Origin of the sequence: endosymbiont of unidentified scaly snail isolate Monju (assembly GCF_000801295.1) — a bacterium.
GTDB lineage: Bacteria > Pseudomonadota > Gammaproteobacteria > Chromatiales > Chromatiaceae > MONJU.
Map to the genome: position 1 here is coordinate 55,646 of NZ_AP012978.1, position 55,769 is coordinate 111,414.

The 55,769-nt window shown below is 65.4% G+C and carries 52 protein-coding genes and 4 pseudogenes (2 of these 56 running past the window's edge); 21 read left to right on the forward strand and 35 right to left on the reverse strand.

Annotated elements, in window-relative coordinates; all coding sequences use genetic code 11:
• Both EBS_RS00275 and gpmI read right to left on the reverse strand, forming a co-directional pair.
• A protein-coding gene (locus EBS_RS00275) for a murein hydrolase activator EnvC family protein (protein ID WP_148307587.1) crosses the window boundary here: on the reverse strand, positions 1-938 show its 5' portion. It extends 280 nt beyond the left edge of the window; only the first 938 of its 1,218 coding nucleotides appear in the window; its start codon is at positions 936-938; its stop codon lies beyond the left edge, outside the window.
• On the reverse strand, positions 931-2,466 hold the full coding sequence (gene gpmI, locus EBS_RS00280; protein ID WP_043108992.1) for a 2,3-bisphosphoglycerate-independent phosphoglycerate mutase: 1,536 nt from the start codon (positions 2,464-2,466) through the stop codon (positions 931-933). Before gpmI ends, EBS_RS00275 begins: the two co-directional genes overlap by 8 nt.
• 298 nt (positions 2,467-2,764) lie before the next feature.
• Here gpmI and EBS_RS00285 point away from each other — a divergent pair, with 298 nt between their 5' ends.
• From EBS_RS00285 to EBS_RS00310, 6 genes are all read left to right on the forward strand, one after another.
• Complete coding sequence (locus EBS_RS00285) at positions 2,765-3,124, forward strand: ArsR/SmtB family transcription factor (protein WP_043106770.1); 360 nt, start codon at positions 2,765-2,767, stop codon at positions 3,122-3,124.
• 106 nt (positions 3,125-3,230) lie between these two features.
• Positions 3,231-3,653 carry a rhodanese-like domain-containing protein gene (locus EBS_RS00290; RefSeq protein WP_043106771.1) on the forward strand — a complete coding sequence of 141 codons (423 nt, stop codon included), beginning with the start codon at positions 3,231-3,233 and terminating at the stop codon, positions 3,651-3,653.
• A gap of 18 nt (positions 3,654-3,671) precedes the next feature.
• A complete protein-coding gene (gene secB, locus EBS_RS00295) occupies positions 3,672-4,136 on the forward strand; it encodes a protein-export chaperone SecB (RefSeq protein WP_043106772.1) in 465 nt (154 codons plus the stop codon).
• A gap of 9 nt (positions 4,137-4,145) precedes the next feature.
• Positions 4,146-5,150: an NAD(P)H-dependent glycerol-3-phosphate dehydrogenase gene (locus EBS_RS00300; protein ID WP_043106773.1), complete on the forward strand. Its 1,005-nt coding sequence runs from the start codon at positions 4,146-4,148 to the stop codon at positions 5,148-5,150.
• Positions 5,147-5,692: a UPF0149 family protein gene (locus EBS_RS00305; RefSeq protein ID WP_043106774.1), complete on the forward strand. Its 546-nt coding sequence runs from the start codon at positions 5,147-5,149 to the stop codon at positions 5,690-5,692. The genes EBS_RS00300 and EBS_RS00305 overlap by 4 nt, the downstream gene beginning before the upstream one ends.
• On the forward strand, positions 5,653-6,300 hold the full coding sequence (locus EBS_RS00310) for a TIGR04211 family SH3 domain-containing protein (RefSeq protein ID WP_081999737.1): 648 nt from the start codon (positions 5,653-5,655) through the stop codon (positions 6,298-6,300). Before EBS_RS00305 ends, EBS_RS00310 begins: the two co-directional genes overlap by 40 nt.
• A gap of 100 nt (positions 6,301-6,400) precedes the next feature.
• Here EBS_RS00310 and EBS_RS00315 read toward each other — a convergent pair whose 3' ends face one another.
• A complete protein-coding gene (locus EBS_RS00315; protein WP_052199154.1) occupies positions 6,401-7,279 on the reverse strand; it encodes a 2Fe-2S iron-sulfur cluster-binding protein in 879 nt (292 codons plus the stop codon).
• 334 nt (positions 7,280-7,613) lie between these two features.
• Between EBS_RS00315 and EBS_RS00320 the strand changes: the two genes are divergently transcribed.
• Complete coding sequence (locus tag EBS_RS00320; protein ID WP_043106777.1) at positions 7,614-8,489, forward strand: SDR family oxidoreductase; 876 nt, start codon at positions 7,614-7,616, stop codon at positions 8,487-8,489.
• Between the two features lie 26 nt (positions 8,490-8,515).
• Here the strand turns inward: EBS_RS00320 and EBS_RS12595 are convergent, their stop codons facing one another.
• From EBS_RS12595 to EBS_RS00350, 7 genes are all read right to left on the reverse strand, one after another.
• Complete coding sequence (locus tag EBS_RS12595) at positions 8,516-10,840, reverse strand: putative bifunctional diguanylate cyclase/phosphodiesterase (RefSeq protein WP_052199155.1); 2,325 nt, start codon at positions 10,838-10,840, stop codon at positions 8,516-8,518.
• Between the two features lie 60 nt (positions 10,841-10,900).
• Entirely contained in the window at positions 10,901-11,269 is a 369-nt protein-coding gene (locus EBS_RS00330) for a hypothetical protein (RefSeq protein ID WP_043106779.1), read from the reverse strand.
• Positions 11,251-11,877: a nucleotide-binding protein gene (locus EBS_RS00335; protein ID WP_043106781.1), complete on the reverse strand. Its 627-nt coding sequence runs from the start codon at positions 11,875-11,877 to the stop codon at positions 11,251-11,253. Before EBS_RS00335 ends, EBS_RS00330 begins: the two co-directional genes overlap by 19 nt.
• A gap of 175 nt (positions 11,878-12,052) precedes the next feature.
• Positions 12,053-14,104 (reverse strand): oligopeptidase A, encoded by a 2,052-nt coding sequence (prlC, locus tag EBS_RS00340; protein ID WP_043106782.1) that lies wholly within the window; start codon positions 14,102-14,104, stop codon positions 12,053-12,055.
• 99 nt (positions 14,105-14,203) lie between these two features.
• Positions 14,204-14,353 (reverse strand): hypothetical protein, encoded by a 150-nt coding sequence (locus EBS_RS14125; protein WP_171816155.1) that lies wholly within the window; start codon positions 14,351-14,353, stop codon positions 14,204-14,206.
• Positions 14,320-15,210 carry a GIDE domain-containing protein gene (locus tag EBS_RS00345; protein WP_052199157.1) on the reverse strand — a complete coding sequence of 297 codons (891 nt, stop codon included), beginning with the start codon at positions 15,208-15,210 and terminating at the stop codon, positions 14,320-14,322. Before EBS_RS00345 ends, EBS_RS14125 begins: the two co-directional genes overlap by 34 nt.
• Before the next feature lie 4 nt (positions 15,211-15,214).
• Complete coding sequence (locus EBS_RS00350; protein ID WP_043106784.1) at positions 15,215-15,790, reverse strand: LemA family protein; 576 nt, start codon at positions 15,788-15,790, stop codon at positions 15,215-15,217.
• 95 nt (positions 15,791-15,885) lie between these two features.
• Here EBS_RS00350 and EBS_RS00355 point away from each other — a divergent pair, with 95 nt between their 5' ends.
• A complete protein-coding gene (locus EBS_RS00355; RefSeq protein ID WP_043106786.1) occupies positions 15,886-16,416 on the forward strand; it encodes a gamma carbonic anhydrase family protein in 531 nt (176 codons plus the stop codon).
• Between the two features lie 74 nt (positions 16,417-16,490).
• Here EBS_RS00355 and EBS_RS14715 read toward each other — a convergent pair whose 3' ends face one another.
• The 13 genes and pseudogenes from EBS_RS14715 to EBS_RS00420 all read right to left on the reverse strand — a co-directional run bounded on the left by EBS_RS14715 (position 16,491) and on the right by EBS_RS00420 (position 33,148).
• The gene (locus tag EBS_RS14715; RefSeq protein WP_408065687.1) at positions 16,491-17,348 is read right to left on the reverse strand and encodes a tetratricopeptide repeat protein; all 858 of its coding nucleotides are present in this window, start codon (positions 17,346-17,348) and stop codon (positions 16,491-16,493) included.
• A gap of 10 nt (positions 17,349-17,358) precedes the next feature.
• Positions 17,359-17,853 (reverse strand): hypothetical protein, encoded by a 495-nt coding sequence (locus EBS_RS14915; protein WP_043106789.1) that lies wholly within the window; start codon positions 17,851-17,853, stop codon positions 17,359-17,361.
• A complete protein-coding gene (locus EBS_RS00370) occupies positions 17,774-18,610 on the reverse strand; it encodes a hypothetical protein (protein ID WP_148307589.1) in 837 nt (278 codons plus the stop codon). The genes EBS_RS14915 and EBS_RS00370 overlap by 80 nt, the downstream gene beginning before the upstream one ends.
• A 294-nt stretch (positions 18,611-18,904) precedes the next feature.
• Positions 18,905-19,717, reverse strand: coding sequence for a shikimate dehydrogenase (gene aroE, locus EBS_RS00375; RefSeq protein WP_043106791.1), 813 nt, complete (start codon positions 19,715-19,717; stop codon positions 18,905-18,907).
• 3 nt (positions 19,718-19,720) lie between these two features.
• A complete protein-coding gene (locus EBS_RS00380; protein ID WP_081999738.1) occupies positions 19,721-20,311 on the reverse strand; it encodes an HPP family protein in 591 nt (196 codons plus the stop codon).
• The gene (gene hemB / locus EBS_RS00385; protein WP_043106792.1) at positions 20,304-21,317 is read right to left on the reverse strand and encodes a porphobilinogen synthase; all 1,014 of its coding nucleotides are present in this window, start codon (positions 21,315-21,317) and stop codon (positions 20,304-20,306) included. The genes EBS_RS00380 and hemB overlap by 8 nt, the downstream gene beginning before the upstream one ends.
• Before the next feature lie 93 nt (positions 21,318-21,410).
• Complete coding sequence (locus EBS_RS00390; protein WP_043106793.1) at positions 21,411-22,118, reverse strand: M48 family metallopeptidase; 708 nt, start codon at positions 22,116-22,118, stop codon at positions 21,411-21,413.
• On the reverse strand, positions 22,115-25,414 hold the full coding sequence (locus tag EBS_RS00395) for a type I restriction endonuclease subunit R (protein WP_269446335.1): 3,300 nt from the start codon (positions 25,412-25,414) through the stop codon (positions 22,115-22,117). Before EBS_RS00395 ends, EBS_RS00390 begins: the two co-directional genes overlap by 4 nt.
• 6 nt (positions 25,415-25,420) lie before the next feature.
• A complete protein-coding gene (gene rhuM, locus EBS_RS00400) occupies positions 25,421-26,383 on the reverse strand; it encodes a virulence protein RhuM/Fic/DOC family protein (RefSeq protein ID WP_043106794.1) in 963 nt (320 codons plus the stop codon).
• 12 nt (positions 26,384-26,395) lie between these two features.
• Positions 26,396-27,526: a restriction endonuclease gene (locus tag EBS_RS00405; protein ID WP_408065674.1), complete on the reverse strand. Its 1,131-nt coding sequence runs from the start codon at positions 27,524-27,526 to the stop codon at positions 26,396-26,398.
• A 90-nt stretch (positions 27,527-27,616) separates the two neighbouring features.
• A complete protein-coding gene (locus tag EBS_RS00410) occupies positions 27,617-29,428 on the reverse strand; it encodes an ATP-binding protein (RefSeq protein WP_043106796.1) in 1,812 nt (603 codons plus the stop codon).
• Positions 29,385-30,734 (reverse strand): restriction endonuclease subunit S, encoded by a 1,350-nt coding sequence (locus EBS_RS13350; protein ID WP_081999739.1) that lies wholly within the window; start codon positions 30,732-30,734, stop codon positions 29,385-29,387. Before EBS_RS13350 ends, EBS_RS00410 begins: the two co-directional genes overlap by 44 nt.
• Positions 30,727-33,148, reverse strand: a pseudogene (locus EBS_RS00420) (N-6 DNA methylase). Before EBS_RS00420 ends, EBS_RS13350 begins: the two are co-directional and overlap by 8 nt.
• A 272-nt stretch (positions 33,149-33,420) precedes the next feature.
• Here EBS_RS00420 and EBS_RS00425 point away from each other — a divergent pair.
• The 4 genes and pseudogenes from EBS_RS00425 to EBS_RS00440 all read left to right on the forward strand — a co-directional run bounded on the left by EBS_RS00425 (position 33,421) and on the right by EBS_RS00440 (position 35,684).
• Positions 33,421-34,145, forward strand: a pseudogene (locus EBS_RS00425) (DUF1538 family protein).
• Positions 34,145-34,906 (forward strand): DUF1538 domain-containing protein, encoded by a 762-nt coding sequence (locus tag EBS_RS00430; protein ID WP_043106797.1) that lies wholly within the window; start codon positions 34,145-34,147, stop codon positions 34,904-34,906. The pseudogene EBS_RS00425 and the gene EBS_RS00430 overlap by 1 nt, the downstream one beginning before the upstream one ends.
• A 17-nt stretch (positions 34,907-34,923) precedes the next feature.
• Complete coding sequence (locus EBS_RS00435) at positions 34,924-35,274, forward strand: P-II family nitrogen regulator (protein ID WP_043106798.1); 351 nt, start codon at positions 34,924-34,926, stop codon at positions 35,272-35,274.
• Entirely contained in the window at positions 35,271-35,684 is a 414-nt protein-coding gene (locus EBS_RS00440) for a CBS domain-containing protein (protein WP_043106800.1), read from the forward strand. Before EBS_RS00435 ends, EBS_RS00440 begins: the two co-directional genes overlap by 4 nt.
• 10 nt (positions 35,685-35,694) lie before the next feature.
• Here the strand turns inward: EBS_RS00440 and EBS_RS00445 are convergent, their stop codons facing one another.
• Together EBS_RS00445 and EBS_RS00450 are read right to left on the reverse strand one after the other, a co-directional pair.
• Positions 35,695-36,417, reverse strand: a complete 723-nt coding sequence (locus EBS_RS00445; RefSeq protein ID WP_043106801.1) for a LytR/AlgR family response regulator transcription factor — start codon at positions 36,415-36,417, stop codon at positions 35,695-35,697.
• Positions 36,414-37,439, reverse strand: coding sequence for a sensor histidine kinase (locus EBS_RS00450; RefSeq protein ID WP_043106802.1), 1,026 nt, complete (start codon positions 37,437-37,439; stop codon positions 36,414-36,416). Before EBS_RS00450 ends, EBS_RS00445 begins: the two co-directional genes overlap by 4 nt.
• Positions 37,440-37,552: 113 nt before the next feature.
• On the opposite strand from EBS_RS00450, the gene argH reads away from it, so the two are divergent.
• Positions 37,553-38,944 carry an argininosuccinate lyase gene (gene argH / locus EBS_RS00455; RefSeq protein ID WP_043106803.1) on the forward strand — a complete coding sequence of 464 codons (1,392 nt, stop codon included), beginning with the start codon at positions 37,553-37,555 and terminating at the stop codon, positions 38,942-38,944.
• Here the strand turns inward: argH and EBS_RS00460 are convergent, their stop codons facing one another.
• Positions 38,945-39,301 carry a nucleotide pyrophosphohydrolase gene (locus EBS_RS00460; protein WP_043106804.1) on the reverse strand — a complete coding sequence of 119 codons (357 nt, stop codon included), beginning with the start codon at positions 39,299-39,301 and terminating at the stop codon, positions 38,945-38,947.
• A gap of 195 nt (positions 39,302-39,496) precedes the next feature.
• Between EBS_RS00460 and EBS_RS00465 the strand changes: the two genes are divergently transcribed.
• The 5 genes and pseudogenes from EBS_RS00465 to EBS_RS00485 all read left to right on the forward strand — a co-directional run bounded on the left by EBS_RS00465 (position 39,497) and on the right by EBS_RS00485 (position 44,446).
• Entirely contained in the window at positions 39,497-40,036 is a 540-nt protein-coding gene (locus EBS_RS00465; RefSeq protein ID WP_231892817.1) for a hypothetical protein, read from the forward strand.
• 124 nt (positions 40,037-40,160) lie between these two features.
• Entirely contained in the window at positions 40,161-40,973 is an 813-nt protein-coding gene (locus EBS_RS00470; RefSeq protein ID WP_043106806.1) for a GGDEF domain-containing protein, read from the forward strand.
• A gap of 10 nt (positions 40,974-40,983) precedes the next feature.
• Positions 40,984-41,400, forward strand: a pseudogene (locus EBS_RS14430) (class I adenylate cyclase); the annotation flags it as partial.
• Between the two features lie 64 nt (positions 41,401-41,464).
• A complete protein-coding gene (locus tag EBS_RS00480; RefSeq protein WP_043106808.1) occupies positions 41,465-43,726 on the forward strand; it encodes a class I adenylate cyclase in 2,262 nt (753 codons plus the stop codon).
• A 264-nt stretch (positions 43,727-43,990) separates the two neighbouring features.
• Positions 43,991-44,446 (forward strand): RT0821/Lpp0805 family surface protein, encoded by a 456-nt coding sequence (locus EBS_RS00485; RefSeq protein WP_043106810.1) that lies wholly within the window; start codon positions 43,991-43,993, stop codon positions 44,444-44,446.
• 13 nt (positions 44,447-44,459) lie between these two features.
• Here the strand turns inward: EBS_RS00485 and EBS_RS00490 are convergent, their stop codons facing one another.
• From EBS_RS00490 to hemC, 6 genes are all read right to left on the reverse strand, one after another.
• Entirely contained in the window at positions 44,460-45,110 is a 651-nt protein-coding gene (locus tag EBS_RS00490; RefSeq protein ID WP_043106812.1) for an alpha/beta hydrolase, read from the reverse strand.
• Positions 45,111-45,214: 104 nt separating this feature from the next.
• Positions 45,215-46,690, reverse strand: a complete 1,476-nt coding sequence (gene ubiD, locus EBS_RS00495) for a 4-hydroxy-3-polyprenylbenzoate decarboxylase (protein ID WP_043106813.1) — start codon at positions 46,688-46,690, stop codon at positions 45,215-45,217.
• A 4-nt stretch (positions 46,691-46,694) separates the two neighbouring features.
• Complete coding sequence (locus EBS_RS00500; RefSeq protein WP_052199158.1) at positions 46,695-47,996, reverse strand: heme biosynthesis HemY N-terminal domain-containing protein; 1,302 nt, start codon at positions 47,994-47,996, stop codon at positions 46,695-46,697.
• Positions 47,993-49,258, reverse strand: a complete 1,266-nt coding sequence (locus EBS_RS00505) for a uroporphyrinogen-III C-methyltransferase (RefSeq protein WP_043106814.1) — start codon at positions 49,256-49,258, stop codon at positions 47,993-47,995. The genes EBS_RS00500 and EBS_RS00505 overlap by 4 nt, the downstream gene beginning before the upstream one ends.
• Before the next feature lie 79 nt (positions 49,259-49,337).
• Positions 49,338-50,105 (reverse strand): uroporphyrinogen-III synthase, encoded by a 768-nt coding sequence (locus tag EBS_RS00510; protein WP_052199159.1) that lies wholly within the window; start codon positions 50,103-50,105, stop codon positions 49,338-49,340.
• Positions 50,102-51,031, reverse strand: a complete 930-nt coding sequence (gene hemC, locus EBS_RS00515; RefSeq protein WP_043106816.1) for a hydroxymethylbilane synthase — start codon at positions 51,029-51,031, stop codon at positions 50,102-50,104. The genes EBS_RS00510 and hemC overlap by 4 nt, the downstream gene beginning before the upstream one ends.
• A 280-nt stretch (positions 51,032-51,311) precedes the next feature.
• Here hemC and EBS_RS00520 point away from each other — a divergent pair, with 280 nt between their 5' ends.
• From EBS_RS00520 to EBS_RS00530, 3 genes are all read left to right on the forward strand, one after another.
• Positions 51,312-51,794, forward strand: coding sequence for a DUF302 domain-containing protein (locus EBS_RS00520; RefSeq protein ID WP_081999742.1), 483 nt, complete (start codon positions 51,312-51,314; stop codon positions 51,792-51,794).
• 27 nt (positions 51,795-51,821) lie between these two features.
• A complete protein-coding gene (locus EBS_RS00525) occupies positions 51,822-52,172 on the forward strand; it encodes a thioredoxin family protein (RefSeq protein WP_043106818.1) in 351 nt (116 codons plus the stop codon).
• Between the two features lie 244 nt (positions 52,173-52,416).
• Positions 52,417-52,659 carry a DUF2789 domain-containing protein gene (locus tag EBS_RS00530; protein WP_043109001.1) on the forward strand — a complete coding sequence of 81 codons (243 nt, stop codon included), beginning with the start codon at positions 52,417-52,419 and terminating at the stop codon, positions 52,657-52,659.
• Between the two features lie 41 nt (positions 52,660-52,700).
• On the opposite strand, the pseudogene hemF reads toward EBS_RS00530, so the two are convergent.
• The 3 genes and pseudogenes from hemF to topA all read right to left on the reverse strand — a co-directional run.
• Positions 52,701-53,622: pseudogene (gene hemF, locus EBS_RS00535) on the reverse strand (oxygen-dependent coproporphyrinogen oxidase).
• Between the two features lie 15 nt (positions 53,623-53,637).
• Positions 53,638-54,192 (reverse strand): L-threonylcarbamoyladenylate synthase, encoded by a 555-nt coding sequence (locus tag EBS_RS00540; RefSeq protein ID WP_231892818.1) that lies wholly within the window; start codon positions 54,190-54,192, stop codon positions 53,638-53,640.
• A gap of 3 nt (positions 54,193-54,195) precedes the next feature.
• On the reverse strand, positions 54,196-55,769 hold the 3' portion of the coding sequence (gene topA / locus EBS_RS00545) for a type I DNA topoisomerase (RefSeq protein ID WP_043106819.1). Its footprint extends 736 nt past the window's final position; the window shows 1,574 of its 2,310 coding nt (coding positions 737-2,310); the start codon falls outside the window, past its right edge; it ends in the stop codon at positions 54,196-54,198.

The following is a 55,769-nucleotide window of genomic DNA, read 5'->3' on the forward strand; positions in this document are numbered from 1 at the left end:
TGCACCTCGTGCCCCTCGGGAGCGCCGATCATAACACCATCCCAGCGCAGCTTGCCGATCTTGGGATCGCCAAAGGCCTTGCGGATCACGCCCTTGAGCGGCCAGGGCAGGCGGCCCTTCGCCCGCGGGAAAGGGATCTGCTCGGCCGGGGTGGCGGGGATGTCGGCCAGCGCTTCCTGCAGGCCACGCAGCAGGGCCTGAAGTTGTTTTTCATCCTTGTGCAGGCGCGCCAGTTCCGAGCCCTGGCCCTGGATCTCGCGCGCCAGTTGCGCGATGACCGCCCGCCGCTTCTGTTGCTGCGCCTCGAGCGCCAGCTTGCGTTCCTCCTGCTCGGCCTGCAGGCGGCGCAGGCGTTCCTGCTCGTGGGCGATCTCGGCGCGGGTTTCGGCCAGTGCCTGCAGGCGTTCGCGGATCTGCGACATGCGCCGCGCACGCTCGCGATTGAGGTAATCGTAGTAGGCCAGCACCCGGGTGACTGCCGCCGGATCCTGTTGACTGAGCAGGATGCGCAGCTGTTCCTGGCGACCCATGGCATAGGCGGCGCGGACCTGGCGCATCAGCAGTTCACGCTGTTCTGCCAGTGCGCGCTGTTGGGTCGCTTCCTGCTGGTGCAGCGCATCGAGGCGCTGGTTGGTGCGTTCCAGGCGCCCGCGCAGCACGCGCAGGCGGCGCGCCAGCCGGCCGATGGTCTGTTCGCTTTCCTCGAGTTGGCGGTTGAGCGTGGTGTGCTGGCCGCGGGCCTGGCGGATGCGCTCCCGCAGGGCGGCGATGCGTTCACGCAACTGCGCCAGTTGATGCTCCTGGTCTCGCACATCGGCAGCCGCTGCCGGCGGGCCGGCGAGTGATACCAGCGCCCACACAAGAAGGGGCAGGCCGAATCGCTTCAGCCTGCCCCCGGGGTCATGACGTCGAGCGATCACGAAGGTCGGGTCAGTCATCGTCTCCCAGCAGCGACTTGCCGGTCATCTCGATGGGCTGCTCCAGGCCCATGATGCGCAGCAGGGTGGGGGCCACGTCACACAGGGCGCCATTGTCCTTGAGTGTGTCGAACTGACGGCCCACGTAGACCAGGGGTACCGGGTTGGTGGTGTGCGCGGTATGGGCCTGGCCGATCTCCGGGTCGCGCATCTGCTCGGCATTGCCGTGGTCGGCGGTGATCAGTATCTCGCCGCCGACCACGCGCGCCGCGGCCACCACCCGGCCGATGCATTCGTCGAGCACCTCGATGGCCTGCACGGCGGCGTCGAAATTGCCGGAATGGCCCACCATGTCACCGTTGGCGTAGTTGCAGATGATGGCGTCGTAGGTGCCGCCGCGGATTGCTTCGACCAGCTTTTCGGTGACCTCGCGCGCACTCATCTCCGGCTGCAGGTCGTAGGTGGCGATCTGCGGCGAAGGCACCAGAACGCGGTCCTCGCCCTCGAAGGGTTGTTCCAGCCCGCCGTTGAAGAAAAAGGTCACGTGCGCATACTTTTCGGTCTCGGCGATGCGCAGCTGGCGCAGGCCGAGACGGGCGATGTACTCGCCGAAGGTGTTGGTCAGGCGCTCCGGCGGATAGGCCACCGGGATGTCGAATTCCTTGTTGTACTGGGTGAGCGAGACGTAGCGCGCGATCTTCGGTGTGGCTCGGCGCTCGAAGCAGTCGAAGTCCGGCTCGATGAAGGGGCGAGTGATCTGGCGCGCGCGGTCGGAGCGGTAGTTCATGTTGATGATGACATCCCCGTCTTCGACCGGGATCGGTGTGCCGATGCGCGTGGGCGAGACGAACTCGTCGGTCTCGCCACGTTCGTAGGCGGCGTGCAGCGCGGTGATGCTGTCGTCATGGGCGTACTCGTCCTCGCCCAGGGTGATCAGGTCGTAGGCCTTGCGGATGCGCTCCCAGCGGTGGTCGCGGTCCATGGCGAAATAGCGCCCGATCATGGTGGCCAGGCGCCCCCCGCCGACCTCGCTGAACACCTCGCCCAGTTTGCGCAGCGAGGCCTCAGCCGACTTGGGCGGCATGTCGCGGCCGTCGAGGAAGGCATGCACCACGGTCTCGGCGCCGCGTTCGACTGCCAGGCGCACCATGGCGTGGATGTGTTCCTCGTGGCTGTGCACCCCACCGGGCGAGAGCAGTCCCAGGATGTGCACCCGACGGCCATGGGCGACAGCGGCGTCCACCGCGTCGGTGAGCGTCAGGTTGGAGTAGAAGGACCCGGTGCGGATCGAGCGACTGACCCGGGTGAATTCCTGGTACACCACGCGGCCGGCGCCCAGGTTGAGGTGGCCCACCTCGGAATTGCCCATCTGACCGCCCGGCAGGCCCACTGCCGAGCCCGAGGTGCGCAGGGCGGTGTGAGGACACTCTGCCCAGAGGCGATCCCAGTTTGGCTTGCGAGCCGCCGCGATGGCGTTGTATTCCTGTTTGTCGCTCAAGCCCCAGCCATCGAGGATCAACAGGATGGCGGGTCTGACCTTGCTGCTCATGTCGTCTGTCACCACGCATCGCCACGCCGGGGCATGGCGACCATCAGAAGTTCAAAGGGATGGGGTCGGAAAGGCGCGCCGGCGCCCGCAGCCACGCGAAGAATGTGTTCAATTAAACCATAGGTGGCAACCCCAAGGCCAACCATGCATCCGTCACGGATAAAGCGGGTTTTACCCGTAATCAAAGAAAAAAAGGTCGCCAACCGGCGTCCTTTTCGGTTTAATTTAATTCGGACGAGTATTACAATATCAGCAAGCAGGAATGCAGGCCCCGGCAACCGGAAGGAGTGACAGGTTGATGAATTTCACCATCGAGGACTCGGATCCCCTCGTGAACGACGATACCGAAAACGAACTCGGTCTGCTGCATGGCGACGAAGATATCGACCGCGCCTCGCGGGCACTCAAGGCGATGTCGCATCCCCTGCGCCTCAAGATTCTCTGCACCCTGGGTGACCAGGAGGTCAGCGTGCAGGAGATCGTAGAGCGCGTCGGCACCTCGCAGAGCAACATCTCGCAGCATCTTGTGATCCTGCACGATAAGGGTATCCTCACCTCCCGCAAGGACGCCAACCGCGTCTTCTACCGTGTGAGCGACAACCGTACGCTGCAGCTCATCGGCATGATGCGCGAGGTGTTCTGCTCCAGCGGTCACTGAGCGACTCGCCGGGCCGACCGGCGCGACCTTGCAACGACGATCCTGACAGCATCGACAGGAACGGGGCCATCGCGTCCCGTTTCTTCGTGGTGGAGACCCGGACCCCATGCAACAGTACCTCGAATTCGCGGCCAATCACCCTGTGCTGATCGGCGCCTTCGTGCTCATCCTGGGCGCCCTGATCTGGAACCTGCTGCGCGAAGGCACCAGCGGCCTGAACATCGGCCCGGCCGAGGCCACACTCAAGATCAACCACGAGGATGCCGTGGTGGTGGACGTGCGCTCGATCAAGGAATTTTCCGAAGGCCACATCCTGCATGCCGAGAACATCCCGCTCAACGGGTTGAAGAACCAGTTGCCGGCGCTGGAGAAGTACCGCCAGCGCCCGATCATCATGGTGTGCCGCAGTGGCTCCCGATCGGGCGTGGCCGCCACCACCCTGCGCAAGGCAGGTTTCGAGCAGGTGTACAACCTGCGTGGCGGCATGCTGGCCTGGGAAAGCGCCGGCCTGCCGGTGACACACCGCTAACCACAGGAACCACAAGCCATGACCGATGACGCACAGGCCGAGAACGCCCCTCAGTTTGCCATTCAGCGGATCTATGTGAAGGATCTGTCCTTCGAGTCGCCCAATGCCCCACAGATCTTCCTGGAGGACGGCGCGCCCGAGATCCAGGTCGGATTGCAGACCGAGGTGACCGCCCTTGGTGACGAGACCTACGAGGTGGTGCTCACCGTAAATGTGGAGGCCAGGCTCGCCGAGCGCACCATCTACCTGGTGGAGGTGCAACAGGCCGGTATCTTCCTGGCCCGCAACTTCCCCGAGGACCAGCTGGGCCCCCTGCTCGGCATCGGTGCCCCCAACGCCTTGCTGCCCTATGCGCGCGAATTGATCTCGGACCTGACCACCCGCGGCACCTTCGCGCCGTTCATCCTGCAGCCGGTCAACTTCGAGGCCATGTACGCCCAGCAGCAGGCCGACGCGCCGACCGACGAGCCTGCCACCCACTGAGCCTCGGCCATGGCGGACGAGCGCATCGGGGTACTCGGCGCTGGTTCCTGGGGTACCGCCCTGGCAATCGACTTCGCGCGCCACCGGCCGCTCAGCCTCTGGTCGCACAGCAGCGAAGAGGTCGCCGCCTTGCAGCGTGATCGCGAGAACCGGCACTACCTGCCCGGCATCCCCTTCCCCGAGGCCCTGGCGCTGGAAGACGACCTCGGCCGCCTGCTGGAAGACTGCGGCGAGGTGTTGATCGTGGTGCCCAGCCATGCCTTTGCCGGGCTCTGCGCGCGGATCGCGGAGCTGGCTCCCGGGCTGTCTTCGCTGTCCTGGGCCACCAAGGGCTTCGAGCCCGAAAGCGGCAGGTTGCTCAGCGAAGTGGCCGCTCACTATTTCCCACAGGCGACGCTCGGCGTGCTGTCCGGCCCCACCTTTGCCCGCGAAGTCGCCCAGGGATTGCCGACGGCCATCACCATTGCCTCCACCGATCCCGCGCACGCGCGGCGCCTGGCCGACTGGATGCGCAGTGACCACTTTCGGGTGTACACCAGCGGTGACCTGGTGGGGGTGCAGGTCGGTGGCGCGGCCAAGAACGTGATGGCCATTGCCGCTGGCATCTCCGACGGCCTGGGTTTCGGCGCCAATGCGCGCGCGGCGCTGATCACCCGGGGCCTGTCCGAGATCACTCGCCTGGGGCTGGCACTGGGCGGGCGCGCCGAGACCTTCATGGGCCTGGCAGGGCTGGGCGACCTGGTGCTCACCTGTACCGATGACCAATCGCGCAACCGGCGCCTGGGCCTGGCCCTGGCCGCCGGACAGTCGCTGGATCACGCGCGCGCGGCCATCGGTCAGGAAGTCGAGGGCGTGGGCACCGCACGCGAGGTGCACCGCAAGGCGCAGGAGCTGGGAATCGAGATGCCGATCACCGAGCAGACCTGGCGTGTGCTCTACCAGGGACTGCCCCCACGCGAGGCCGTCCACAACCTGCTGTCGCGACAGCCTCGGGCCGAGGAGGTTTTCCGATGAACGATTCCGCTGACTACCTGCTGCCCGAGGAGCTCGACAAGCTGCAGAGCGTGCTGGTCGAGCACATGTCGACCTCGGGTAGCATGCCGCTGGATGCCGCGCATGGTTATCTCTCCGCGCTGGCTGCGCACACCGATCGCGTGGATCACGCGGCGGTGCTCGGCGAGATCGCCGGCGAGCACGGCATCGAGCCCCTGCTGCGCAAGTTTCACGAGCAGATCCTGCGCGACCTGGAAAGTGGCGAATACGGGCCACTGATCATGCAGATGCCGCGCGAGGACGGCAGCATGCTGCCCCTGCCCTATGGCTGGTGCGAGGGCTATGTCCTGGGTCTGAATACCGCTGGCGAGGACCGGCGCGAACTGGCGGCTGCCGACGAACAGGCCGCGGCGCGGCTCACGCCCATCTATGCCTTCCTGATGTACGAAGAGTCGCAGATGTTCGATCCACCCGACGAGCAGGCGCACCGCGAGACGGTCGGCGAACTGGGCGAGAGCGCGGTGTGGCTGTATCGCTGGTGGCAGCAGCGGGGCGGCGCGTGAGACGCGGCCTGCTGGTGCTGCTGCTGGCGCTGTGTGGCCTGGCCGCTGCGGCCCATGTCACCGACCGGCTGGTCATTGGCCTGTACGAGACGCCAGCGTTGCAAGGCGAGCCACAGCGCCTGCTGGCCAGTGGTACGCCGATCGAGGTGCTGGCACGTCGCGCCGGCAAGGCGCAGGTGCGGCTGGGAGACGGCACCACGGGCTGGATCGAGGCGCGTTACGTTTCGGAAGAGAAGCCGGCGGCCATGCAGTTGCTGGAGGCGCGCGCCGAGATCCGCCGCCTGCGCCAGCGCCTGGCCGGCGTGCGTGCCGGCATCGAGCTCGCCAGGGCACGGGAGCGCATTGCCGAGCTGGAGCAGGCGCTGGCCGAGCTGCCGTCCCTGCGGGCGGCTGCCGCCGAGCGCGACGAGCTGGCCAGGCGCTTGCAACAAGTCCGCGACCTGCTCGGTGCGGAGGCTGCAGAGGGGGTCGCTTCCTCCCCTGCCTCACGCAGCGGCGCCGACTATTCCTGGAGCCTGGCGGGCTTGCTGATGTTGGCCGGCTTCGTCGCCGGTGTGGCGCTGGTCAAGCTGCGGCTGCGCCGGCGTTACCGTGGCCTGCGGCTTTAGGGAACCTCTGACTAATTCTGACGCGAGCAGATTGTGGTGAAAATCGTCGGGTTCGAGTGCCGGCAACGCAGCTCCCTGACCTGGTCGAGCTCCCCCTTGCCTATTTGCCCTTGGCGGCGGCGTATTCGAAGGAGTCGTAGTGGATCTGCGCGTCGGGCACGCTGGCTGAATGCAGCGCGTCCAGCGCTGCCTTGACCATCACCGGCGGGCCGGCCATGTAGAAGTCGTGGGCCGCCAGGTCGTCGATGTCGGCCAGCACCGCCTCGTGCACGAAACCGGTACGCCCCGTCCAGTCGGCATCGGGCTCGGAGAGCACCGGTACATAACGAAAGTTGGCATGCTCGCGCGCCCACTGTTCGGGCAGGTCCGGCAGGTAGAGGTCGCGCTGCGAGCGCACCCCCCAGTACAAAGTCATCGGCCGCTCGATACCCTTGTGGAAGGCATGCTCGATCTGCGACTTGAGCGGGGCCAGGCCGGTGCCGCCGCCGATGAACAGCATGGGGCGCGGCGAGGCCTCGTCGAGCACGAAGTCGATGTATTGCCCGGCGCGGAACTGCAGGCGCTGGGTGTCCGGCAGCTTGAGCCAGAGGCGGACCACGTCGTGTGCCAGGTGGTCGATACCCTGCACCCGTGCCGGCAGCACGCGCACCTCGATCTGCTCCAGGCTCTCGACCTCGCGCGCCTCGAGCACCAGGTCGCTGTGCGGATGAGCCACGCAGGGCAGGCAGCGGTCTTCGGGTTCATGCTCCAGCGCCTCGGGCGGACCGTCGGGGTACTCCACCTCGCCTTGCGCGAGGATGGCGGTGCAGGTCCCGCAGCGCCCGCTGCGGCAACCGTATGGGAGACCGATGCCCTCGCGGATGGCCGCGTCGAGGACCGTTTCTCCGGACTCGACAGAGAATTCGCGCCCGCTGGGCAGAAGCGTGACCTTGAAACTCATGGCGTTGGTGCCGTGCAGAATGATGAGAGAATAGGGCATTCTCGGCGATCGGCCGGGACAATTAACCCGAATATTTCACCGGTATCCCGAGAACCGGCGGAATTCGCAGCCGTTGTGGCGCCGGTTTGGAGCGAAAGGGATAGCTGAAGCTATCGCTTGAGCGAAAACCAAGCCACAGCGAGCGAGAAACCGCCGGAATCGGGATAGAACAATGCGCGCCACAAACGGTAACCGATGATTGGCATTCCTTGTGTGCCATTTTTGCTCGATCATTCCGCCCTTTGAGCTTGGAGCGTTGTTCGGCCGGTGAAATATTCGGGTTGAAAACCCTGAGCCTGCTGGTGATTGAAGGAATGGCGGACCGGAGTGGAAGATGGCCCTGATCGTGGGATGTGGTGCTGTGGGGCGCCGGCTGGCGCACGCCCTGTCGAGCGCGGGTGAGCCTGTGCGTGGCGTGGTGCGTTCGCCGGACTCGGCGCAGGCGTTGGCCGAGGAGGGCATCGAGACGCTGGTCTGCAATCTCGACGAGGAGAGCCTGCCGCCGGGTGCGAGCGCGGGCGAGGCAGTCTGGTACCTGGTGCCGCCCCCCGCGCAGGGCCGTGAGGACACCCGCCTGCAAGGTTTCCTCGCCGGGCTGCAGAACAGCGGCCAGCCGCGTCGCATCCTGCTGATCAGCACCAGTGGAGTCTATGGTGACTGCGGTGGCGACTGGGTCGACGAGACTCGGGTACCGAATCCGCGAGTCGATCGCGCACATCGTCGCCTGGACGCAGAGCGGCGGCTGCTGGCCTGGCGCGAGGCGAGCGGTGGTGAGGCGGTGATCTTCCGTGTCGCCGGCATCTATGGGCCGGGCAAGCTGCCGCTCGAGCGCCTGCGCCGCGGCCTGCCCATGATCGCACCGGAGCAGGCGCCCTGGACCAACCGCATCCACCTGGACGACCTGGTGCAGGCCTGCGTGCTGGGCATGCGACACGGCCGCGATGGCGAGATCTACAATGTCAGCGACGGCCATCCGGGCAACATGGCCGACTACTTCAACCGCGTGGCCGATCTGGCCGGCCTGCCGCGCCCGCCGCTGATCGACCCGGCCGAGGCCGGGGAACGCCTGTCGGCGGGTCTGCGTTCCTACCTGGCCGAGTCGCGTCGCCTGCGCAACGACAAGCTGCTGCGCGAGCTGGGGCTGGTGTTGCGCTATCCCGACTTGGCGTCCGGGCTGGCGGCCTGTTTCCGCGATGCCGGGGGCTCCTGAGCCCGGGGCGCCGTGGCTGGGGCATATCAGGCCTGCGCCGCCAGTGGTTCGCCCTGCGTCAGCAGTTCCCTCATCTCCGCCGGCGGCAGCGGGCGGCTGAACAGGAAGCCCTGCACCAGCTTGACCTGGCGACCCGCCAGGTAGGCGAGTTGCTCAGGGGTCTCCACGCCCTCGGCGATCACGTCCATCTCCAGGCTGTGCGCCATGGCGACGATGGCATCCACCAGGGTCTCGCTGTTGTGGTCGCGACCGATGCCGGCCACGAAGGAACGGTCGATCTTGAGAGTCTGCAGGGGGAAGCGGTGCAGGTAGCTCAGCGCCGAGTAGCCGGTGCCGAAATCGTCCAGCGCCAGCCACAGGCCGAGAGCATGGAGTCGCTCGAGGGTTTCTGCCAGGTCGGGCTTGTCCTGCATCAGCAGGCCCTCGGTGATCTCCAGCTCCAGACGGTGCGGTGGCAGTGCCGAGTCACGCAGTATCTCCTTGATCACGTTTTCCAGGTCGGCCTGGTGGAACTGCTGGGGCGAGACGTTGACGGCCAGGCGAAAATCGCCGACATCACTCAGCCAGCCGGCGACCTCACGACAGGCGCGGCGCAGCACCCATTCCCCGATCGCCGGCATCAGGCCTGCCCGCTCCGCGATGGGGATGAACTGGTCCGGTGGCACGACCCCCAGGCGCGACGAGTGCCAGCGCAGCAATGCCTCGGCGCCTTGTATCCGCCGGGTCTGGACATTCACCTGCGGCTGGTAGACCAGGGACAGCTCGTCGCGTTCGATGGCTCGGCGCAGTTCGGTCTCGATGGTCAGGTGGCGTTCGCTCAACTCGCGCAGCGCCGGGGTGAAGAAGCGATAATTGTTGCGACCGGCCTGCTTGGCCTCGTACATGGCAGCATCCGCCGAGGTGAGGGTCTGTTCGGGGTCGCTGCCGTCACGCGGAAACAGGGCGATGCCGATGCTGGTGGTGGCGAAGATCTCGCGACCGTGCAGGTGGAAGGGCTGCTCGAACAGCGACAGCAGGTGATGTGCGATACGGGCGGCGTCTTCCTCGTGGTTCAGCTCTTCGAGCAATACCAGGAACTCGTCACCGCCGAAACGGGCCACCAGATCGCTTTCGCGCACTGCGCCGGCGAGACGTTGCGCGACCTGACAGAGCAGTTCGTCACCCATGTGGTGACCCATGCTGTCGTTGATGTGCTTGAAGTCGTCCAGATCGAGGAAACACACGGCGACCAGGCGCCCGGAGCGTCGCGCGCGGGTGAAAGCAATGCGTATCTGGTCGGTGGCCAGGGTGCGGTTGGCCAGACCGGTCAGGCTGTCATAGTGCGCCAGCCGTGCCAGCTCGGCCTCCTGGCGCTTGTGCTCGGAGACGTCGATGGCTACGCCTACCAGACCACTGATGCGCCCATCAGGATCGCGTCGGGGGGTGCAGTGCACTTCGTGCGGCAAGTTGCCGAACAGCAGCTCACCGACGCTGTGTTCGCCGCGCAGGGCCGCCGCGGCCAGCCGCGCCAGTTCGGGTTGTACGGTCTCGGCGAGAATGGAGTCACCGGGGGCTGGCAAGGCGCGTTGTGGCAGGTGGCGGATACGCCGGTCGTCCATGTAGGTGACACGACCGTTGGCATCGGTAGTCCAGATGGTCAGCGGCACGTTTGCCAGGATGGTGCCGACAATGCCCTCGGCCTCGGAGACCAGGCGCTGCTTCTCCATTCGCAGGTCCTGGATCAAGCGCTCGTTGCGGAAACGCAGGGCAAGCGACTCCGCGATGGCCTGCGCCCCGCGTCGGCAGGAGATCAGCAGGAAGGCCGCCAGCAGCAGGGCCAGCAGGCCGGTGCCGATGTCGATGGGAGTCCCATGGTGCATCATCACTGCGCCGAGGGGCAGCAGGATGCTGAGGACATACAGGCGGTAGGTCGGGTAGTCGGGCAGCAGCGAGGCCATGGCACCGGTCGCGATGCCGGTAAGGATGATGGTGGCGAACATGCGATGAGCCAGTTCCAGTTCCGGCAGGAACCAGAACACCGCTGCCGACCAGAACACGCCGCTGGCGAGTGCGCCGACCTGGTACATCCGAAGCCATTGCCGGGTGTCGGTCAGTGCGCGGTGCTGGGTGTGCAGCTGGAACAGGATCAGTCGCAACAGGCTGACCAAGGAGACCCCACCAGCCCAGTAACCATAGGTTGGGTTACCGTGCAGGTGGTAGAGGACGCCAGCGAACACCACTGCGACCAGGATGTTGGTCCCGGCGGTGAGCGGACCGCCGGTGTACAACCAGTGCGTCTGGTGCTCGATGATGGCATTGTCCAGCCGTTGAGCGTCTGTTGACGGTAGGCCGGCGGCATCCTTTTCGGACATCGGCAACTGCTCCCTGACATTCCGTCGGGAATAGCGGCAAGGAAGTCAAAACCTTGAATTTCATCGAGGTTTGCGGGGTATCGACAGGGTCAGCTCGCGCCCGCCGTAGCCGTGCACCAGGTCGTGGGCGCGGATCTTCACCCAGGTCCAGCCGGCGGGAATGCGTACCTTGCCCAGGCTGCGCGTGAAGGGCTGCTCGTCGATGTGCGGGTGCAGAAGGAGGCGGGTGGCAATCACTTGGCCCTCGGGACCGAGCACTTCCCAGCGGTTGGCATAGTGGTCCCAGCCGGTGTCGTGATGGCGGAGGGTCACCGCGATGCGGTAGCTGCCGTCATTGTTGGCACGGACCTTCGCGCCCAGCACGTCGGCCTGGCCGGCCCAGGCGCCGCCGGCCAGCAGCAGGGCCGTGATCAGCCCTGTTCGAGCCATTCGATGATGGGATCCCATGTCTCCACGTCCCGGGCAACCAGCGAGGGGGCCAGCTCGAAGATGCCCAGCCCCGTCTCGGCCGCCCTGATGTAGTTCTGGCTTTCACGCAGGTGTGTGAGCACCGGCACCTCGAAGCACCGCAGGAAGTGCTCAAGCACATGATAGATGCGGGTGTTCTCGCGCACCCGGTTCTCCACCAGCGCGACCCGCGTCTGTCCCCTGGAGACACGTCCGCTGCGAAACAGTTCCTCGAGGAAACGCGCCACCGCGCGCATGTCGATGGGCGAGGGCAATACCGGCACCAGCAGGGCGTCGGCGCGTCGCAACAGGGTGGTCAACTCGGTGCCCTCGGTGCGTGCCGGAGCATCGATGATCTCGATCTCTGTGCCGCGAGCGGCGCGTGCGCCTGCAGTGCCGTCCACACCCTCGATGACCGGGATGCCCTCATAGTCCTCGCGCGCCACCAGCCAGTCGAGGCTGGAGCGCTGCGGGTCGTGATCGGCCAGTGCCACCCGGCGGCCGTCGTCGGCATACCAGGTGGCGAGGTTGGTGGCGAGCGTGGTCTTGCCGCAGCCGCCCTTGGCGTTCAGGCAAAGGATCTTGTACATATGGCGCAGCTCCCGAAAAGCGGTGTTGGACAGGGACAAGTTTTGCAGAAAGTGCCCTGGGTTGGGAGAGTCCTTCGCGGCGGGGACGCCGCTCCTGCGTGCAGGAGGCCCGTCCCCGAGCCGAACATTCGCGGCCAGAACGCCGCTCCTGCACCCCTGGGCCGAGGGTCTGTTCTCAGGCCGCGATGCCGGAATGCCGCAACAGTGCGTCGATCTTCGGCTCGCGTCCACGGAAGGCGCGGAACAGCTCGGCCGCGTCCCGCGAGCCGCCCAGCTCGAGGATGTTGCGCAGGAAGGACTGACCGGTCTCGCGGTCGAGGATCCCGCGCTCCTCGAACAGCGAGAAGGCATCCGCCGACAGTACCTCGGCCCACTTGTAGCTGTAGTAGCCCGCCGCATAGCCGCCGGCGAAGATGTGGGTGAAGCTGTTGGCGAAGCGGTTCCATTCCGGTGGCCGCACCACTGCCACCTCGTCGCGTACCTGCTCGAGGATCTGGTCGATGCGTGCTCCGCGCTCGGGGTCGTACTCCCGGTGGATGCGGAAATCGAACAGCGAGAATTCGAGCTGGCGCACCATCATCATGGCCGACTGGAAGTGCTTGGCGGCGATCATCTTTTCGTAGAGTGCCTGCGGGATGGGTTCGCCGGTCTCGTAGTGACCGGAGATCAGGTCCAGGGCCTCGCGCTCCCAGCAGAAGTTCTCCATGAATTGCGAGGGCAGCTCCACGGCGTCCCAGGCCACGCCGTTGATGCCCGAGATTTCGGGATGATCCACGCGGGTGAGCATGTGGTGCAGGCCGTGGCCGAACTCGTGAAACAGGGTCTCGACCTCGTCATGGGTGAGCAGCACCGGCTTGCCGTCCACCGGGGGCGTGAAATTGCAGGTCATGTAGGCGACCGGGATCTGGGCGCGTTCGCGGGTGACCATGCGCGACTGGCAGGTGTCCATCCAGGCGCCGCCGCGCTTGTCGGGGCGTGCATACAGGTCGAAATAGAACTGGCCGCGCACCGTGCCGTCGGCATCGCGGATCTCGTAGAACTTGACGTCGGGGTGCCAGACATCCACGCTGTCCACCTCGTGGAAGCTCACTCCGTAGAGCCGGCCGACCACTTCGAACATGCCGGCGATCACCCGATGCTCGGGGAACCAGGGCTTGATCTCCTCCTGGGTGATGGCATAGCACGCCTGGCGCAGCTTTTCGCTGTAGTAGGGGATGTCCCAGGGCTGGAGATCGTCACAGCCCTGTTCGGCGGCAAAGTCGCGCAATTCGGCCAGCTCACGCTCGGCCTGCGGACGCGAGCGCGCGGCCAGGTCGTGCAGAAAACCCACCACCTCGTCGGTGCTGCGTGCCATCTTGGTGGCCAGCGAGCGTTCGGCGTAGTTGGCGAAACCCAGCAATTGCGCCAGTTCGTGACGCAGCGCCAGGATCTCCTCCATGAAGGCACTGTTGTCGTGCGCCGGGTCGTGTGGGCCGCGGTCGGAGGCGCGGGTGTTGTAGGCCTCGTAGAAGGTGCGCCGCAAGTTGCGGTCGTCGGCGTAGCTCATCACCGGGTGGTAGGAGGGGAAGTCGAGGGTGAATACCCAGCCCTCCTTGCCGCGTTCGCGCGCGGTCTGTGCGGCCAGGGCGCGCGCCGACTCGGGCAGACCGGCGAGCTGCTTCTCGTCGGTGATGTGCTTTTCCCAGGCGTTGGTGCAGTCGAGCACGTTCTCGGCGAAGCGGCTGGTCAACTGCGACAGGCGCTGGCTGATCTCGCGATAGCGCGCCTGCTTGTCGGGTGGCAGGTCGATACCCGAGAGATGGAAATCGCGCAGCGCATTCTCCAGCACCTTGCGCTGTGCCGTATCCAGTGGCTGGTCCGACTCGGCCAGGCGCTTGTAGGCTTGGTACAGGCGCGGGTTCTGGCCCTGTTCGGTGCCGTATTGTGACAGTTTGGGCAGGCAGGCGTTGTAGGCCGTCCGCAGCGCCTCGCTGTTCATCACCGAATTGAGATGCGAGACCGGCGACCAGGCGCGCTCCAATTCATCCTCGATGATTTCCAGGGGCTCGATGAGCTGCTCCCAGGTCGGGGCCTCGCCCACCTCGTCGAGCAGGCGCTCGATCTCGCGGCGGTTGCGTGCGAGCAGGTAATCGATGGCCGGCTCGACATGTTCCGGGCGGATCTGCGAGAAGGCCGGCAGGGTGTCGAAGCGGAGCAGCGGGTTGGCGTCTCGGTCTTGGTTGTTCATTGGGGCAGTGTGAAGGATAGTGGAGACAGGGCGCAGACTTTAACCGCTTTCGAGCGTGTGCGGGGAGATTCAGCCCTTGCCCTCTACCTGATACCGTGCTCAGGAACCACCCAGCATCACGCCCAGTACCCCCATGCCGATCAGGAAGGCGCCCAGGCCCAGCCAGGCTTGCCAGCGGTAGCGACGGACCAGGTCGGACTCGGGGCGGTTGGAGATCAGGTACTGCCGTCCCTGGGGTCGGGAGACCATGTGGACATGGACATGGACATGGGCATGGGCATGGGCATGGGCATGGGCATGGGCATGGGTGCGGGCATGGGCATGGGTGCGGGCATGGGTGCGGGCCTCGGCCAGCTCTTCGCGCGTGCGGCGCGGCGGGCGTCATCCCATTCGTCCTGATCGATGATGCCGTTGCGGTCGTGGTCGAAGCGCTCGCGCAGGGTGTCGGGCCGCGCCTTCCATTCGCGCAGCAGTTCGCGGGTGCGCTCGTGCTCGCTCTCGGCCCAGTCGCTGTCATCGAGCGAGTGGAACCATCCGATCACGTAGAGGGGGTCGCCGGGCAGGATCACCTCCTCTCGGTAGCGGTGGTCGCTGCCCATGGCTCCCAGTCCGCCGAGCAGGCCGCCGATCATCTGGGCGGTCCGCCCCAGAGCGTGCTCGGCCCGCCAGGCTACGGGCTGGCCGCGATTGCCGGCGTGTCCGTACCAGGTCTGGGCATGCAGGGTGTCGATGGTCGCGCCCTCGGCATCGATCACGCACTCGCCGGTTTCGTCGCGCAACAAAAAGAGGTCGTCGCTGGTGCCTGCGCGCACGGTGCGCCAGCCTTGCCTGTCATGGATGCGGCGCTCGATGCGATACCGGTACCAGCAGCAGGGGGTGCCGCTGAGCGGCGCGATCACCGGCTCGCCGGGCAACAGGTCGGTGCGACCGACCAGCTCCACGTACCCCTGGGGAGCCGAGCGGATCCTTGCCGTGGGTACGTCCTCGATCAGGCGATAGCGGCGCAGGCCGATGAAGCCGAGCACCAGGCCGATCAGGCTGACCAGGCCGACCGCCACGCGCGCACCGTCGGGTGCGTGCTGCAACTGCGCGATCAGCTCCTGCATGGGTTCAGGTATCGAACAGGGCTTTCACGTTCACGTCGGCCTTCTCAGTATCGGCGAATTCGAGCAGTTGTGCCGGACCGAAACCGAAAGCACGTGCGATCAGCAGGTCAGGGAGCTGCTCGATACGCACATTGTTGGCATTGACCGCCGCGTTGTAGAACTCGCGCCGGTCGGCGATGCTGTTCTCCAGCGCGCTGATGCGCGTCTGCAGATGCTGGAAGCTCTGGTTGGCCTTCAGCTCGGGATAGGCCTCGGCGAGTGCAAACAGTCGTCCCAGGCCCATGCGCAGCTGGCCCTCGGCCTCGCCCAGGGCGCCCATGTCGCCGCGTTCGCCCGCCTCGGCCACCGCGCTGCGGGCGCGCATCACCGCCTCGAGGGTCTCGCGCTCGTACTTCATGTACTGCTTGCAGGTCTCGATCAGCTTGGGCAACTCGTCGTGGCGCTGCTTGAGCAGCACGTCGATGTTGGCCCAGGCCTGGCTCACCGCGTGTTTGAGCGACACCAGGTTGTTGTAGATGAGCACGGCGTAGCCGATCAGTACCACCAGCACACCGAGAATCACCAGCGTCGAAGTGTCCATTTGCCAGTCTCCTCGCCTACACTCGCCATGAAACGTGGCGAGCCGCACAGCGTTGCGGTTCAATCGAGGTCCCAGTGTAACCCGGAGATGTGTACATGGCAGACATCCGCCCTTTTGGAGACAAGCAGCCTAGCATCGCCGGGGACGCCTGGCTGGATGCGCGCTGTACCGTGATTGGTGACGTGGTGATCGGTGCACGCGCCAGCCTGTGGCCGGGTGTGGTGGTGCGTGGTGATGTCAACCGCATCCGCATCGGCGCCGAGACCAACATCCAGGACAACGCTGTCCTGCACAACAGCCACGACAGCGAGTACCTGCCGGGTGGCACCCCACTGCTGATCGGCGAGCGCGTGACCGTGGGTCATGGTGCCATCCTGCACGGCTGTACCATCGGTGATCTGTGCCTGATCGGCATGGGGGCCATCGTGCTCGATGGCGCCGTGATCGAAGAGGCTGTCATGCTCGGTGCCGGCAGCCTGGTGCCAGGCGACCGGGTGCTGCGCTCGGGCTACCTCTACCTGGGCTCGCCGGTGCGCGAGGTGCGTCCGCTGAGTGAACGGGAACGCGAGTACCTGGCCTATTCCGCCAGGCACTACGTGCGCCTGGCCGCGGCGCACCGGGGCTGAACGAAACGACAGTCCTCCCTGCAGGGCTCAGGCCGCCGGGCGGTCCCGAGGGGGCGGGTTGCCGGCGCAAACGGTCAGCATCCCAACCAGTCGTTCCATCCACAGCGTGCGTCGGTTCCTGGTGTCTGCTTCTGTGGTGATGCCAGCTCTTCGAGCAGGCGACGGTAGCGTGCCTGTGTCGCCGGGCCGGCATCCAGGGCCAGCCAGCCGGCGATGCGCGTGGCCCGTTCGGCGCGCGCCGGGTCTCCCAGCCGGTGATGTGCCCGTGCCCGGGTCATCCAGACCTCGGCATGACGATTCAATTCCTGCATCCGCTGCCAGTCGTCCGGGCGCAGTACCTGCAGCGCGGTATCCGGCTGTCCCGCCTCGAGCAACAGGCGCGCGATCGCGGGTTCGTAGCCGACCAGATTGCGTGCCCGGGTCTGCCGCGTCCAGGGCAGGAGGGAGGCCAGCACCTCGTTGGCGGGGCGTCCCCGGCGTTGTCGCCACTGTGTCAGGCGCAGCCGCGGTCGCGCCTGTTCCGGGTCCTGGGCAATGGCGAGCGCCAGAGCGGCCTCGATTTCTCCTGCCTCGGCAGGATCACCACGGCGGATCAGCAGTTCGGCCAGGTGGGTCCAGGCCAGGGGGTTGCGCCGATCGGCGGCGAGCAGGCGGCGCAGGCGACCGATCGCCTGCGACAGCGCCTCGCGTGGTACCCGCAATACCGGCCGGAAAGGGTCGAAGCCCAGGTCGCCCAGCCCGTGTCGCCTGGCCAGTGCGGCGCGCAGCCAGACCACCGAGTCGGCGTCGTAGGCCACCAGCCACCATTCGGGATCGCCGGGGGGAATGGGGATGGTCCCCTGATGACGCAGGATCACCGCGTCCACCTGCCACTGATCCAGCAGGGTACGCAGCATGGCCGGTCGCTGGCGTGCCAGCTGGCCTTGCAGCATGAGTTCCTCGTCAAACACCGTGGGCGTGCGTCCGTCGATGTAGACGCGCAGCTGCCCGTGCGAGACCCAGCCCAGCCAGCCGCCCCAGCCATAGGCGTTCCAGGCTCTGAGCGGCCCGTCTGCTTCGGCGATTGGGTGCAGTACCGACCAGGCCACGTGCGGATAATGCCGGGTCATCACCGGGTAGTCGTCGGCCTGTATCGCACGCCAGGTCCAGGGAGGGGGGGAACAGCAGCACCAGTGGCAGCAACAGGCCCAGCCCGGCGATCCAGCCCTGCCGGCCGAATCCCGGGTGTCGTGTGCCCAGTCGGGCCAGGCCCAGGCCGAGCAGTGAGCCCGCAGGGCGCAGGATGAGCAGTGACAGTTCGAACAGGAAACGCTTGTTGCTGCCGGCGAGTACCAGGAACAGGCCGATCAGCAGGACCTCACCAGGGGCCAGCAGGCCGCGCCGCAGTACCAGGGCAAGGGCAGTCGTGGCCAGGGCCAGGAACAGGAATGGCGGCATCGCCGATGGGTAGCCATTCGCGGATGTACAGGGCCATGTAGTCGGCGCTGGCGTGGCCCAGCAGCACCTGCAGCAGGCCCAGTCCGTTGGGAGTGAGAAAGACCAGTCCGCCCAGCAGCAGCGCGCCGGGCAGGCGGCGGACCAGGACGGTACGCCCCGGCCAGTGCCAGCGCGGACCCAGCAGCCAGTGCAACGCCAGTGCGCAGGCCCCGACCACGACCGAGGCGTGCACATTGGCCCAGAACAGCACCAGCCCGGCGGCGCTGGCCAGCCAGCGCCGGGACGGGGGCTGTCGCAGCAACCAAAGGCTTGCCGCCAGGCACAGGCCCTCGAACAGGTGTGGGCGCAGGTGCATGGCGGGAAACAACTGCCAGGAGAACAGGGCCAACGCCAGCCACCAGGCCAGGGGGGCGCCACGGCCGCCAATGGCACGAAACAGTAGGGTGAAGATGCCCCACCAGGTCAGTCCCTTGAGGGTCAGCAGGCCCCAGCCGCCGCCGAGGCGCTCGACCAGCGCCACCAGCACCTGGAACAGCCAGGAGAAATTGGCCCAGTGCGCTCCTGGCTGGCTGAAGGAGCGTACCTCCTGGTCCAGGTAGCGGCCGTGTTCGAGCATCCAGCGGCCGGCATCCAGGTGCCACCAGAGGTCGAGATTGCGTACCGGGGTGAGAAAGAGTGCGACCGGCACCAGCGCCGCGAGGGCGGCCCAACGCCAGCAGCGATCCCTGGCCGTGTCTCTGCGTGCTGGCCTGGTCACGCCGCGTCCCGGTTTATTAACCCGGCCCCCATCCATGTCACCCTCAGCCATCACGAGCGCGACCGTGGCGAGGCGCCGCGCCGAAGGCAGGGTCATTCCCTGTCGAGGTGCGGCAACGAAGTCCACGGGGGCGCTCGTGGTGGGCGAACCGGTTGAATGTCAAAAAGATCGGGACGTCAGACAGAAGCCAGCACGTTGTTGCGCTTCTTGCCAATGGAATCACCATTGCCTGATGAGCGCGCCGCGTTCTGACTTCTGTCTGACATCCTGAGGATGGCATGGATGGGGGCCGGGTTAATAGTAGCGCAGGGCGTCGATCACCGGGCCGGTGTCGGGCATCACGCCGCGCCACAGCAAGAAGGATTCGGCTGCCTGTTCGACCAGCATGCCCAGGCCGTCGAGCGCGCGGGCGGCGCCGTGCTCGCGCCCCCAGCGCACGAAGGCGGTGGGCTCGCGGCCGTACATCATGTCGTAGGTCCAGCCGTCCTCGGCCAGGCAGTCGTCGGGGATGGCGGGCACCCCGCCGGCGAGTCCTGCGGCGGTGCCGTTGACGATCAGGTCGAAGCGTTGCCCGGCCAGCGCGTCCAGGCCGCAGCCGGTCACGCGCGGGTCGTCGGCAAGGGCGGCCAGTTCGAGTGCCTTGTGCGCGGTGCGGTTGGCGATCACCAGCGCGGCCGGCCCCTCTTCGAGCAGGGGGAAGAGCACGCCCCGCGAGGCGCCGCCTGCGCCCAGCAGCAGGATGCGGCTGCCGGCGAAGGCGAAGCGGTGGTTGCAGCCGAGATCGCGCACCAGCCCGGCGCCGTCGGTGTTGTCGCCGCGGATGCGGTTGCCCTCGAAGACCAGGGTGTTGACCGCGCCGGCACGCTGCGCGCGTTCCGAGCGCTCGTCGGCCAGCGCGAAGGCCTGTTCCTTGAAGGGCACGGTGACGTTCAGCCCGCGCCCGCCCTCGGCGATGAAGCGGCGCACGTCGTCGGCGAAGTCGTCCAAGCTGCCGAGGATGCGCCCGTACTCCATGTCCTGCCCGGTCTGGCGCGCAAACAAGGCATGGATCTCAGGTGAGCGCGAGTGCTCGATGGGGTTGCCGATGACGGCATAACGGTCGCTCATGACTCAGTCCCAGCGGTCGGGATAGCTGCCGGCCTCCAGCAGGTTGTTGCTCACCAGCGCCACCATCAGCAGTACCAGCGCGCCGGTCAGCACCGGCATGACATAGCCGTAGCCCAGCGAGTGGATGTGCTCGGAGCCGATCACCGCGATCAGTGCGGTCGCCCCGCCCGGCGGATGCACCGTGTGGGTGAGCATCATGGCGACGATGGCGGTGGCCACCGCGACCCCCTCCTGCAGCATCGACAGGTCGGGCAGGTAGCGGTAACAGGTGACCCCGATCAGTGCCGAGATCAGGTGCCCGCCGATCAGGTTGCGCGGCTGCGCAAAGGGCGCACGCGGCGCGGCATAGAGCAGCACCGCCGAGGCCCCGAAGGAGCCGATCACCAGCAGGTCCAGGCCGGGAAACAGTGCCACCGCGCTGGCCAGCAGGCCGATGCCGGCAAAGGCGCCGAGCCAGGCGGCGAGCAATTGCCCCGGCGTGGCACGCACGCGCTGGCCGTGGTAACGGCGGCGTTCCGAGCGGCCGGAGATGAGGATGCGCCGGGTCCAGGGAACGGCGGTGGTCTCTTCCTGTTTGCGTTGCTGTTCACTCATTGAGCCACTCCGCTGCCTGCCTTGCGAAGTAGGTCAGGATGCCGTCGGCGCCGGCCCGCTTGATGCACACCAGCGATTCCATCACCACCGCCCGTTCATCCAGCCAGCCGTTGAGTGCGGCGGCCTTGTGCATGGCGTATTCGCCGCTCACCTGGTACACGAAGGTGGGCACGCCGAACCGGTCCTTTACCCGGCGCACCACGTCCAGATAGGGCATGCCGGGTTTGACCATCACCATGTCCGCGCCTTCGGCCAGGTCGAGGGCCACCTCGCGCAGTGCCTCGTCGCTGTTGGCCGGGTCCTGCTGGTAGGTGAACTTGTTGCCCTTTCCCAGGTTGGCGGCCGAGCCCACCGCGTCACGGAAGGGGCCGTAGTAGGCCGAGGCGTACTTGGCCGAGTAGGCGAGGATGCGGGTATGGATGTGACCGGCCGCCTCCAGCGCCTCGCGGATAGCGCCGATGCGTCCGTCCATCATGTCCGAGGGCGCGACCACATCGGCGCCGGCCTCGGCGTGCGACAGCGCCTGTTTCACCAGCACCTCGACCGTCTCGTCGTTGAGCACATAGCCGGAATCGTCGATCAGACCGTCCTGCCCATGCGTGGTGAAGGGATCGAGCGCCACGTCGGTGATCACGCCCAGCTCCGGTACCTCGTCCTTGAGCGCGCGCACCGCGCGCTGGGCCAGGCCGTCGGGGTTGTACGCCTCGGCGGCGTCCTCGCTCTTCGCCTCGGGCGGGGTCACCGGGAAGATCGCCATCGCGGGGATGCCCAGCGCGGCGATCTCGCGTGCCTCGCGCACCAGCAGATCGATGCTCAGGCGTTCCACGCCGGGCATGGAGGCCACTGCCTCGCGCTGGCCCTCGCCCTCGAGCACGAACACCGGCAGGATCAGATCGTCGGGGGTGAGGGTGGTCTCGCGCATCAGGCGGCGCGAGAAGTCGTCGCGGCGCATGCGCCGCATGCGGGTGGCGGGGTAGCCGCCGAAGGCCTGGGTGTCCATGCTCATGCTGCTCTACCTGTCTTGCGTGAAGACCCCGATTCTATCGCCTGCCGGGGCATTCTGCCGAGGGTGTGGTTGACACATTGCCGCAAATCTTCCCTAGAAGCCGTACGCCCCGCCGTTTTCGGCCAGCCACTGTTTTCTTGTCTGGTAATCCGGCAACACGCGCTCCACCAGACGCCAGAATCGTGGTGTGTGGTGCTTCTCGACGAGATGAGCCAGCTCATGAACGATGATGTACTCGGCAATGGGTGGTGGGAGAAGTGCCGTATGCCAGTGAAAGTTCAGTACGCCTTTTTCACCGCATGACCCCCAGCGATATCCAAGGTCTCGTACCTCGATCCCTTCCGGTTCGACCCCCAGACGTTCCTGGTACAGCGCGACACGCCGCCTGAGCCAGGCGGAGCCCACGGTTCGGTACCAGGCGACGAAATGCGCCCTCGCGTGATGCCTTTCAGATGCCAATAACAGGAAGCGGCCATTGGCGAGCTTCAGGGGCGTGTTCCCGTGTTCCCGAACATCCTTGACCAGCAGCAGGCGGTAACTTCTGCCGAGATAGTGGAAACCCTCGCCATTCACGTATTCCTTGCGATTCCGAGGGCGTTGGTAAAGCCCCTTTTCCGCCAGTTTCTTGTAGACCCAGAACAGTTTTTCCTCGGCGACATCTTCGATCAACGATCGCGGCACACCCACCGGGACATCGAGGCGCAGTTCGCCGTCCCGATCCACGGTGATGCCAATGGTCTTGCGCCGGGGGCTGCGGCGGATCTCGAAGGTCAGCTCCTCGATTTCCAGTTGCTCGTTCATTGCAACAACCACGTATGACGATTGCGTGCCAGCTCGATGATCCGGTCGGCACATTTCTCCTGGGTCTCGAACGGGACCAGGTCGTTGTCGTCCAGGAAATCCACGATCCAGCCACGTAACCGGCGCTGGGCTTCCGGTGTGCGCCAGAAGTCCACCAGCCGGATTTCCTGGCTGAGGTGTTCGACCAGTTCAACGGTAGCCGTCGCCAGCCGGGTCAGGGCGTCGGGCGGAGGGGAATCGCCCAGCCCCGCCTCCTCGGCCAGCAGTTCGAAGAAGGGCACTTCGGTTTCCAGTTGCAGACCGGTGCCGGTCGGAGCCCCCTGCCGCCCGGCCTGAACTTCGCGGGTAAACGCGCGTAGCGCCTCGACCAGTTCGTCCCACTGATCGGCGAACTGCTTGAGGATATCTTCCAGCTTCTCTGAGAGCTTCCTGTAATAGACAGGATCCTCGTTGAAGTGCTTGCGGATATGGTAGCGGGCCGCATGTTCCATCTCCGAGGCCTGGGCACGCCTGGATTTGTGCCGGCCGACCGCCTCCTCGAAATCGTCCGCCAGGATGGAGACGGGCGGTACGCGTGGATCGATGCCGCGGGATTCGATGTGCTCGTCGATGAGCTGCCGAACCTTTGCGCCGCAACCCGCGATGTTGAGCTGATCGTCGCGATAGAGATTGGCCGCGGCCTTGTTGATGAATCCCAGAATCTTGGCGTCCCGCACATAGGGCAGCGCCTCGGGGCGTGGCATGACGATATCCAGGCTCTCCAGAAACCTGTTCAGCTTGACCACGAATTCGGCCCGCACCGCCTTGCTGCGCAGCAGATCCACGCAGGCATCCACGTCCTTGATGTCGGCAATGCCCCGGTCCTTGAACACGGCAATGACACGCTGATGCCGATCCGACAGGATGGGATGTTCGTCCTTGATGCTGGTCAGCGCGCCGGCGACATCCTCGTCGGCATAGACCGCCAGCGCCTCTTTCAGGTGGTGGCCCACGCCGTAGTAGTCCACCACCAGTCCGCAGCGCTTGTTGGGAGAGGTCCGATTGACACGGGCGATGGCCTGCAAGAGATCGTGATCTCGAATGGAGCGATCGAGGTACAGCACCTGTTCAACCGGCGCATCGAAACCGGTGAGCAGCATGCTCTTGACGATGAGAAAGGCCAGGCCATCGCATTTGGCGGGATCCTCGGCAAACAGCGGTTTCTTGAAGCGTTCGATCCGCGCATCCTGTTTCGACTTGTCCGTCCATTCCTTCCAGGCCGGATCGTCGTTGTGGCTGCCGGAGATAATGACGGCGAAGTCCAGTTGTTCGATGGTGTCCCGGTAAGGGTAGGCACGCACAAGGAACCGGATTTCATCGTCCTGTCGTTCCAGCGCTCCGGCGTCCAGATCTAAAACCCTCGGATCGAGCGCATCCAGTGCCTCCAGCAGTTGCCTCTTCGCTTCCAGAAAGGCGCCGTGGTAGCGAACGGCCGCCAGACGACTGACCGTTACCACCTGCGCCTTGAAACCGTTGGGCAGGATGTTGTCGATGTAATGGCGCAGCATGTCCTCGGCCTTGGCCGAGATCAGCTTCGGCGCTTCCAGCACGTTGCCCTTGGTGGCGTATTTGGCCTTGATCGCCTCCAGCTCCTCCTGGGAGCGCTCCTTGAACATGTCCTCGAAGAGCTGGTCCAGATCACCGCCGTCGGCCACCTCGCCTTCGGCAGTGCGGCCCTCGTAGAGGATTGGCAAGGTCGCGCCGTCCTCTTCCGAGTGCCTGATGGTGTAGCGATCGATGAAGTCGCCGACGATGATCGGGGTGCCGGTAAAGCCGATCCTGGCGCAGTTGGGCAGCGCCCGCATCAGGTTGGCATGTAATTGACTGGTCTGGGAGCGGTGGGCCTCATCCACCATGACCAGAATCTCTTCAGATTCGTTGAGCACCGGGAACTCCGCATCGGCCAGGGCCAGCCGTTCGGGCTCCGCGTCGTAGTCGCCTTGCTCGTCCGCTACCTTGTCATAGGCTGCTTGCGATTGATCCGTGCGCGCCTTATTGAACTCGATGACCTCCGCCACGTCGTCCCGTTCCTGATACTTCTGGATCATGGCGAAGACCAGATCGGCGCCCGGCTGGCTGAGCAGTTCCTTGAGCTTCCGGGTGCTGGTGGCCTTGCGTACCGTCTCCTCGGTGAGCGTGGCGGTGGCCGCCAGCTGCTTTTCCAGATCGGTACGGTCGGTGACGATGACTACCTTGAAGCGGCGCAGGCCCGGCTGAGTGCGCAGTTTACGCACCAGAAAGACCATGGTCAGGCTCTTTCCGGAACCCTGGGTGTGCCAGATGATGCCGCCGCGCTGGTCGCTCTCGCCGTGCTCGGCGCGGGTCTGGCCATGTTGCAGGCGACAGATGGCCTTCTGCACTGCCCGGAATTGCTGGTAGCGGCCCACGATCTTGATGGTTCGGCCGCCGGCCTGCTGGTACAGGGTGAAGTTGCGCACGATATCGAGCAGGTGCGCCGGTCGCAGCATGCCGGCCACCAGGGTCTGCTGGCTGGTCAGCTTCTCCACGCCCAGCTCGCGGCACACTTCTTCCATGGCCACCGGGCTGGTGTCCTTCCATTCCAGGTAGTGTTCCGGCGTGGCGGTGAAGGTGCCGACACGGGCCTGATAGCCGAAGGTGGCGACGTTGAACTGGTTGTAGTGAAACAGCCGCTCCGCTCCCTCGTCCTGTTCCACCCACTCGCGCTGATTGGCATAGCGCATGAGCTGATCGATAGCCTCTTCCATGGGGTTAGTGGCCGAAGGGCTCTTGCATTCGATCACCACCAGTGGAATGCCGTTCACGAACAGCACCAGGTCCGGAATGATGAACCCCTTGCCGCCCACCGCCCAGGGCGGATCGACGCGGAACTGATTGATGACCAGAAAGTCGTTGCGTTCTGGATGATCGAAGTTGATGAACTTCACGGAACGCTCACGATTGCCGACATCATCCGCCGGGGCTTCCACCGAGGTGCCCTTGAGCAGCAGCTCGGTGGCGAACTGGTTGGCCTCCATCAACCTGGGAGCGCCCAGCCGTTCCAGCGCGCCGAGGGCCTGGTTGGCGCGGCCGTCATCCAGCCAGGGCCGCCCCTCATCGTCCAGATTGATGCGCTTGAGTGCCGCGCGCAGGCGGTCGCGCAGCAGCACCTCGCGGAAACTTTCGCGCTCCGTGAGATACGGCACATCGATGTCACCCGGCAGATGCTGCCAGCCCATGCCCTTGAGCTGTTCGATCAGCGGCCGTTCGACCTGTTGTTCTTCGTTCAGTGCCGCCACGGTGAGCTACCTTTTCTGGTCCGCGAGCAGGTTCATCACCAGCCGCACCATCAGGTCCTTGGCCTTGGGGTCACTCTCGGCGATCAGCAGGGTCAGTGCCGTCAGGCCGTTCTCATCCAGCGGCAAGCGCATCCCCTCCTGGCGTAGATAGAGCAGGAACAGGAAGGCCCCGGAGCGCTTGTTGCCATCCGAGAAGGGATGGTTCTTGATGACGAAATAGAGCAGATGCGCGGCGCGTTCCTCGCGGGTCTTGTACAGCGGCTCGCCGAACATGGTCTGCTCGATATTGCCCAGAATGGCCGCCAAGCCATCGCCACGCTCCCGTGCGAACAGCTCGCTGGCCTCGCCCCGGCTGCGCAGCTCCTCGGCCAGGGCATCCAGCGCGCGGCGGGCCTCGTCATAGCCCAGCACGCCCCGCGCGGGCCTGGCACCGGGGGGCAGTTCCAGCCTGTCCTCGTCGTAATCCAGCAGCAGCCGCCAGGTCCTGGCGTAACTCAGGATCAGGCCCACCACCTCTCGGCCAACGTCGGTCACCAGTTCCTGTTTCGTCAGGGTTTTGCCCAACAGCTCGACGGCCTGCGTCAGCTCCTCCAGCCCTCGTTGGGCCAGCCGGTGTTCGTTGATGCTGTAGCCCTGGGTCAGGTGTTCGCGCAGTACGCGGGTTGCCCATTGGCGGAAGCGTACGCCTTGCTGGGATTTGACCCGATAACCAACCGAAATAATCACGTCCAGGTTGTAATAGCGGGTCTTGTAACGTTTGCCGTCGGCGGCAGTTGTCAAGGATTCCTTGACAACTGAATCCTCCTCCAGCTCACCTTCCTTGAAGATGTTGCGGATATGCAAGCTTATGTTTTGCTTGGTTTTTTCTAACAGCTCGGCCATCTGCGCCTGGGTCAGCCAGACCGTCTCCGCCTCCAGCCGGACTTCGATGGGCTGATCGGCCTGGTCGAAAATCACGATTTCGTTCATAGCTGGATCTCCTTATCCATCCGTGACAACCTCCTTGTCAGCCATTTCGGCCTCGATCTCCTTCTCCAGCGCCGCCGCATCCACCTCCCACAGTTCCACCGGGCGCTTCTTGATGCCGATACCGTGCTCGATGAGCAGATCAAGCAGCCTTTCACCGTCAATCAGCGTGATGGGGGCGGCACCGGGAAACAGGGCGGCCTCGGTCGCGCCCTTGCTGATTTTGCCCAGCGTGATGAGGGTGCCGCGAATGGCCTGGTGGTAGGGCAGCGAGCCCCGAAGCTGGTCGATGGTCTGGCGCGGTATGCTCGCCTTGCTGTGGCGCTTGACCTGCACCACTTCCCGCACGGTGGTGATGCCAAATTGCACCGTCGCCACCACATCCACGCCTTTGTCACCCGACTGTTTGGTGACGGTCACGTCCTCGTAGCCCATCGCCTCCATCAGGTCACCGATCAGGTGCTCGAAATGATACGGCTGCATGGCAGCCAGCAGTTCCCGCAACGCTTCGCGTTGCCGGGCATTGTGTTCGTTCACCGCTCGCAGCACGGAAAGCCTGGGATCTTCACCTTCGGGCAGGCTCTTCTCGGCGTATTCCAGGCCCACTTCGGTAATGGTGTAGCGGTTACCTTCGCGTGCCACCAAACCGCGCTCCACCAAGTTGGCCAGTCGGCGGCTCAGGGTATCCTTGAAGGTGCTCGGTGTGGTGAATTTCGAATGCTCTTGCAGGTACTCGGCCCACTCCGGCAACAGATCGCCGCGCTTGGCCTGGGTCTTGGTGGCCAAGATGTTCAGCAGCTTCAACAAACCCTCGGTCTCGTCCAGCGCCTGTACCGTGGCAGGGTCCTCGTCGAGAAATCCCTTGCCCCGCTCGGAAAGCCGATAGATACCTTGCGCATCGGGGACCAGCAGGTCATAGGTATTTATGAATAGATAGGTGCCATAGATATGGCGCGGATTAACCACATGCCCGCTCTGCTGCCAGATCTTCGCGGCCAATGCCGCATTCTCGCCCGACAAGCGTTCCGCAATCCACTTGTCCGGCTCCGACCAGTCCACCGGGTTCTGCGGTGTACCTGTCTGCTGCCAAATGGATTGAATTAGATGTGTCACATCGCTCTTTGCAACCCCTTCGAGGGTCTGCATGGTGGCCCGCACCCAAGAATAAGGTGGGAATAGTGGGGTGCGGACTCTGTAGTTCTTGTTGGTCATTTGCGTTCCTCGTCGCCATCATCCTTATTGGCCTTCAATCAGGCCACTGATCGTCCGCAACCACCCTTCCACCTCACCGTTTGGATCTCTGTCGCGAATCCTTTCAGCGGTCATCCTCGGAAAAGCCCTTTCAGCCAATTGAAGTTTCGCTTTATTAGGACTCATAGGGTTCGGGTGTCCATTGGCATTTGCCCACTCAACACCGAAATCAGCGGGGACATTGCTTTCATCCTCTATAGTAAAGGTGAATCCAAACGCATCATTGATGGCATCAGGATGTAGGTAATTCTCGATCTCCAGTTTCTGTGTCTGGCAGGCTTGGGATCCGTCCCGTCGCTTCTGAACGCGTGCGACCACATCCGCATAAGACGGCACATCCCTGTCGTAAATATGGAACTCTGGGAGCCCCAAATTGCGCAAATAGTGCTCTGCAACCCAGTGTTTGAGGGTTCCGCCTCCAAGCACAACAAAGGCGATACGAGACTCCGAGGCCAAATCAGGAATGGTGGGGTCGTCAGCATTCAACGCGGCGCTCAGGCACTTCAGTGCTGTAACATCTGTTGGCCCCTCCACACATACAAGTACTCGGACGCGGCTACCCGGAAGGACACCTAGACCTTCAGCGATAGCCGAATACATTTCCTCTCCGTCCTCGACAATTGGCTTCCCATTTTCATTGCGCGTAACGAACCGAAGAGACGATGCTGGCAGTTCGGAGGCAAACTCAGGACTGTGGGTAGTTAATAGAACTTGGCAACCGGATTCCTGTGCCAAGGCTTTGAATGCGTCGAGAAGAATCTTCTGGTTTGCTGGATGTTGAGCTGTTTCAGGCTCTTCAATGGCATAGATAATCCCGCGACTACCCGTCTCCTCCATGCGTCGCTCGGCCTCAGCGCGAAAGAAGCTGACGAGTATCATGCGGCGTACACCGCTACCCCGTTTATTCAGCGGAATACCGTCATCGGTATTCATTGACACGGAGAACAAGCCCGTCCACTTCGATTTCGGAGCCTCAGAGAATTCAGGGCTAAGTTCCTTGGCAAGCTCCGGAGCAATCTTCTTGAGCGCATCAAAGGTACGCTTCGCTATTCCTTCTACCTTGTGGCGTACCTGGCGCTGTATCTCAGCAATCTCGTTCTCGACCTCGGCCAGAGCCGCCGCAATAGCCGCTTTCAATGGGCTCTGTACCTCTCCATCAGAATCACGACTGCTGCGATCGCTTTGGAATAGTGCATACATGGGCAAGTGCACTTTGATCTGCTCCCAGATGCGCTTACCATCTTCCTTGGCAACAGGAATGGCCTGTTCTTCCAAATTCAGGTCTTCGCAGGCTGCCCAGATTGCCTTGCGCATGCCAGGATTGCCTTTCAGCGGAACATCAAGCCCAAGCTCCTTGACCTTGGCTTGCAGTTCCTTTTCTTTCAGTTCGTGGAGGTTATTGAAGCCGGGGGTGGAGGGATGATTGGCAATCAGGAAAACTTCTTCCTTCGGCGTCTTCTTCGAGCAGTCATATGTCTTTTCTACAGTAAGCAGGCCATTGCTATCCAGCAAATACTCTTCTGCGAGAGAAGTCTCTGCGGTGGCATCGATCGGCAATGAAGCAGGAAACTCTGAAAACGAGCAGGTAATGGATACTAGATTATCCTTACTGTAAACATTGGCATCTCCCGTCTCTATCTTAACGGCGTCGTTGTTGAAAAATATTTCCAGGGCTTCAAGAATTGTTGATTTTCCAGCATCATTGCGACTAATGACTGTGGTCAGGTCGTCAATTGAAATCGTGACCTCGTCTTTATAGCAGCGGAAGTTCTTGATCGACACCTTTTCCAGTTTCATTTGACTCTCCTTGTATGGCTCTGACTCGGCCCGTAAGAAGGTCGTTCATGAGCCCTTTCTTGATCGATTGCAACCTCTGAAGATGGCAGCCTTCCAGTATCATCCGATCCTCGTGGCTTTTAAGCGTCTCTGCAACAAGGTTCTGCTCGGCCAACTCCGGTAAAGGGATCAACATATCCAAAAACTTGTCCTTCGGAAGGTTTTTCATGCTCCCACTGGTGCCTGTTGCGTGTAGAGCGATATGGCGCTTTGCAGGTGGCGTCGAGAGGAAGAACGACAACCAACGTGCAGAGATCAAGTCTTTATCCTTGAATTTCATGAGCCATAAACGATCGGGAAGGTAAAGGTCGCCAAAAAAACCATCAACATAACCATGCTCTCCAACAAGCTCAGGCGTATTCATTCGACTAACTATAATTGAGTCAGCCTCTGGTCTTACTCGAGCACGGCTGATCTCTTGAGGCAGTACAGCTTTGTTCTCTCTGGGGTAAAATTTGCCACCACTCACTGCGCTCGTCTTCAATACCCCAATCTGACCCGATGCGGCGGGATAATCAAAAGCATTGACGCTAACGCCTGCATCGAGGCTTTCTATTAACTGACGAAGTGGCACGACTCGCCACTCCTTCGGAATCTTCCCCAACACCGAATCCTTGAACTGCTCTGGGTGGGCGATGGGGTCGCGGAGTTGGCCGTTTTCGTCGATGCCTCGGGTGAGGAGGTCGTGGAGCAGGCCTTGCTTGATTTGCTTGAGCTTGGCGATGAGTTGTTCGGTTTTCTGGATGGCGTCGTCGAGGGTGTCGAGGATTTTAGCGATAGCCCTCTGTTGGGCTAAAGACGGTAGCGGAATTTGAATGGATCGGATGTCTCGCAGTACGAGGCGCCTAAGCGCACTCCCTGACATAAAATTTTCATATTGCCGAACAGACTCCTCGTTTCGTAGAACCTGGCCGAGATATGAAGGGTCGAGAGAGTCGTTTGGCTCAATGATGCAAATGGAGGAAAGCACCCCAATTTCCTCCGTTTGCTTATAAACAACGACCCTGCCAACCGTGCCATCTTTAGAGAGAAGCACGTTGCCATCCGTAATGGTGCAGCCCGTGGCCTTGAGTTTCCGGTATGCATCACGTGAAATTCGTGTACATGTGCTGAAGTCGATTTTCCCCGACTTCATATCCTTCACGTTCGCGATCAGATGGCCGCTCTCTTGTGGCGTAGGGCTAAAGTGTGAGCCATCTGTGATGCGGCGTGCGACTTGACGTAACGACGCAAGTGGATAACTTGGTTGATAGGACGCGTCAGACATACCCCAACTCCTTCAAAAACCCCTCCAGCTTCGCCTTCGCTGCATCCCGGTCGGCTTCGATCTCCTGGGCGGGGACCTTGTACTTGTCCCACCAGTTCTCCACCGCCGCGATGACGGCCTGGCGGTGGGCGGTGACGTAGCGCTCGAGTTGTCTGGCCAGGTCGTCGCGGGCGAGGTCGAGCACCAGTTGTTCGGCCTCTTCCGGCGTGAGCGCCAGATGGGCCTCGGTAAGTCGCTGGGCGAGCTGGGCCTTGAGTTGCTTGAGCTGCTTCTTGGTGGCGGTGAGTTGCTTCTTCAGCGCCTTGATCTCGGCCTCGCTCAGCGCGGCTTCGTTGTCGCTGTCTTCGTCGCCTTCCTCGTCGTCGGTCTTGGGCTTGGCGGCCTCGATTTGCCCTTCCAGCTCGGCCTTGCGGCCCTCCACCTGTTCCAGTTCTTGCAGGTAGTCGGGCAGCAGGTGCTGGACCAGCTTGTGGTCGAGTGGGTCAAGTCGGGCGGCCTGTTTTTTGTCGTTGCTATCGAGGGCGTCGAGGATGGTGTCCACCCAGCCTTTCACCAGCCCCTCGAAGCCCTGGGCGGCGAGGGTACGCAGGTCGTACTGGTAGTCATCCCACCAGCTGGCGATGACGCCGGCGATCTTGTAGCGGTCGAGCAGGCCGACCGGCATGAGGGCCGCCTCGAAGCTGTGCAGCAGCTCGGCGCGCAGGGCCATTAGGTCGCGGCGCTCGGGCAATTGGCGCAGGTGCTGTTCGTGGGCCTGCCACCAGGCGGTGAAGGCATCCATCAGGGCCTGTTCCCGGGCTTGCACGCCGGGGTCGGCCTCGATGGTGGCCTTGAGCTGGGCGCGTTCGGTGAGGTGGGGGGGCGAAGTCGTGGTAGCGCTCGTCGCGGTCCACGAACAGCACTTCGGGCTTGAGGCCATGGGCGTCGAGCAAATCCGCCTTGTCGGCGACTTCCTGTTTGGGCACGCCGCCGATCAGGTGGGCGCGCACGTCGTGGGGTTCGGGCGGCGGGCTGTTGTCTGCGTAGCGGCGGATGTTGAGGTTGTAGTCGTTCTCGGCCAGGGTGGCATGGTCCACCACGGCGGCATAGCCGGGCACGTTCTGGAAGTCGTCGTAGCTGCGGACGATTTTCTCGATGTGTTCAGGGCGCAGATAGTTCTGGGCGCGGCCGGCGTGGAATTCGGCATCGGCATTGATGAACAGCACCTTGCCCTGGCGCTCGGCGGGCTTGGCGCCTTCGTGGCTCAGGATGAGGATGCAGGCGGGGATGCCGGTGCCATAGAAGAGGTTGGGCGGCAGACCGATGACCGCCTCCAGGTGGTCGTGCTCGATGAAGGCCTTGCGGATTTCCTTTTCCGCGCCGCCACGGAACAGCACGCCGTGGGGCATGACGGTGGCGACGATGCCGCCGGGGCGGGTCACGGCCAGCATGTGCTGGGCGAACATGAGGTCGGCCTTCTTGCCGGTCTCCGGGCACCAGCCGTATTTGAAGCGCTCGGGAAACGTGATCTCTTCGCGGCTGTAGTTCTGGCTGAAGGGCGGGTTGGTGAGCACATAGTCGAAGCGCATCAGCTCGCCGCCCTCGACATGCTGGGGGCTGGCCAGGGTATCTTCGTTGCGGATATCGGCCTCGGGGATGCCGTGGAGGATCATGTTCATCTTGCAGATGGACCAGACGTTGCCGGCGTTCTCCTGGCCGAACAGGGCGAGGTTGCGCGGGTTGCCGCCGTATTCCTCCACGTAGTGGCGCGACTGGATGAGCATGCCGCCGGAGCCGCAACAGGGATCGTAAACGCGCTTGCCTTCCTCGGGCTTGACCAGCCGCACCATCAGCCGGACCACGTCGCGCGGAGTGTAGAACTCGCCGCCCTTCTTGCCGGCGGAATCGGCGAACTCGGCGATGAGGTATTCGTAGGCGGCACCGAGCAGGTCGGGGAACTCGAAGTCCTCGTTGAGCAGACGGTACTGGTTGAAGTGCAGGATCAGCTCTCGCAGCTTCTTGTCCGGCAGCTTGGTCTGGCCGACCCGGCGGTTGAAGTCGATGTGGCCGAGCACGCCATCCAGCGAAGGGTTCTCGGTTTCCAGCGCGCCCAAGGCCTTGTTCAGGCCCTCGCCCACGTCGCGGTGCAGCTCGTCGCGGATGTAGGCCCAGCGGGCATTGGGTGGCACGTAGAAGGAATCGGTATAGCGCGAGGGCTTCTCGGCGCGCTGCTCGGCCTCTTCCCGGGTGCGTCCCCTGGCCAGGTTCTCGTCGATGATCTGCTGGCGGCGGGCCTCGAAGACATCGGAGCAGCGCTTCAGGAAGAGCATGCCGAAGATGTATTCCTTGAACTCCGAGGCGTCCATCTTGCCGCGCAGGATGTCGGCGGCGGCGAAGAGGTGGCGTTCGAGCTGGGGCAGGGTCAGTTTGGACATCGTTTTCCGGTTCCGGTGTTTTCCAGGTGGCGGCGGCTTTCTCTTGCCAGGCAAGCGTGCGCATGATGCACCGATTCTATCCCCTGTCAGCGGTTTCTACCGAGACCGGGGCTGTTCGTTCTCGTCCCGTCAGGTCTTGGGGGCGCCGCTGAAATCCCGGCTCGAACGGAGTGTCCGACAGCGCTGGCGGGACAAGCGCACCACCGTTTCCTTGACCTGGATCGGAACCCAGCGACTAGGCTCATACTCGGGTTCCCGACGAAGATCCGAGGATGCACAATTTCCTTCGCTCCATTGCCGACAGTCTGCGCGATCTGGCGCCCATCGCGCTGGTCATCGGCTTCTTCCAGGGGGTCGTGCTGCGCCAGCCGATACCCGAACTGGGCGACATCCTGCTCGGCGCCCTGCTGGTGGTCGTCGGCCTGACCCTGTTCGTGCGTGGCCTGGAGATGGGTCTGTTCCCCATCGGCGAGAGCATGGCGCATGCCTTTGCGCGCAAGGGCAGCCTGAACTGGCTGCTGGCCTTCGCCTTCGCCCTGGGCTTCGGCACCACGGTGGCCGACCGGCGCTGATCGCGGTGGCCGACGAGGCGGCCGAGGTGGCCGAGCAGGCCGGCCTGATTGAGCCCGGCGAGGCGCCCCGCCGCAGGTATGCCCTGGGTCTGCGCTACACCGTCGCCTTCTCGGTGGGTTTCGCCATCCTGCTCGGCGTGCTGCGTATCGTGCGCGGCTGGCCCATCCAGTACCTGATCCTCGGCGGTTACCTGGGGGTGGTGGTGATGACGGTCTTCGCGCCGCCGGAGATCGTGGGCATCGCCTACGATTCCGGTGGGGTGACCACCTCCACGGTCACGGTGCCGCTGGTGACCGCCTTGGGCGTGGGCCTGGCGCAGTCGATCCGGGGCCGCAACCCCCTGACCGACGGTTTCGGCCTGATCGCCTTCGCTTCGCTCACCCCCATGATGTTCGTCATGGCCTACGGCATGCTGGTGCATTGATGATCGAATCCATCGCCCGCACCCTGGTCGACACCCTCAAGGACGTGCTGCCCATCGCCGCCATCCTGTTCGGCTTCCAGTGGCGGGTGCTGCGCCGCCCGGTGCCGCGCCTGCGCCAGGTGCTGATCGGTTTCGTGTACGTGCTGCTGGGCCTGACCTTCTTTCTCGAGGGCCTGCGCATGGCACTGTTCCCGCTGGGTCGCCTGATGGCCGCGCAACTGACCGATCCTGTCTTCCTGTTCGGCAATGCCGAGGCGATCGCCACGCACTGGAGCGCCTATGGCTGGGTCTATGTCTTCGCGTTGGCGATCGGTTTTGCCACTACCATCGCCGAGCCCTCGCTGTTGGCGGTGGCGATGAAGGCCAACGAGGTCTCCGGCGGTGCCATCGGAGTCTGGGGTCTGCGTGTGGCGGTCGCCATCGGTGTGGCCGTCGGTCTGGGGCTGGGGACCTTTCGCATCGTCACCGGCACCCCGCTGCAGTGGTACATCATTGCGGGGTACGTGGTGGTGATAGTGCAGACCCTGTTCGCGCCGCGCACCATTATCGCTCTGGCCTACGACTCGGGCGGTGTGACCACCTCGACGGTGACCGTCCCGCTGGTCACCGCCCTGGGGCTGGGCCTGGCCAGCGCGGTGCCGGGGCGAAGCCCGGCACTCGACGGCTTTGGCCTGATCGCCTTTGCCAGTCTGTTTCCCATCATCTCGGTGATCGCCTATGCCCAGTTCGCGGACTGGCGCTCGCGCCGCCGTTCCACCTGAATTACGGAGGACAGCTCATGCACTTCAAACTGCTGGTCACCTTCATCGAGGACACCCGCACCGATGCGGTTATGGAGGCGGCGCGGGAAAAGGGCGCCACCGGCGCCACGGTCATCACCAATGCCCGCGGCGAGGGGCTGAAGGGCAGCAAGACCTTCTTCGGTCTGGACCTCGAAGCCCAGCGTGACGTGGTGCTGTTCCTGGTCGAGGAACACCTGGCGCGCGATATTCTGGAGACCATCGCCGAGGTCGGTCGCTTCGAGGCCGAGCCCGGGACCGGCATCGCCTTTCAGCTCGATGTCGAGGACGCCGTGGGCATCACCCGGCAGGTCGCCCGCTTGCAACATGTCGTGGAGGAAGAGCTATGAGCGAGCAACGCCGACTGGTGCGCGTGCGCGATGTCATGAAAGCCGACTTCGACCAGGTCGATGGCATGGCCACGGTGGCCGAGGCATTGCGCGACGCCCGCCATCCCGATACCAAGTGCCTGATCGTGCGCAAGCGCCATGCCGACGACGAGTATGGCATCGTCCTGTACTCTGACATCGCCAAGCGCGTGCTGGCACGCGATCGCGCCCCCGAGCGGGTGAACGTCTACGAGATCATGAGCAAACCCGTGCTGGGGGTGTCGCCGCAGATGGACATCCGCTATTGCGCGCGCCTGTTCGAGAACTTCGGTATCCCGCGCGCGCCGGTAATCGAGCATGGCGAGGTGGTCGGCATCGTGGGTTACACCGACATGGTGCTTGGCGGCATGCTGCCGCAGTTCGACGACTGAACGGGGCGCGTCAGCCCCTGAGCAGGGCCCGCACCCGTGGCAGGTGACGGCGGCTGACCTCCAGCGGCAACGCCAACCCCTCGATGGTCAACAGGGCGCGCCCGTCGGGCGCGCGGCGCAGCTCGCGCGCTCGTGCCGGGTCCACCAGGGCGTTGCGATGGATGCGCAGGAAACGCCCGGGAAACTGTTCCTCGATCGACTTCAGTGAAGCATCGCTGAGCGCCACCCCGTCGCGATGATGGACCTCGACGTACTTGTGATCGGCCTTCAGGCAGAGGATGTCGTGCAGGGGGATGCGTCGGGTCACGCCGCGTTGGGTCACGCTCAGCCCGGGGGTGTTGTCAGCCTGCGCCAGGGCCTCGCGCTGGGAGCGGGTGAACACGGCTGCCTTGTCCAGCGCTGTGCGCAGGCGCGATGCCCGCACCGGCTTGAGCAGGTAGTCGATGGCGTTGGCCTCGAAGGCGGCCAGGGCGTGTTCGTCGAAGGCCGTGACGAAGATTACCGCCGGCGGCGTTTCCAGTTCCTGCATGGCCAGCGCGGCGCGGATGCCGTCCATGCCTGGCATGCGAATGTCGAGCAGTGCCACGTCGGGCCGGTGTTCACGCGCCAGGGCCAGGGCCGTCTCGCCGTCGGCGGCCTCGCCGACCAGTTCGGCGTCTGGCCGCACCTCGCGCAACAGCTCGTGCAGGCGTGCGCGTGCCGGGGCCTCGTCGTCGGCGATCAGCAGCTTCATCCGGCGTCCTCCCGGACCGGGAGATGGATGCGTACCTGGTAGCGGCCGTCCACTTTGCCAATGCGCATCCCGGCGGCGTCACCGTAGAAGGCGCGCAGGCGGTCGGCCACGTTGCGCTGGGCCATGCGGTTGCCGCGCCGTTCCTTGTGCCCGCCCTCCGGGACGGTGTTGGCCACGCTGATGTTGAGCAGGCCGCGGCGCGCGCGCACCGAAACCAGGGTCTCGCCACCGTCGATGGCCGGCTCGATGCCGTGATAGACCGCGTTCTCGAGCAGTGGCTGCAACAGCAGGGGAGGCATGTGCGCGTGCAAGGGCAGATCGTCGGGCAGGTCCCAGTGCACGCGCAGGCGCTCGCCCAGACGCTGTGCCTCGATGCGCAGGTAGCCGCGAGCCATTTCCAGCTCGTCGCCGAGGGTGGAGCGCCTGTCCTCATCGGCCAGGCTGGCGCGGAACAGGTCGGACAGGTCCTCGACCACCTGTTCGGCCAGCGCCGGGTCGGCGCGCGTGAGATTGGCGATGGTGTTCATGCTGTTGAACAGGAAGTGTGGGCGGATGCGTGCCTGCAGGGCGGTGGCCTGTGCCCGCGCCTCGGCCAGCTCGCGTTCCTGGTGGCAATGCAGCTCGTACAGGTAGCGCAGGGCCACCGCGAGCACGATGGCGGCGATGGCCAGGTGCTCGGCCAGGGATACCGGGTCGGGCGCCCAGTCGCCCTGCAGCAGGCGCTGGACCGCGAGGTGTACCAGCACTGTCACCCCCAGTCCCAGGCCCCAGGCGAACAGGCCGGCAGCAGCATGGCCCAGGCGGTTGAGCCGTGGTCCGAGCAGGCACAGGCTGCCTGCCAGCATCAGCGCGATCCACTGGATGTACAGCGAACGCTGGCTCAGGTGCTGCCAGAAGTCATTGCGAAAGGCCGCCAGGGTGAGCACCAGTGCCAGCAGTTCGGCGGTGATCACCCAGGCGAACAGCAGGCGCACGTCGCAGAAATCGGGCAGGAAACCGCGTTGTTGTTCCCGTTCGCTCATGCCTGGAGTATAACCAGCCGTCGACGCCTGGAACGTGCCACCCGTCGGGCTCCGGTGACCGCTGTTCACGGCAGCCGGGTATAATCGCGCGATCCTCACCCGACGGACTTCTCATGAGCGACAAGAAACTCTGGGCCGGCCGCTTCTCCGAGCCCACCGATGCCTTCGTCGAGGCCTTCACCGCCTCGGTGGAATTCGACCAGCGCCTGGCCCCGCAGGACATCCGCGGCTCCATCGCGCACGCCACCATGCTGGCGCGCCAGGGCATCCTCAGCGCGGCCGAGCGTGACGCCATCGTCGAGGGTCTGGAGCAGATCCTCGCGCGCATCGAAGCCGGTCAGTTCGCCTGGTCGGTGGCGCGCGAGGATGTGCACATGAACATCGAGGCCGCGCTCACCGAGGCGATCGGCGAGGCCGGCAAGAAGCTGCACACCGGGCGCTCGCGCAACGACCAGGTGGCCACCGACATCCGCCTCTGGCTGCGCGAGGAGATCGCCGCCCTGCGCGCCGAACTCTCGCGCCTGCGCGGCAACCTGCTGGACCTGGCCGAGCGCGAGGCCGAGACCATCCTGCCCGGCTTCACCCACCTGCAGACCGCGCAGCCGATCACCTTCGGCCATCACCTGATGGCCTGGTTCGAGATGCTCGAGCGCGACGACGGCCGGCTGGCCGACTGCGCGCGCCGCGCCAAGCGCTGCCCGCTGGGCGCCGCGGCGCTGGCCGGCACCACCTTCCCCATCGATCGCGAATACACCGCCGAACTGCTGGGATTCGACGGGCCCTGCCGCAACTCGCTGGACGCGGTCTCCGACCGCGACTTCGCCATCGAGTTCGCGGCTGCCGCCAGCCTGCTGATGATGCACCTCTCGCGCATGAGCGAGGAGCTGATCGTCTGGTCCTCGGCGCAGTTCGGCTTCGTCACCCTGTCTGATGCCTTCTGCACCGGCTCCTCGATCATGCCGCAAAAGAAGAACCCCGACGTGCCCGAGCTGATCCGCGGCAAGAGCGGACGGGTGTTCGGTCACCTGATGGCCCTGCTCACCCTGATGAAGTCGCAGCCGCTGGCCTACAACAAGGACAACCAGGAAGACAAGGAGCCGCTGTTCGACATCGCCGACAACCTGCGTGGCTCGCTGAAGGTGTTCGCCGACATGATCCCGGCGATCACGCCGAATCGCGAGCGCATGCGCGCTGCCGCCCTGCAGGGTTTCGCCACGGCCACCGACCTGGCCGACTACCTGGTGCGCCGAGGCCTGCCCTTCCGTGACGCCCACGAGGTGGTGGGCAAGGCGGTGGCGCACTGCGTGCAGGCCGGCTGCGACCTGGCCGAGTTGTCGCTCGATACCCTGCGCGAGTTCAGCCCGTTGATCGAACAGGACGTGTTCGAGGTGCTCACCCTCGAGGGCTCGGTGGCTGCGCGCGATCACGTTGGCGGCACCGCGCCGGCGCAGGTGCGCCGGGCGATCGCCGAGGCGCGCCAGCGCCTGGCGGGCGAGTCGACCTGATCAGTCGTATTCCTCGGCGCGCCGTGCGTCCCCGCGCACCCGCTCGGCGGGGTAGCGCTGCTCGTTGATCGCCATCTTGCGCCAGGCCGCATCCACCAGGTCGATGTCCAGGCGCTCGGCCAGGCGCAGCAGGTAGATGAAGATGTCCGCCATCTCCAGGGCTACCGCCTCCTTCTTGTCTGCCGGCAGGGCACGGCTCTGTGCCTCGGTCAGCCATTGAAAATGCTCGAGCAGTTCGCCGGCCTCGCCGGCCAGCGCCATGCTCAGGTTCTTGGGCGAATGAAACTGCTCCCAGTCTCGTCGGCGTGCGAACTCGGCCAGGCGCTCGCTGAGCTCGGCGATGTCTTGTCTTGGCATGGATGGCCCCCGGATGAGCTGTTGGATCTTGTCCCGTTCGGGCGGCCGGCCGGACGGGAAGGCCCGCCGCGCTTGCAATATGAGAATATCGTAATAAACTGTTAGTTGATGCAGCACAACACGGGCCCGGCGGTGAGCAGTATAGACTGGGCCGACCGTCAGACATCAACCCGTTGAAAAAATCTGGAGATGCTCATGAAGAAATTTGCCGCAGTGACTCTCGCTGCCCTGGCGCTGGCCGGCACCGCAACTGCCAGCTGGTTCGGCAACGGCGACAAGTGGAACGACCCGGAGTGCTGGTACAACCCGGACTGCAATCCCTACGACCCCTGGGACCCGCGTTACTGGATGGAAGAGATGGATAACTTCTGGAACGACAGTAACGATTACTATGGTCCTTACGGTCCCATGTACGGACCCTACGGTCGTCCGCCCTTCCCGCCCGGTTACGGCGCACCGATGATGCCCTACGGCGCGCCCATGCCCTATGGTGCACCCATGCCTTACGGCGCCCCGGTACCACCGGCTCCGGCTCCCGCTGCTCCGCAGCAGGGTCGTCCCGCGACCCCGCCGCCGGCACCGGCCTATCGTGGTCCGGCCCCCATGCCCTATGGCATGCCCTATGGTCCGCGCCCGCCCCACATGGGCATGCAGCCGCCGCGTCGTCCGGCTCCCCAGCCGCAGCGTCGCCCGCAGCCGCAACCCAAGCAGCAGTCCCAGGGTCAGGCCAAGTAAGCCGGCCTGTTCGGACCTGCACGGAAAGCCCGGCCGATCGGCCGGGCTTTTTCGTGCAGGCGCTCAAGAATTCGCCGTCTCCGCCGATGTCCGGGATACCGGAAAACTCATCGGAGGAGCCATCATGTCCGACCCCCAGGTCGCCGCCCCGGCGGCAGCATCTGTCACTGCCACTGCCTCGTGTGTTGCCCTGCTGGACGCGAACGGTCGCATCGAGTGGGCCAGCCCCGGCCTGCACGACCTGCTGGGCTTGCCAGCCGCGGCCTTGTCGGGCAGCCGTCTCGGCGAACTGGCGGGCGAGTCTGCGGGGCAGCTGCATGAGGATGGCGCCATCCTCGACTGGCGTGATGCCGGGGGCCGGTCGCGCCGCCTGCGAGTCGAGTACCTCCCCGTGGACGATCGCCGCCTGCTGATGTTGCACGACCTGACGGAGCTCGAGGCCTTGCAGGCACGCATCAATGAGCTCGAAGCGCAGATCCGCGAGCTCAAGCTCACCGACGACCTCACTGGCCTGCCCAACCGCCGGGCCATCACCCAGGCGCTGGACCTGCAGATCTCGCGCAGCCGGCGCTATGGCAATCCGCTCAGCCTGGTGCTGGTGGAGACGGGTATTGCCGAACAACCGTTGGAACTGCTGGGTGAGGCGCAGGATGCCCTGGTGCTGGCGGTCTCGCACTTCTTGCGCGACCGCCTGCGCTGGGTGGACCAGATCGGGCGCTGGGAGGACGATCGTTTCCTGCTGATCCTGCCGGAGACCGATCGCGAGCAGGCCGAACAGCTGGTCGCCAAGATCGACCAGGAGGTGGGTGGGCTGCAACTGCCCGCGTCACTCGAGGGCCTGCGCCCGCAATTGCGTTTCGGTCTCGCCTTCTGGTCCAAGGGCAACGACCGGCGCACCCTCACCGCGGCGGCCGAGCGCCAGCTTGCCGGCACCTGAACGTGTGCCGATGGCCGTGCCCGCTCCCAGTACGCCGGAACGGCCCTCGCGTCGCGAGATTCGTCGTATCCTCTCGCGCCACGCCCGGGTGGCCGAGGAGCGTCTGCGGCGCATCCATGCCTCGGTGACCCAGGAGCAGCGGCGTTTCCTGATGCTGTTCCCCCTGCTGCTGCACATCAATCACCCGGCCCTGCCGGGTTACAACGGGGCGGACACCCCCGCCGGCATCGCCGGCTATGAGCCCGACCGCGAGACCCTGCTGCTGGCGCGCCGCCATGCGCGCAGTCTGAAGGCCGAACGGCGTCCCCAGCGGGTGCCGCCCATCCTCGGCCTGTATCTGATCGGCAGCTCCGGCACCCTGGGGCAGGACGCGCAGAGCGATTACGACATCTGGGTCTGTCATCACCCGGACCTGGACGCCCGGCAGGTCGCGCTGCTAGGAAGAGAAGGCCGCGCTGATCGAGGGCCATGCCGCGCGCCTGGGCCTGGAGATGCACCTGTTTGTGCTCGAGAGCGAAACCTTCCGCGACGGCCTGCATTCGCGCCTGTCCGACGAGTCGAGCGGCAACACCCAGCATCTGTTGCTGCTCGAGGAGTTCTATCGCACCGGCCTGCTGCTGGCCGGTCGCCCGCCGCTGTGGTGGCTGGTGCCTCCCGAGCACCTGCATGACTACCGCGCCTGGTGCGATCAGCTGATCGGCAAGCGCCTCATCCGGCGTGACGACTGGCTGGACTTCGGCGGTCTGGCGCGTATCGGTCCGGGGGAATTCTTCAGTGCCGCCCACTGGCAACTGTTCAAGGGCATCCAGGCGCCCTACAAGTCGCTGCTCAAGTTGCTTTTGTTCGAGACCTATCTCGAGGACTTTCCCGACATCCGCTGGCTGGCAGAAGAGGCGCAGGCCCGATACCACGCCGACGACCCGCCCGATGCCGAGGACGTGGATCCCTACCTGCTGATGATGCGGCGTATCGAGGCGCACCTTGCCGCGGCCGGCCAGGACGAGCGCCTGGCGTTGGCGCGTCGTGCCTTCTATCTCAAGTGCGACGTGCGCCTGAGTCGTCCCGGTCAGCACTGGAAGCGGGATATCCTGCGTCGCCTCACGGAGGAATGGGGCTGGGGGCAGGGTGAGTTGATCAATCTCGACAGCCACCGCGAATGGAAACTGCCCACGGTGCTTGAAGAGCGCAATCGCCTGGTCGGCGAGCTGTCGCACAGTTACCGTCTGCTCACGAGCCTGGCACGCTCACAGCACGCCACCGAGCAGATCGACATGCAGGAGCTGGCCCTGCTGGGGCGCAAGCTGTTCGCCGCACTGGAGCGCCGGCCCGGCAAGATCGACCGTATCAACCCCGGGATTTCGGACGACCTGCGCGAGGCGCGGATATGGCTGCGTCACGACGCCGCGCAGGACACCTGGCAGGCCTACCTGGCGCCCCCCGAAGAAGGGGCTGCCCCGGCGCGTAGCGCGCGGGGCGTGGTCGAGCTGTTCACCTGGCTGATCGCCAACGGTGTGATCGGGCGTGGCACCCACCTGGTTCTGCCGCCCGGGCTCGACCCCGAACAACGTCACCGCCGCCTGCTGCGTCTGTTGCAACGTCGCTTCCCGCCCGGGCGCAACGGTGATGCCCCACTGGGCAATTTTCATCGCCCGGCACGCGGCGTCCGTTCCCTGATCCTGGTCAACGTGCGACTCGAGAGCGAGGCGCCCGTGGATCGGCTGGTGGTCAGCCAGCGTGCCGATCCCCTGAGCTTCGGTGCAGCGCGGGTGAACCTGATCGAGACCCTGGACCATGTCTATGCCAACAGCTGGGGCGAACTCTACGTGGATCATCATCGCGGCGAAGAAGGCGTTCTCGACCTGTTGTGCTCCTGCCTGGAACTGTTTCCCGATAGCGACAACGAACCCGACTGCCATTGCGACACCCCCGGACACGGCGCCCTGATCGCGCGCCGTCTCGCCGGCCTGATCCGTGACCTGCGTGAACACTTCCGGCGACATGGGGAGCAGGCCCGCTACCTGTTGCCGATCGGCGAGGTCTTCCACGTGATCGAACGCCGACGTCGCCAGTATTGCCATCATCCGGTGGGCGATTTCGCCGACCTGCATGACTACCTGGCCGAGGCCGACGAGGTGTTCCGGCCCACGGCGCTGGACGAAGCCAGCCTGCGAGACTCCCCCTTGCCGCTGCTGCTGCGCCTCAATCGGCCGGGTCAGGTGCAGATCGCCTACCAGGTCGAATCGTCGGGCATCCGCATGTATTTCATGGATGCCGGTGGCGCCGTGCTGGAACACTGGCTGCCGGAAGCGAGCGAGCACCACTTCCTGATCCAGCAACAGCGGTTCTTCGAGAGCCTGCTCGACTGGCAAGCTGTTGCGGGGAGCGAGCGGGAGGCACAGGGTCTCGTTTTCCTGCGTATCCGGCAGGGCAATGGCGACTGGCAGGTGCAGCGCAGCCGCCCCGTGCGGCCCGGCGCCGACCGCTGCACCGAACTGATCCTGGGCACGGGGCGCCGGGGACCCTGGCGGGATGGCTTCAGCCTGCTCTCGGAAGGCCGCGAATTCAGTTCCGTCGCCCTCGGCGAGCGGCTCTGGAGCGAAGTCGCGGCCTACCTGCTCAGTTTGCGTCGAGAGGGAAAGCGTCATCCCTTCTATCTCACCGGCATACTGCCCGGCGATACCCTTCCGCTCATCGACCTGGTACGGTTCAAGCTGCACGTGGAACGTCGCCTCTACCAGGCCGTGAACGAGTGAAGCGTTCGGCGTGGTCAAGGCTGGCTCCTGAATCGGCAGCCGGTCCGTTGGCCCTCTTCATGTGTGAGGATGGCCGGGAGAATCCAGGCGCGTGTGCATCTTGCTCCCGGCCCGACGCAGGCGGGGGCGGAAATCGATCGGAGCGTCTCCCGCAAAGGTACCGGGAATCTTTTCCCGCCGGCCTTGTCAACCGAGCCAGAGGGCGTGCGTTACATTTTGAATGCAGAGAACCCTTATCGAACTCTACAGCGACAGGAAAGACCGATGAAGGCAAACAAGCTTCTGACGACCGGATTGATCGTCTCCGCCCTGGCCCTGGGCGGCTGCCAGGGCACCAAGGAAGAGAGCGGTCAGGTGATCGGCGCCATCGCCGGTGGTGTGCTGGGCAACCAGGTGGGCAGCGGCAGCGGACGCGTGGCGGCCACCATCGCCGGCACCATGCTGGGCGGTTACATCGGCGGCCAGCTCGGACGCGCCATGGACGAGAATGACCGCTGGCGCGCCAATCAGGCGCTGGAGACCGCGCCGACGCGCCAGACCGTGAGCTGGCGCAACCCGGACACCGGCAACGAATATGCCGTCACCCCGACCCGGACCTACTACGAGGATTCGCGCCCCTGCCGCGAATACACCACCGAGGCCTGGATCGGCGGCAAGAAGGAGACCGTCTACGGTACGGCCTGCCGTCAGCCCGACGGGACCTGGCAGGCCGCCAACTGACGGAACCCGAGGGTCAGGCCAGGCGCGCGCGCAGCCAGGCACCGATGTCGGCCACCTCGTTCGGGTGCACGGCGTGTGCCATGGGATAGCTGTGCCAGTCCACCTCGGCACCGAGGGTGCGCAATGTGTCCCGCCCCTGTGCTGCCAGCGCTGGCAGCACGATGTCGTCGTGTTCGCCGTGCGCCATGAACACCCGTAGCCCGTGGCCATCGCCCACGGGCCGTGCCAGCCAGGTGGACAGGGCGAGCACGCCGGCCGGCTTGTCCTGCATGCCCAGCGCCGTCTCCAGCGCCACCACGCCTCCCTGGGAAAAGCCTGCCAGCACGATGCGTTCGCGCGGGATGCCGGCGGCCTCCTGCTGCGCGAGCAGGGCCTCGAGCCGGGCCACGGACTGCCCGATACCGGAAAGATCGGGGATTCGGGCCAGGTCGGGCTGGTGCAGATCGAACCAGGCACGCATCGGCATGCCGCCGTTGATCGTCACCGGTCGCACCGAGGCGTGCGGAAACACGAAGCGCACCCCCAGCGACTCGGGCAGACCCAGGCCGGGGACGATCGGCTCGAAATCGTGCCCGTCCGCACCGAGGCCGTGCAGCCAGATCACGCAGGCACGTGCCATGCCTGCCGGTTCGATTACCACCGGTGTCTCGTCCGTTCCTGTCATTGTGTCTCTCCCGCCATACACAGGGTGCGGATTCCAGATTGTAGGAGCGACGTCTCCGCCGCGAACGGTTCGGGCCTGCTGCATGCAGGCGTCCTGTGAGCCTGTCAGGGTGAGATATCCAGCCCCAGTTCATCCCACAGCGCGTCGATACGTGTCTTGACCTCGTCGCTCATGCGAATGGGACGGCCCCATTCGCGCTCGGTCTCGCCCGGCCACTTGGAGGTGGCGTCGAGGCCCATCTTGCCGCCCAGGCCCGAAACCGGTGAGGCGAAGTCGAGGTAGTCGATGGGGGTGTTCTCCACCAGCAGGGTATCGCGCACCGGGTCCATGCGCGTGGTGATGGCCCAGATCACGTCGTTCCAGTCGCGCACGTCGACGTCGTCGTCGGTGACGATCACGAACTTGGTGTACATGAACTGGCGCAGGAAGGACCAGACGCCGAACATCAGCCGCTTGGCGTGTCCCGGGTACTGTTTCTTCATGCTCACCACCGCCAGACGGTAGGAACAGCCCTCGGGCGGCAGGTAGAAATCGACGATCTCGGGAAACTGCTTCTGCAGCAGCGGCACGAACACCTCGTTGAGCGCCACTCCGAGGATGGCCGGTTCGTCCGGTGGGCGGCCGGTGTGGGTGCTGTGATAGATGGGGTTGCGGCGGTGGCTGATGCGCTCGATGGTGAAGACCGGGAACTCCTCGACCTCGTTGTAGTAGCCGGTGTGGTCGCCGAAGGGGCCTTCGGGGGCGGTGTCGCCGGGGTGAATGACGCCCTCGAGCACGAACTCGGCGCTCGCCGGTACCTGCAGCTCGTTGCCCAGGCTTTTGCTTACCTCGGTGCGTGAGCCGCGCAGCAGGCCGGCAAAGGCGTACTCCGAGAGCGTGTCGGGCACCGGGGTGACCGCGCCGAGAATGGTGGCCGGGTCGGCGCCCAGTGCCACCGAGACAGGGAAGGGCTCGCCGGGATGGGTCTGCTGCCAGTCACGGAAGTCCAGCGCCCCGCCGCGGTGCGCCAGCCAGCGCATGATCACGCGGTTGCGGCCGATCACCTGCATGCGGTAGATGCCCAGGTTCTGGCGTGGCTTGTGTGGCCCGCGGGTGATCACCAGTCCCCAGGTGATCAGCGGTCCGGCGTCTTCCGGCCAGCAGGTCTGTACCGGGATGCGCGTCAGGTCCACCTCATCGCCTTCCAGCACCGTCTCCTGGCAGGGCGCGCCCTTCACCTGCTTGGGGGCCATGTCCAGCACCTTGCGGAACACCGGCAGCTTCTCCCAGGCGTCCTTCATGCCCTTCGGCGGGTCGGGTTCCTTGAGTGCCGCAAGCAGGCGGCCGACCTCGCGCAGTGCGCCGACCGACTCCTCGCCCATTCCCAGGGCCACCCGCTCCGGGGTGCCGAACAGGTTGGCCAGCACCGGGATCTCGTGGCCCTTAGGGTTTTCGAACAGGATCGCCGGTCCTCCCGAGCGCAGCACCCGGTCGCAGATCTCGGTCATCTCCAGGTGCGGATCGACCTCGGCGGTGATGCGCCGCAGCAGGCCGCGTTGCTCCAGCCCGGCCATGAAGTCACGCAGGTCACGATACTGCATGGTCTCAGGCGGCTCCGCCGGCGGGTTCTTCGGTGTCGTGCGCGCGCGGCGGTTCGACCGGCTCCTCGAGCACCGGGCGGTTGATCTGCGGCTGGCCGATGTTGGCCGGCAGCGGGATGAGGTGACGCTCCTCGCCGCGGGTGAGTGCCTTGCGATAGATCTGCAGGGCCTCGGCCTCCTCGCCCATGTGCTCGAGCAGGCGTGCCAGCTCGCGGTAGGCCTCGACAGGTCCGCCGCGTGTCACGCTGGCCTCGAGATAGGCGCGTGCCTTGCCCCAGAGCTGGGCGCGCATGCTCAGGCGGCCCAGGGTGAGCAGCACCACCGGGTCGTCCGGATGTTCCTTGAGGAATTTCTCCAGGCGCGCGAGCTGTCGGCCGGGTTTCGGGCAGTCGAGCAAACCGTAGATTTCGACCAGGTGCGGGTCCCAGCCCAGCTTGAGTGCTTCGCGCAGCAGGCGTTCGGCCTCCTCGTCGCGACCGCGCTCCTGCAGGTAGCCGGCATAGTCGCCTGCCAGGCCGGGGTCGTTGCGGATCGCCCTGGGCGCTGCTGCCCAGGCGCGGTCGAGGTCTTTCGGATCCTTGCTCAGGAAGGCGTTTTCCAGCAGCTTGCGATGGGTCTTGATCTCGAGCGCGCGCAGCTCCTCGGCGGGCACCACCTTGCTGCGCCGCAGCTCGGGGATCAGCTCGCGCAGGTGCTCCCAGTCGCCCAGTTGTTCGTACAGGCGGCGCAGCAGGCGCAGCACGTAGGTGTGACGCGGCGCCACCTGGCGCAGGTGACGCAGGGTGGCCAGTGCCTGTTCGAGCTGCTGGTCGGCCAGTTGCAGCTCGGCCTGGGTGAGACTGATCGCCACGTCCGCCGAGGGCATGTGCTCGTGGGCCAGACGGATATAGGCGTCGCGGCGGTCGTGTGCGCCCTGCAACTGGGCGGCACGCGCGGCGGCCAGGTAGTTGAGCAGCGGGGTCTCGGAGCGGTCGGCGTAACGCACCAGGCGGCGCTCGGCGGCGCGCCAGTTGCCCTCGGACATCTCCAGCAGGCCGCGGGTCATGGCGTCCTGCGCCTTGTGCGCGCCGCGCCGCTGCTTCCAGGTGCGCAGGTCACGCGGCAGGCGGCGGGTGCGCACTGCCAGGCGGATCAGGAAGTACAGGCCGCCGAACAGCAGCACGATCAGCAGTACCAGCAGGGCCAGGCTCATCTCGATGGTCCAGTGGCCGACCGAGATCAGCACATAGCCGCTGTCGTGGCTGACCACCACGCCGACCGCGGCGCCGGCCAGCATCACCAGCCAGAACTTGAGCAGGCGGCTCATGGCTTGTGCTCCGTCCCGGCCGGTGCCTCGGGCGCGATCGGCCGGCCGAGATCGGCGAGCAGCTTGACGCGGGCGCGCAGCGCCGCCAGCGAGGCACTGATATCGGGCAGTGGCGGGCGGATCTTCACCCGGTCGAGTTCGCGCACCGCGTCACGCAGGGCGCGGGTGTGCTCGTCGTGCGGATCGAAATAGCTGCCCAGCCAGCGCGTCACGGTATTCAGGTTGTCGTGGTAGAGACCTTCGTCGCCACGCGCCGCGGCCAGGCGCGCGGCCTCGAGGTGCAGGCGCAGGTTCTCGTACAGAAAGTATTGCTGTTCGGGAGGGAGCATGGCCTGCACCGGCTGGTCGTTGCGGCGGATACGCACCGTCTGCTTGAAGCCGCTCCAGAGGTCGTCGAGCAGGGTCTGCCAGGTGCGCTGTTCGCGTGGGGTGTTTCCGGTCTCGCCACCGGGCATCTTGCGCGGCCCGTTACCCAGGGTGGCGCGCGCCAGGCGCAGTTGCGGGACCTGTTCGGCCAGCGCAGCCAGGCGCGCGGAGATGCCGTCGATGTCGGGCAGTTCGGTGGCGTCGAGCGTGGCAATGTCGCGCGCGATCTGCTCGCGCACCGGGTTCCAGCCCGGGTCGCCGGTATCGCGCAGGCGCTGATCGGCCAGCTGCAGGGCGGCGCGCGCGGTACGGGTGTCGCGTGCCAGGTTGAGGCGTTCGTTGGCCAGGCGCAGCAGGTACTCGGCTTCGGCGACCATCCACTGGGTGCCGGAGGCGCCCACTCGCTTGTGCACGTCGGCCACCGCAGCGCGCAGCTCGGCCTCGCGCTGTTGCATCTGTTCACGTTCACTGTCGAGGCGCCGGTTCTGTTCGGTGAACTGTTGCCGGGCCTCGGCGATGTGCTGTTCCTGGGCCTCGAGCTTGCGCTGCTGGGCAGTCAGGCGCTTGGCTTGCTCGGCGACCGCGCGCTGCGCCTCGGCGAGCCGCTGTTCCAGTGCGCGCTGCTGGGCCAGGGTCTGCTCCACGCTGCGGTTCAGGCGCTCCAGGTCGTCTGCCGCCTGGCGGGTGTGGCGATAGGCGAAACCGATGGCAGCGATCACCAGTACCAGTGACAGGCCGGCCACGATCAGTGGCAGGGCCTGACCATTGCGTTTCGCCGGGGCGGTATCGGGCGTCTCGCCGCCGCTCTGACCGTCGGCGGTCACGCTCTCCGCGGGTTCGGGCTCGGGGGTGACGTCGATCACCACCCCGGGTTTTTCTTCCTTGTCGTCGCTCATGGCCTGCCAATAGTGAATGGAAAGTGGTTTTGCCGAAGCCTAACAAACCCGGTCAACGGCGTCTTGTCGTCGCCAGGCGTCAGGCCAGTTGGCACAGCGCGGCGAGCATGTCGGCATCCATTGCCGAGCGTGCCACGATCACCCGCTCGCAGCCGCGCGCGGCGGCGTGTTCGGCCACCCGTCGGCCGGGCGCCACCAGCGGGGTGCGGTGCAGCAGGGGCGTGCCCTCCTCGCCGAGCAGGGTGAACAGGTTGTCGAGGATCTGCACGCTGGTCACGGTCACCGCATCGACCAGGCTGTCCCAGTTGCGAATCAGGTTGGCCGGGTTGCGTTGCGGGATGCGCCGGCGATAGACCTCGACGTATTCCACATGCGCACCACGCGCCTCGAGGGTCTCGCGCAGCAGCTCACGCCCGCCGTCGCCGCGCACGATGAGGATGCGCCAGCCGGCGACATCCTGCAGCGCGGGCAGGGCCAGCAGGCCCTCGCTGTCGAAGCGCGATTCGGGTACCACGGTGGGATCGAGGCCGACGGCCTCGAGGGCGCGCGCGGTGGCGCGGCCGACGGCGGCGACGCGCAGGTCCAGCGGGATGTGGTCGGGCATCTGCGGAAAGGCGTAGCGCACCGCGCTGGCGCTGACGAAGACCAGCAGGTCCACGCGCGCCAGGTCGGCGAGCTGGCGGCGCACCGCGTGCTTGTCGGCGGGGCCCAGGATCTCGAGCACGGGAAAGGTCACCGGACGCCCGCGAGCCGCGGCCACCTGCTCGGCGAACTCGGCGGCCTGTTCGGCAGGGCGGGTGACCAGTACGCTCAGTCCGCCCAGGTCGCAGGGGGCGGTGCCACTCATGCCTGGTCGTAGAGGGCCTGCAGGATCTCGCGCGCGCCGCGTGCCAGCAGGTCCTCGGCCAGCGCCACGCCCAGCGCCTCGGCCTGCTCGCGCGGGCCGCGGATCTCGCCGCGGACGATCTCACTGCCGTCGACTGCGCCCACCAGGCCACGCAGCCAGAGCTGGTCGCCCTCGAGCACCGCGTGGCCGCCGATGGGTACCTGGCAGCCGCCCTCGAGGCGCGCGTTGAAAGCCCGCTCGGCGTGCACCCGGTCGGCGGTGTCGGTGTGGTGCAGGGGGGCAATCAGGGCATTGACCCGTGCATCGTCGCTGCGGCACTCGATGCCCACCGCGCCCTGGCCGATGGCCGGCAGGCTGTCGGCCGGGTCGAGGGCGGTGCGGATGCGCTCGCCGAAGCCCAGGCGGATCAAGCCGGCGGCGGCCAGGATCACCGCGTCGTACTCGCCTTCGTCGAGCTTGCGCAGCCGGGTGTTGACGTTGCCGCGCAACGACTTGAGTACCAGGTCGGGGCGGCGGTCGGCGAGCTGGCACTGGCGGCGCAGGCTGGAGGTGCCCACCACCGCGCCCGCGGGCAGGTCGTCGAGGTGGGCGTAGTGATTGCTCACAAAGGCATCGCGCGGGTCCTCGCGTTGCATGATCACCGGCAGGTGCAGGCCCTGCGGCAGTTCCACCGGTACGTCCTTCATGGAGTGCACGGCGATGTCGGCATCGCCCTCGAGCATGCGCGCCTCCAGTTCCTTGACGAACAGTCCCTTGCCGCCGATCTTGGCCAGCGGGGTGTCGAGGATCTTGTCGCCCTGGGTGCTCATGCCCAGGATCTCGACGTTCAGGCCGGGATGGGCGGCGCGCAGGGCGTCGGCGACATGCTCGGCCTGCCACATGGCGAGTGGCGATTTTCGGGTGGCGATGCGGATGGTTTCGGTCATGGTGCTTGCAACAGGATCGACAGGTACCCGGTCGAATAATGATGACTGGACGCCATCCTACTGGTTCGGCGCGCCCAGGACAAAGCCAAGGGACTTCCGAACAGGTCTGGGTTGAAGAGATCGCCGTCCGAAAAGTGTCGGTTCACGGCGCTCATTGCACGCAATAGCCCGCTATTGCGACGCTGGGGGGCGCGGAAATGGCGTATTTCGGCGGTGAGATCGCGTTTCACGACTTGTTCGGAGGTTCCCTATAATCCGCACCCTGAACTGGAGACTCCCGATGAATCCCACAGTCCGATTGCTGGCCCCCGTGCTGTTGCTGCTGGCGTTTGCTGCCCAGGCCGTGCCCTCGTCCCTGCACCAGGTGCGCATCGCCGCCGATGCCGGCGAGGTCTACCGGGTCCTGTACCGCGAGCTGGAGTCACGCCGCCTGTTCGTGGTCTTCGAGGCGGACATCGGCGGCACCCTGGCGGGTATGGCCGAACGCCTGGGCGAGGACTACAACCGCAACGGCTTGAGTACCATACGCAGCCTGGTGGTGTGCAATGCCTGGTATGCCAACCGGGTGAGCAATCTCGACCCCGACATGCTGGCGCTGTGCCCCCTGCGCCTGTCGGTCATCCACAAGGGGGGTACTACCACCATCGGCTTTGCACGGCCGAGCGTACATGCCGAAGGCAGCGCCGCGCTGCCGGTGATCCGCGAGATCGAGGACATCGTGATCGAGGCCATGGCAGCGACCACCAGGGCCTTCGTCCACTGAGATTCAACAGCAAACCAGGGAAGCCGCATGTCACAAGGAGATATTTTCGAGACCGACCAGCATGACTTCGACCGGACCGTGTTGCAGGCCAGTCATGAAGGGCCCGTGTTGGTGGATTTCTGGGCCGACTGGTGCGCGCCCTGCCACGCCCTGACCCCGCATATCGGCCGGGTGGTCGCGGATCTCGATGGCGAGGTGCGTCTGGCCAAGGTCGAGGTGGACGAGGGCGACAACATGAAGCTGGCGGGCCGCTATCGCCTGCGCGGCTTTCCCACCGTGATCCTGTTCCGCAACGGCGAGGAGATCGCCCGCTTCAGCGGCGCCCGCCCCGCCAACTGGATCCACGACTGGCTGGAGCAGCATCTGCAACCCGCCTGATTGCGGGAATCCCGTTCCCGATCCGGTTAAAGTTTCGCCGGTGGTGGCCGTAGAACTGGGTAACAGCAAGCTTCTGTTTGCTCTACGATCCTCCTCCGGCGCTTGCAAAGAGCGCTTTCCGGGCCAGTCCGCTCCCCGTGCTGGCCTGTTTTTTTTTGCCTGTTTCCGACCGATGCCCTTCCCTTTTCGGTCTGCCGCCCTCATGTGTATCTGCAGACGTCGAATAGCGAGGTGCCCGATGTTTCTGGAAAAACCTGTCTACGAACTGGCCAGTCTGTTTCGCCAACTTGGCCTGCCCGACGGTGAAGAAGAGATGGACCGCTTCATCGCCGAACACCGGCTGGCGCCCGATCAGGCGATCGAGGCGGCGCCGTTCTGGAGTTCGGCGCAGGCGGCCTTTCTGAGCGAAGAGCTGGCCGAGGATGCCGACTGGGCCGAGGTGGTCGACGGGCTGAATGTATTGCTGCACGACCAGAGGGGTGCCTGAGCAGCCCGAGGTTTCACCCGGCGCTCCCCGGAAGCCTGGGCTCAGTCTGTCTCTGCCAGCCAGTCGCGCGGCTTGAGATAGACCTCGTAGAGCTCGGCCTCGGGCGAGCCGGGCTCGGGATGCCAGTCGTATTTCCAGCTCACCAGCGGCGGCAGTGACATCAGGATGGACTCGGTGCGGCCGCCGGTCTGCAGCCCGAACAGGGTGCCGCGGTCATAGACCAGGTTGAATTCCACGTAGCGACCGCGCCGGTAGAGCTGGAACTCGCGTTCATGGTCGCTCCAGGGCAGGTCCTTGCGGCGTTCGACGATGGGCCGGTAGGCCGGGATGTAGTGGTCGCCCACGCTGCGCATGAAGGCGAAGGCGGTCTCGAAGTCGGGGCTGTTGAGGTCGTCGAAGAACAGGCCGCCCACGCCGCGGGGCTCGGCACGGTGCTTCAGGTAGAAGTACTCGTCGCACCAGTGCTTGTATTTCTCGTAGGTGCCCGGGCCGAAGGGCTCGCAGGCAGCGTGCGCGGTGCGGTGCCAGTGGATCACGTCTTCGCGGTTGCCGTAGTACGGGGTGAGGTCGAAGCCGCCACCAAACCACCAGACCGGTTCGGCACCGTCCTTCTCGGCGATGAAAAAGCGCACGTTGGCGTGCGAGGTGGGCACGTGCGGGTTGCGCGGGTGGATCACCAGCGACACGCCCATCGCCTGGAAGCGACGTCCCGCCAGCTTGGGGCGTGCGGCGGTGGCCGAGGGCGGCAGGCCGTCGCCGAAGACATGCGAGAAATTGACCCCTGCCTTCTCGAACACCTCGCCTTCCTCGAGCACACGCGAGCGTCCGCCGCCGCCCTGTTCGCGTTCCCATGCGTCCTCGCGGAAGGGCCTGACCATCGACCTCGGTCAGGGCGTCACAGATGCGGTCCTGCAGGGCCAGCAGATAGTGTCTGACGGCATCGGTATCGGGGATGTTGCTCATGGCGTTCCTCGTCGTTCAGCCGGCGCGCAGCACCTCGCCGCTGCGCGCGTCACGGATGGGGGTGGGGCGTTGCAGGCCGCCTGACCGACCATGCAGCAGCAGGTCGGTGCCGGGACAGCGCCTGCGCACCTGCAGGGCGCTGCGTGCCGGCGGCAACCCGGTGCGGTTGGCACTGGTGGAGACCAGGGCGCTGCCGACCGTGCGGCACAGGGCGGCGAGCAGCGGGTGGCTGGTGACCCGGCAGGCCACGCGGTCCCTGCCCCCGGAGAGCCAGTCGGGCAGGGCCTCGCGCGCGGGCAGCAGCCAGGTGTGCGGGCCGGGCCAGGTAGCCCGCGCCACGGCGCAGACCGGGTCCTCGATGCGTGCGAAGGGGGCGAGCTGGGCGATGTCGGCAGCGACCAGGATCAGGCCCTTGTGCACCGGGCGCTGCTTGATCGCCAGCAGGCGGGCGACCGCGCGCGGGTTCAGCGGGTCGCAGCTCAGGCCCCAGACCGCCTCGGTGGGCAGGGCGACCACGCCGCCCTGGCGGATCAGCCGCACGGCCCGGTGCAGGCGGAAGGTCGAGGTCACGCCTCAGTCCTGGCTGTCGCCCCCGGCCGGCGCGGCGCCTTCTGGCGGGGTGTAGGGTTCGGCAAAGGAGCAGTCCTGCTGCGGGCAGACCTTCTCGGTGCCACGCCGCTTGGTGGTCTTGATGGTGAGCACCGGCCAGCCGCACTGCGGACAGGGCTCGGCGATCGGCTGGTTCCACACCGCATAGTCGCACTTGGGATAGGTGGAGCAGGAATAGAAGACCTTGCCGCGCCGCGACTTGCGCTGCATCAGTGTGCCCTTGCCGCATTTCGGGCAGCTGACCCCGGTGTCCTTCGGCTTTTCCAGCGGTTCGATGTGGCGGCACTTGGGATAGCCCGAGCAGCCGATGAACTTGCCGTAGCGGCCCTGTTTGATGACCAGGTCCTCGCCGCATTCGGGGCAGGCGCGTCCGACCTTTTCGGGCTCCAGCGGGGCCGAGGCATCGTCGTCCAGGTTGCGCGTGTAGTCGCACTCGGGATAGCTGGTGCAGCCGATGAAGCGGCCGTTGCGTCCCAGGCGGATGGACAGCGGGCTGCCGCACTTGGGGCAGGCCTCGTCGAGCTTCTCCTGGGTGACGTCCGAGCGCTTGACGTTCTTCTCGGTGTCCTCGATGCGTGCCTTGAAGGGCTTCCAGAACTTCTCCAGCAGGGGGATCCATTCCTGTTCGCCGCGCGCCACCGCGTCGAGCTCGTCCTCGAGGCGCGCGGTAAAGTCGTAATCGACGTACTGGGTGAAGTAGTTGGTGAGGAACTTGTTGACCACCCGGCCGACATCGGTGGGATGGAAGCGCTTCTTTTCCAGTTCGACGTAGCCGCGGTCCTGCAGGGTGGAGATGATGGAGACATAGGTCGAGGGGCGGCCGATACCGTGTTCCTCCAGTGCCTTGACCAGGCTGGCCTCGGTGTAGCGCGGCGGTGGCTCGGTGAAATGCTGCTCGGGACGGATGGCGGCCAGCGTTACCGTCTCGCCCTCGGCCAGCGGGGGCAGCAACTTCTCGTCGTCCTCGCCCTTGGCGTCGTCACGGCCTTCCATGTAGACCTTCATGAAACCGGGTTTGGCGATGGTCGAGCCGGTGGCGCGGAAGACGTTGCCCTCGCCCGCCCCCAGGTCGGCGGCCACGGTGTCGATGGTGGCGTGGATCATCTGGCAGGCCAGGGTGCGCTTCCAGATCAGGGTGTAGAGCTTGAGCTGGTCGCGGTCGAGGTATTTGGCCAGTTGCTCGGGGGTGTTGCGGATGGAGGTCGGGCGGATGGCCTCGTGCGCCTCCTGGGCGTTCTTGGCCTTGGTCTTGAACGCCCGCGGCTGTTTGGGAAGGTCGTCCTTGCCGTAGCGCTCGGCGATGAATTCGCGCAACTCGGTGACCGCCTCCTCGGCCAGGTTCACCGAGTCGGTCCGCATGTAGGTGATCAGGCCGACCGAGCCATTGCCGATGTCCACGCCCTCGTAGAGTTGCTGGGCGATGCGCATGGTGCGCTGGGCGCCGAAGCCGAGCTTGCGCGAGGCCTCCTGTTGCAGGGTCGAGGTGGTGAAGGGGGCGGCCGGATTGCGCCGGCGCTGCTTCTTCTCGACCTTGAGCA

What these genes read in the sequence shown, in the direction of transcription:
- EBS_RS00305 (WP_043106774.1), top strand. Translation starts at nt 5,147, where the DNA reads ATGAACGATTCCGCTGACTACCTGCTGCCCGAGGAGCTCGACAAGCTG.
- EBS_RS00485 (WP_043106810.1), top strand. Translation starts at nt 43,991, where the DNA reads ATGAAGGCAAACAAGCTTCTGACGACCGGATTGATCGTCTCCGCCCTG.
- EBS_RS00510 (WP_052199159.1), bottom strand. Translation starts at nt 50,105, where the DNA reads ATGAGTGGCACCGCCCCCTGCGACCTGGGCGGACTGAGCGTACTGGTC.
- EBS_RS00470 (WP_043106806.1), top strand. Translation starts at nt 40,161, where the DNA reads ATGTCCGACCCCCAGGTCGCCGCCCCGGCGGCAGCATCTGTCACTGCC.
- EBS_RS00405 (WP_408065674.1), bottom strand. Translation starts at nt 27,526, where the DNA reads ATGCAGACCCTCGAAGGGGTTGCAAAGAGCGATGTGACACATCTAATT.
- EBS_RS12595 (WP_052199155.1), bottom strand. Translation starts at nt 10,840, where the DNA reads ATGTCCGAAAAGGATGCCGCCGGCCTACCGTCAACAGACGCTCAACGG.
- argH (WP_043106803.1), top strand. Translation starts at nt 37,553, where the DNA reads ATGAGCGACAAGAAACTCTGGGCCGGCCGCTTCTCCGAGCCCACCGAT.
- EBS_RS00460 (WP_043106804.1), bottom strand. Translation starts at nt 39,301, where the DNA reads ATGCCAAGACAAGACATCGCCGAGCTCAGCGAGCGCCTGGCCGAGTTC.
- EBS_RS00335 (WP_043106781.1), bottom strand. Translation starts at nt 11,877, where the DNA reads ATGTACAAGATCCTTTGCCTGAACGCCAAGGGCGGCTGCGGCAAGACC.
- EBS_RS00345 (WP_052199157.1), bottom strand. Translation starts at nt 15,210, where the DNA reads ATGCAGGAGCTGATCGCGCAGTTGCAGCACGCACCCGACGGTGCGCGC.
- EBS_RS00355 (WP_043106786.1), top strand. Translation starts at nt 15,886, where the DNA reads ATGGCAGACATCCGCCCTTTTGGAGACAAGCAGCCTAGCATCGCCGGG.
- EBS_RS00390 (WP_043106793.1), bottom strand. Translation starts at nt 22,118, where the DNA reads ATGAACGAGCAACTGGAAATCGAGGAGCTGACCTTCGAGATCCGCCGC.
- aroE (WP_043106791.1), bottom strand. Translation starts at nt 19,717, where the DNA reads ATGAGCGACCGTTATGCCGTCATCGGCAACCCCATCGAGCACTCGCGC.
- ubiD (WP_043106813.1), bottom strand. Translation starts at nt 46,690, where the DNA reads ATGCAGTATCGTGACCTGCGTGACTTCATGGCCGGGCTGGAGCAACGC.
- EBS_RS00450 (WP_043106802.1), bottom strand. Translation starts at nt 37,439, where the DNA reads ATGAGCGAACGGGAACAACAACGCGGTTTCCTGCCCGATTTCTGCGAC.
- EBS_RS00465 (WP_231892817.1), top strand. Translation starts at nt 39,497, where the DNA reads ATGAAGAAATTTGCCGCAGTGACTCTCGCTGCCCTGGCGCTGGCCGGC.
- rhuM (WP_043106794.1), bottom strand. Translation starts at nt 26,383, where the DNA reads ATGAACGAAATCGTGATTTTCGACCAGGCCGATCAGCCCATCGAAGTC.
- EBS_RS00500 (WP_052199158.1), bottom strand. Translation starts at nt 47,996, where the DNA reads ATGAGCCGCCTGCTCAAGTTCTGGCTGGTGATGCTGGCCGGCGCCGCG.
- hemC (WP_043106816.1), bottom strand. Translation starts at nt 51,031, where the DNA reads ATGACCGAAACCATCCGCATCGCCACCCGAAAATCGCCACTCGCCATG.
- EBS_RS00380 (WP_081999738.1), bottom strand. Translation starts at nt 20,311, where the DNA reads ATGAGTGAACAGCAACGCAAACAGGAAGAGACCACCGCCGTTCCCTGG.
- EBS_RS00320 (WP_043106777.1), top strand. Translation starts at nt 7,614, where the DNA reads ATGGCCCTGATCGTGGGATGTGGTGCTGTGGGGCGCCGGCTGGCGCAC.
- EBS_RS00435 (WP_043106798.1), top strand. Translation starts at nt 34,924, where the DNA reads ATGCACTTCAAACTGCTGGTCACCTTCATCGAGGACACCCGCACCGAT.
- secB (WP_043106772.1), top strand. Translation starts at nt 3,672, where the DNA reads ATGACCGATGACGCACAGGCCGAGAACGCCCCTCAGTTTGCCATTCAG.
- EBS_RS13350 (WP_081999739.1), bottom strand. Translation starts at nt 30,734, where the DNA reads ATGTCTGACGCGTCCTATCAACCAAGTTATCCACTTGCGTCGTTACGT.
- EBS_RS14125 (WP_171816155.1), bottom strand. Translation starts at nt 14,353, where the DNA reads ATGGTCTCCCGACCCCAGGGACGGCAGTACCTGATCTCCAACCGCCCC.
- EBS_RS00410 (WP_043106796.1), bottom strand. Translation starts at nt 29,428, where the DNA reads ATGAAACTGGAAAAGGTGTCGATCAAGAACTTCCGCTGCTATAAAGAC.
- EBS_RS14715 (WP_408065687.1), bottom strand. Translation starts at nt 17,348, where the DNA reads ATGCTGCAAGGCCAGCTGGCACGCCAGCGACCGGCCATGCTGCGTACC.
- EBS_RS14915 (WP_043106789.1), bottom strand. Translation starts at nt 17,853, where the DNA reads ATGCCGCCATTCCTGTTCCTGGCCCTGGCCACGACTGCCCTTGCCCTG.
- EBS_RS00285 (WP_043106770.1), top strand. Translation starts at nt 2,765, where the DNA reads ATGAATTTCACCATCGAGGACTCGGATCCCCTCGTGAACGACGATACC.
- EBS_RS00480 (WP_043106808.1), top strand. Translation starts at nt 41,465, where the DNA reads ATGCACCTGTTTGTGCTCGAGAGCGAAACCTTCCGCGACGGCCTGCAT.
- EBS_RS00520 (WP_081999742.1), top strand. Translation starts at nt 51,312, where the DNA reads ATGAATCCCACAGTCCGATTGCTGGCCCCCGTGCTGTTGCTGCTGGCG.
- EBS_RS00290 (WP_043106771.1), top strand. Translation starts at nt 3,231, where the DNA reads ATGCAACAGTACCTCGAATTCGCGGCCAATCACCCTGTGCTGATCGGC.
- EBS_RS00330 (WP_043106779.1), bottom strand. Translation starts at nt 11,269, where the DNA reads ATGGCTCGAACAGGGCTGATCACGGCCCTGCTGCTGGCCGGCGGCGCC.
- EBS_RS00315 (WP_052199154.1), bottom strand. Translation starts at nt 7,279, where the DNA reads ATGCCCTATTCTCTCATCATTCTGCACGGCACCAACGCCATGAGTTTC.
- EBS_RS00445 (WP_043106801.1), bottom strand. Translation starts at nt 36,417, where the DNA reads ATGAAGCTGCTGATCGCCGACGACGAGGCCCCGGCACGCGCACGCCTG.
- EBS_RS00440 (WP_043106800.1), top strand. Translation starts at nt 35,271, where the DNA reads ATGAGCGAGCAACGCCGACTGGTGCGCGTGCGCGATGTCATGAAAGCC.
- EBS_RS00505 (WP_043106814.1), bottom strand. Translation starts at nt 49,258, where the DNA reads ATGAGCGACGACAAGGAAGAAAAACCCGGGGTGGTGATCGACGTCACC.
- hemB (WP_043106792.1), bottom strand. Translation starts at nt 21,317, where the DNA reads ATGAGCATGGACACCCAGGCCTTCGGCGGCTACCCCGCCACCCGCATG.
- EBS_RS00350 (WP_043106784.1), bottom strand. Translation starts at nt 15,790, where the DNA reads ATGGACACTTCGACGCTGGTGATTCTCGGTGTGCTGGTGGTACTGATC.
- EBS_RS00525 (WP_043106818.1), top strand. Translation starts at nt 51,822, where the DNA reads ATGTCACAAGGAGATATTTTCGAGACCGACCAGCATGACTTCGACCGG.
- EBS_RS00490 (WP_043106812.1), bottom strand. Translation starts at nt 45,110, where the DNA reads ATGACAGGAACGGACGAGACACCGGTGGTAATCGAACCGGCAGGCATG.
- EBS_RS00430 (WP_043106797.1), top strand. Translation starts at nt 34,145, where the DNA reads ATGATCGAATCCATCGCCCGCACCCTGGTCGACACCCTCAAGGACGTG.
- gpmI (WP_043108992.1), bottom strand. Translation starts at nt 2,466, where the DNA reads ATGAGCAGCAAGGTCAGACCCGCCATCCTGTTGATCCTCGATGGCTGG.
- EBS_RS00300 (WP_043106773.1), top strand. Translation starts at nt 4,146, where the DNA reads ATGGCGGACGAGCGCATCGGGGTACTCGGCGCTGGTTCCTGGGGTACC.
- prlC (WP_043106782.1), bottom strand. Translation starts at nt 14,104, where the DNA reads ATGAACAACCAAGACCGAGACGCCAACCCGCTGCTCCGCTTCGACACC.